Here is a 57,177-nt window from a genome sequence, read left to right on the forward strand (position 1 = left end):
GCCGCCAGCGTTCATCCTGAGCCAGGATCAAACTCTCCGTAAATGTTTTACAGACACACAACCGGAGCCAAGGAAAATTGGCTGCACAGTTCTGCACTAAATTCGAAACCAGCTAAAAAAACCATCCACACCCACGGGGTGGGCGGGACAGCCAATTCAACCAATTAAAATAATCGGTATCAATAAACTTGGCACACTATTGAGTTCTCAAACAACAGGCACATCCGGCACCGGGAGAGCTGCGATCCCTCGGGATCTTGCGCTCTCCGTCGCTCCGGAGCAACTTTTCTAGCTTAGTACCGCTTGGCAGTCCGTGTCAAACCGGCTGTTTTCGCGATATCCGCTGCGGATCTTGCGATCCCTCACGCTTCCCGGTTTCCCGTTCTGCGCGGATATAAACTCTAGCACGGTTTTGGGGAGGCGACGACCGACTCCCCAAAACCGTTCGAGCCGGGGCTACTTTCGGGGCGTGAGGTACAGCAGGCCGAGCGGCGGAAGCCGCAGCGAAGCCGAGGCCGGCTGGCCTTCGAACCCACCCTCCTGCGCATGCACTACCCCCATGTTGCCTACGCCCGATCCGCCGTATTCGACTGCGTCGGTATTCAGCCGCTCCACCCATTCCCCTGCCCAGGGCAGGCCAACCCGGATACCTTCGTGCGGGCTGCCTGAGAAGTTGGCAATACAGACCAGCGGGTTGCCCTGTCCATCCCAGCGGATAAAGGAGAGCACGTTGTGCGCGCCGTCGTTCTCATTGATCCACTGGAAACCGGAGGGTTCGTTGTCCCGGGCGTACAGCGCGGGGGTTTCCCGGTAGATGTCGTTCAGCTCGCGGACCAGCAGCTGCACGCCGCGGTGCTGCGGCGTTTCGGTGAGGTACCAGTCCAGGCCGTACTGCTCGGACCATTCTGCTTCCTGGCCGAACTCTGTACCCATAAAGATCAGCTGCTTGCCCGGGTGCGCCCATTGGAAGGCGAGGTAGGCGCGGACATTCGCCAGCTGCTGCCACCGGTCGCCCGGCATCTTGCGCAGCAGTGATCCCTTTCCATGCACCACCTCGTCATGGGAGATCGGCAGGAGGAAGTTCTCCGTGAAGGCGTAGACGAGGGAGAACGTGAGCTTCGCGTGGTGGTACATCCGGTTGATCGGGTCCTCGGACATGTACTCGAGGGTGTCGTTCATCCAGCCCATGTTCCACTTGAGCCCGAAGCCCAGGCCTCCGGTGTTCGTCGGCGCGGTAACGCCGGGGAATGCCGTCGATTCTTCGGCGATCATCACGATGCCCGGCACCCGCCGGTAAGCGGTCGCGTTGACCTCCTGCAGGAAGGAAATCGCTTCGAGGTTCTCGCGGCCGCCGAACTGGTTCGGCCGCCACTGGCCTGCCGGCCGGGAGTAGTCCAGATAGAGCATGGAGGCCACGGCGTCGACCCGGAGGCCGTCAATATGGAACTCCTCGAGCCAGTAGATCGCGTTGGCGACCAGGAAGTTCCGGACCTCGCGGCGTCCGTAGTCGAAGATCAGCGTTCCCCAGTCCGGCTGTTCCCCGCGCATCGGGTCGCCGTGTTCGTAGAGCGGCTGGCCGTCGAAGTTGGCCAGGGCCCAGGAATCCTTCGGGAAGTGGCCGGGCACCCAGTCCAGGATGACGCCGATTCCGGCCTGGTGCAGGGTATCCACCAGGTAGCGGAAATCGTCCGGGTGCCCAAAGCGGGCGGTCGGGGCGAAGTAGCTGGTGATCTGGTAGCCCCACGAACCGCCGAAGGGGTGCTCGGCAACCGGCATGAACTCCACATGGGTGAAACCCTGCCAAGTGACGTACTCCGCGAGCTGGCGTGCCAGTTCCCGGTAATCCAGCCCAAGCCGCCAGGAGCCGAGGTGGACTTCGTACACGCTCATCGGAGCGTTGTGCGGATCCCGCTCGGCGCGCGCGGCCATCCAGTCCTGGTCCTCGAACCGGTAGGTGGATTCGACAACCCTGGAACCGGTGAGTGGCGGAGCTTCGGTGCCCTTGGCCATGGGGTCCGCCTTCTCCCGCCAGACTCCGTCCTGTCCGAGGATTTCGAACTTGTAGCGGGAGCCCGGCTCTACGTCCGGGATGAAAATCTCCCAGACCCCGGAGCTTCCCAGCGAGCGCATGGCATGGACCCGGCCGTCCCAGGCGTTGAAGTCGCCCTCCACCCGCACGGCCCTGGCATTCGGCGCCCAGACCGCAAAGCTGACGCCGTCCACTTCGCCTAGGACCGAGTTGTAGTGGTGCGGGTTGGCGCCCAGTACGGTCCAGAGTTTTTCGTGCCGCCCCTCACCGATGAGGTGCAGGTCCATTTCGCCGAGGCTGGGCAGGAAGCGGTACGGATCGTCCACCAGGGCGGGCGGAACGCCGTCGTACGTCACTTCCAGCCGGTAGTCCGGCACCTGCCCCGCCACCGGCGCCGGCATGGTCCCAACCCAGATCCCGTTGTACTCGTGCTGCAGCGCCACCCGGCCCTCGGGCGTGACGGCAGTGACCCCGCTGGCCAGCGGCCGCAGCGTCCGGATCGTCACCGTTCCGTGGTCGTCCAGGTGGGCGCCCAGCACCGCATGCGGCTGGTAGTAGCTTCCGTTGGAGACGGCATCCAGGATGTCCTGCGCGACCGGCAGAGGCTCACCCGTCCCGGTTGCTTCCGCAGCGGTTGAGACGGCGGCATCCCCGGCGGCAGCGGTGCCCGACGTCGATGCCCCGGACTCGGGGGCGGTGCCCTGGGGCTGGACGGGCTCGGACTCTGGGGTTGTATTCACGTGGTTCGTTTCCTGTCCGTTCGGCGGGTTTTGCTGCAACCGGAGTTCTTCCAGCACCTGGCGGGCCGCCGTCGCCGGCACCTCGATCCAGGCCGGCCGGTTGCGGATCTCGTAGACGACCTCGTACAGGGCCTTGTCCAGCCAGAGCGCGATGTAGAGCGGGTCGGCGCGGTTGACCTGTGTTCCGGTTTCCTTTTCGTAGCCGCGCAGGAAGGCGTCGGCGGCGGCCTGGGCCCAGACGGCGGCCTGCACCCGGCGGGCGGTGTGCTCATCCAGGTCCTCCGGGCCGGTCCCGGAAGACCCAATGACCGCTACGGCTGCGGCGTAGTCGATTGAACGCAGCATTCCGACGACGTCGCGCAGGGCTACGTCCGGAAGGCTCCGTTCGGCTGCGGGGCGAAGCGGCTCACCCTCAAAATCCAGGACCGTCCAGCCACGGCCTGTCGAGTGCAGCACCTGTCCCAGATGGTAGTCCGCGTGGATGCGCTGCAGGCTGGGCAGGGACGGCAGCTGCTCAACGGTCTCGAGGAGCTTCTCGAAGGTCTCGTCATACGGACCCACGTAGCTGCGGGCTTCCTCCCACTCCCACTTCAGCCGGCGTATCAGGGAGGTGACGAACTCCTGCTGCTCGGCCGGCGTGGGCTGGTGTGCGCCGAAAGCGGCTTCGAGCTGGGAGTGGATCCGCCCCGTCACGGCGCCGAGTTCTTCGGCTTCGGCGGAGAAGTCGCGGCCGGCAACGGCGGCGGAGGACGCAGTGCGCCAGGCGTCCTCGCTGTCCGGGATGAATTCCCGGAGCACGCTCACGTCGCCGGTCACCCAGCTCCCTGCGCCGGTGTCGTCATACACGTCCTCCCAGCTGCCTGTGACCCACCCCAGGGTGGCGGGTACGTCCTGGGAACCGTGCTCCGTGAGCTTGGCGCTGACTACGACGTCGGGGCTCTCCCCCGCTGCCAGCACCCGGTAGAACTTCACGATTACCGGAGCCTTGCTGGTCGCCGCGATGACCGAGGTGTTGGATTGCTCGCCCTTCAGGACCCGGATGGCCAGGGTTTCAGTAAAGGCGTCCCAGTCGCCGAACCCGTCCAGCGCGTACCCGTGGGTGCGGCCGTCCAGCGAGCTGGCCTGCGAGCGCATGCTTTCAAGCCAGGCAGTGACGAACACGGGATCGGCAGTGGCGTCGTACAGCCACTGCCGGCCCTTGTCCGGATGTTCAACGATGCCCAGGAGCGACTCGCCGAGTTCCTCCACCGGGTCCGCCCGGGTGCTGACCGGCACGCTGATGACGTCCACCCGCCGGCCGGATTCAACCGAGACGAAGTGGACGTGCATTTCCACCGCGCCGTCGGGGTCTGCCAGTTCGATGCCGCCGACGCGGCGCAGGACCACATCCTTTCCCTTGGCCGGAAACCATCGCTGCCGGGGCAGCCAGGCAGTAAGGAGTTCGGGCAGGGTCGGGATGGTGTCTGTCATTTCGACGTGGCCTCCGGTGCAAGTATCAGCGGGATTGCTTCGGTCTGCGGTGAGCTGGTGTTCGACCGCGGCGAGCGCAGGCGGAGCCAGAAGAAGTCGTGGCTGCCCAGGGTCAGGGTCAGTGAACCGTCCTGCCCGAAGGCGGGGAACGGCGTTCCGCCAAAGGCGTCCCGCAGTCCCCGTTCGGCGAATTCGGGAAGCTTCACGGTGGCGGCTACCGGATGCTGGGAGAGGTTGAAGATGCAGAACATGGTCTCCCCCACCTCACCTTCGGGGTTATCCTCCGGCAGCTCACGCAGGAACGCCAGGACTGCCTCGCTGTCCGTGGGGACGTTGCGGTAGGAGCCCATGCCGAACGCGGGATGGGTCTTGCGGACCATGATCATCTGCCGCAGCCAGTGCAGCAGCGAACTTGAGCTGGCCAGCTGCGCCTCAACGTTGACGTGGTTGTAGTGGTAGACCAGCGACTGCACCACCGGCAGGTAGACCTTGCCCGGATCCGCAGTGGAGAAGCCCGCGTTGCGGTCCGGGTTCCACTGCATGGGGGTGCGCGAGGAGTCACGGTCTTCCAGCCAGATGTTGTCTCCCATGCCGATCTCGTCCCCGTAGTAGAGGAACGGACTGCCGGGCAGCGAGAGCAGCATCGCGTGGATCAGTTCAATCTCCGCCCGGGAGTTGTCCAGCAGCGGTGCCAGCCGGCGGCGGATACCGATGTTAGCGCGCATCCTGGAATCCGGCGCGTACCAGCCCAGCATGGCCTGGCGCTCCTCGTTGGTGACCATTTCCAGCGTCAGCTCGTCATGGTTCCGGAGGAAGGTGCCCCACTGGCTCCCCTGGGGAATGTCCGGAGTCTCCTCCATGGTCTGGACGATCGGTGCCGCCTTCTGGTCACGCAGCGCGTAGAACAGGCGCGGCATGATCGGGAAGTGGAAGCACATGTGGCATTCCGGCCCGGTCTCGTCGCCAAAGTACTCAACGACCTCGTGCGGCATCTGGTTGGCTTCCGCCACGATTACCCGGCCGGGGTAGTTTTCATCCACCATGGTCCGGAGGTCCTTCAGGAACCGGTGGGTGGCCGGCAGGTTCTCGCAGTTGGTCCCGTCCTCCTCGAACAGGTACGGAATGGCGTCTGCACGGAATCCGTCGATGCCCTGGTCCAGCCAGAAGCGCACGACGTCGAACACCGCCTCGACGACCTTCGGGTTCTCGAAGTTCAGGTCCGGCTGGTGGCTGAAGAACCGGTGCCAGTAGAACTGCCGGCGCACCGGGTCGAAGGCCCAGTTGGATTCTTCCGTGTCCACAAAGATGATGCGCGCGTCTTCGTACTTCTGGTCGGTGTCTGACCAGACGTAGAAATCGCCGTAGGGACCCTCGGGATCATTCCGGGATTCCTCGAACCAGGGGTGCTTGTCCGAGGTGTGGTTCAGCGGCAGGTCGATGATGACGCGCAGTCCGCGGGCATGGGCCTCTGCCACGAGCCGCTTGAAGTCGCTGATGGTGCCGAACTCGCTGAGCACGTCGTAGTAGTCGGAGATGTCATAGCCGCCGTCGCGCAGCGGGGACTTGAAGAACGGCGGCAGCCAGAGGCAGTCAACGCCGAGCCACTGCAGGTAGTCCAGCTGTGAGATCAGGCCGGTGAAATCGCCGTTGCCGTCTCCGTTCGAATCGCGGAAACCGCGGACCAGCACTTCGTAGAAAACTGCCTTGCGGTACCAGTTCGGATCGTTCGTCAGACCGGGCGCGTGCAGCTGGAACGGATTTACCATGCCGATCCCCTCCGCACAGCCAGGACGTGCGCCGGTTCATAGTGTGCGTCCAGGCGCACGTAGTTGTACTGCCCCCAGCGGTAGCTTGCGCCGCTGATCAGGTCGTCGACCCAGAACGTGCCGTCTTCGTTGAAGTCCTGCGGATCCAGATGCAGCGCATCAAGGTCCAGGGTTACGGTGCACTCGCGGGCACTGTGCGGGTCCGTGTTCACCACGATGATGAGCGTGTCCTTACTGCTTGGATCGGATAGATCAACGTGCTTGTGTTTGGAGTAGGCGACCGTGGCCTCATCAGTGCTCGAATGCACCGTAAGGTTCTGCAGGTCTCCGAGCGCCGGGTGGTCGCGCCGAATCTGGTTCAGCCGGGCGACGTACGGAGCCAGGCTGCGGTTCTCGGCTTCCGCGGCGGCAAAGTCCCGCTGCTTGTACTCGAACTTTTCGTTGTCGATGTACTCCTCGGCTCCCGGCCGGGCCACATGCTCGTAGAGTTCGAAACCTGCGTACATGCCCCACAGGGGGCTGGCAGTGGAGGCCAGCACGGCCCGGATCTTGAAGGCGGGCGGCCCTCCGTACTGGAGGAATTCGGTGAGGATGTCCGGCGTGTTCACGAAGAAGTTGGGCCGGAAGAACGCCGCGGTCTCATGGGAGACCTCAGTGAAGTACTCCTCGATTTCCTTCCGGGTGTTCCGCCAGGTGAAGTACGTGTAGGACTGCTGGAATCCAGCCATGCCCAGCGCGTGCATCATGGGCGGGCGGGTAAAGGCCTCCGCCAGGAACACCACGTCCGGGTGCTGCCGGTTGACGGTGCCAATGAGCCATTCCCAGAACCTCAGGGGCTTGGTGTGCGGGTTGTCCACACGGAAAATCTTCACGCCGTGGCTGATCCACATCAGCACGATCCGCAGGATCTCCCGGGAGAGCCCTTCGTAGTCGTTGTCGAAGTTGAGCGGATAGATGTCCTGGTACTTCTTGGGCGGGTTCTCCGCGTAGGCGATGCTGCCGTCTACCCGGGTGGTGAACCATTCCGGGTGTTCGCTGACCCAGGGATGGTCCGGCGAAGCCTGCAGCGCCAGGTCGATGGCGACTTCCAGTCCCAGGCCCGCTGCGGCCTCGACGAAGAAGTCGAAGTCCTCGAAGGTGCCCAGGTCCGGATGGATCGCGTCGTGTCCGCCTTCGGCGGCGCCAATCGCCCAGGGAGATCCGGGATCCTGCGGCCCGGCAACCAGGGTGTTGTTCGGACCTTTGCGGAAGTTGGTGCCAATCGGGTGGATCGGCGGGAGGTAGATGACGTCAAAGTTCATCCTGGAAACCCGGTCCAGGCTGCGGGCTGCCGTCCGGAAGGTGCCGGAGGTCCATGCAGCGGTGGCGGGATCAAAGGAGGCGCCTTCGGAGCGCGGGAAGAACTCGTACCAGGCGCCGCGTCCCGCACGGTCCCGTTCAACGTTGATGGGAAAACGCTGGGAGGCGGTCACCAGGTCCCGGATAGGCTCCCGGTCCAGCACCTGGACAAGTTCCGGACGGCTGGCCGCGGCGAGCCGCATGCCGGGATCCAGTGCCTGGTCCTCGAGTACCCGGGCAGTCTCCCGCAGCACGGCGGCGTCTTCCCCGTTCCTGCCTTCGGCGGCTGCAGTGAAGAGGACGGCACCTTCGGCAAGCATGAGCTCGACGTCGATTCCGGCACCGATTTTCACTTCGGCATTGTGGTGCCAGGTGCCAAACTGGTCAGCCCAGCCTTCCACCGTGAAGGTGTACTCCCCTGTCGTCGGAGGACGCAGGAACCCTTCCCAGCGGTCCAGGCCCTGCCCCACCGGATGCATTCTGCGGCGCTCGACTTCCTGTCCCTGCGGGTCGTAAAGCACGGCCGTGACTCCCACAAGGTCATGGCCTTCGCGGAAGACCGTGGCGCCGATAACAAGGTCTTCGCCCGGAACAGCCTTGGCGGCGAAGCGGCCGCACTGGATCACCGGGGACACGTTGAGGATCGGAATCCGGCCGAACCGGAGTTCCGCGGCGGGCTGGACATTAGATGGCAACGCGCTGGATGTGGTCACAGACTAGACGTTAGCGACAATCAGGGCAGATTGCTAAGGGCACGTACTTTTTGCCGCATCGTCACAGGTCAGGGCCTACATGCCCGGAATCCCCGCACGTCCGGGCGGGGATGGGAAAACTGGGGTTAAATCCCTGTTGCTTTTGGGTGACAGAGGACACAGCCGCGGCGTTCTGCGCTAGCCTAACGGGGGTGAAGGCAATCCGAAGGTTTACCGTCCGCACCGTCCTCCCCGACAGCATCGCGCCGCTGGCGAGACTTGCCGGCAACCTGCGCTGGAGCTGGCACCAGCCCACCCGGGAGCTGTTCAATGACCTGGATCCGCAGATCTGGGCGCAGAGCGGCCATGATCCCGTCCGCGCCCTGGGCATGGTCAGCCGCCAGACCCTTGAACGGATCTCTTCCGACCCTGACTTGGTAGGCCGCATCCGGTCCCTGGACGAAGGCCTGGAGCGCTACCTTACCGAACCCCGCTGGTACCAGTCCCTCGGTGAGGACGCTCCCCGCTCAATCGCCTATTTCTCCCCCGAATACGGCATCTCCGCCGTGCTGCCGCAGTACTCCGGCGGCCTGGGAATCCTGGCCGGAGACCATTTGAAGTCCGCCTCGGACCTTGGCGTTCCCCTGATCGGCGTCGGCCTGCTGTATCAGGCCGGCTACTTCAAGCAGTCGCTTTCCCGCGACGGCTGGCAGCAGGAGACCTACCCGGTCCTGGACCCCAACGGCCTGCCGCTGACCCTGCTGCGCGAAGAGGACGGCACCCCGGCACGGATCAGCATGCCGCTGCCCAACGGGCGGCACCTCATGGCGCAGATCTGGCGTGCCGACGTCGGGCGCGTTCCGCTGCTGCTCCTGGACGCGGACGTACGCGGGAACGACGACGCGGCGCGCGGCATCACGGACCGGCTGTACGGCGGCGGCGGAGACCACCGGCTCCAGCAGGAACTGCTGCTGGGCATGGGCGGTGTGAAGGCGCTGCGTGTCTTTGAACGCCTGACCGGAGCGCCGGCACCGGAGGTCTTCCACACCAACGAGGGCCATGCCGGGTTCCTCGGGGTGGAGCGGATCCGTGAGCTGATGGACACCGGGATGCACTGGGAGGAAGCGCTCACGGCGGCGCGGGCCTCCACCATCTTCACCACGCACACTCCGGTTCCCGCCGGGATCGACCGCTTTGACGTCGGCGAGGTGCGGCACTTCCTGAATGCGGGCCTGGCCCAGTCGGTGCCCACGAACAAGGTGCTCTCACTCGGCGCGGAGGATTATGAAGGCGGGGACCCGAATGTCTTCAATATGGCCGTGATGGGACTGCGCCTGGCGCAGCGTGCGAACGGCGTGGCCAAGCTGCACGGCCAGGTTTCCCGGGCCATGTTCTCCGGACTTTGGCCCGGGTTCGATGTCTCGGAGATCCCGATCACGTCCGTAACCAACGGCGTGCACGTGCCCACCTGGGTGGATCCGGAGCTGACCCGCCTGGCACAGGAGGAGTTCGGTGTCGGCACCGTGCATGACCGCGACTGGACCCGCGCCTACGAAGTCAGCGACGAGCGTTTGTGGGACCTGCGGCGCAGGCTGCGGAGCAACCTGATCGACGACGTCCGCCGCCGTGTCCGCGCCGCCTGGCGCAAGCGCGGCACCCCTGACGCCTCACTGGGCTGGACCGACGACGTACTGGACCCGGACATCCTGACCATCGGCTTTGCCCGGCGTGTCCCCACCTACAAGCGGCTGACCCTGATGCTGCGGGACCCCGCCCGGCTGAAGGCCCTGCTGCTGCACCCGGACCACCCGGTGCAGCTGGTGGTGGCCGGCAAATCCCATCCGGCCGATGAGCAGGGCAAGCGGATGATCCAGGACCTGGTGCAGTTCACCGATGATCCGGAGGTGCGGCACCGGATTGTCTTCCTTCCCAATTACGACATCGCCATGGCCCGCACCCTTTTCCCCGGCTGTGACGTCTGGCTGAACAACCCCATCCGGCCGCTGGAGGCCTCCGGTACCTCCGGCATGAAGTCCGCCATCAACGGTGGCCTGAACCTGTCCGTCATGGACGGCTGGTGGGATGAGATGTACGACGGCGAGAACGGCTGGGCGATCCCCTCGGCCAACCCCCGCGACGGCATCCACACCCGGGAGCTGTACACCGCGGACCAGCGGGACGACATTGAAGCCGCTGCCCTCTACGACCTGCTGGAGAATACGGTTGCTCCGCTGTTCTACGGCCAGGAGCCGTCCTCAGACGCCGGGTCTGCCGGTCCCTCGGAGGCCCCGGCGGACGCGCTGCCGCACGAGTGGCTTGAAATGGTGAAGCACACGCTCGCGGAGCTGGGACCGAAGGTCTCCGCCAACCGGATGCTGCGGGACTACGTCAACAACCTGTACCGTCCGGCCTGCCAGTCCGGCCGGGCTGCGGCGGCGGACCAGTACCGGGCGGCCAAGGACCTGGCGGCCTGGATCCTGCGGGTCCGGGATGCCTGGGGCGGGGTGGCCGTGGAGCATGTCGACTCCATCGGCATCTCCGACGCACCGCAGATCGGCGACCGGCTCACCGTCCAGGCCTACGTGAACCTTGGTTCGCTCAAGCCTTCGGACGTGGTGGTGGAAGCGGCCTACGGCAAGGTCTCCGAGGCGGATAACCTCAGCGACCACCAGCTCCTGGAGCTCAGCGTGGCGGAGGACCTCGGCTCCGGCCGGTACCTCTACTCGGGCGATATGCACATAGAACTGGCCGGGCCGTTCGGCTACACCGTCCGGGTTTTGCCGAACCACCCGGGGCTGGCGTCCAAGGCCGAACTCGGCCTGGTAGCCAACGCCTAGGCCGCTGCGGCCGGGACTTCAGATGCGGTAGACGCTGACGGAGTTCCCGGCAGCCCGGTCCTTCTCCCCGCAGGCCAGGCGGGCGCCCTTCCGGCGGCCGTCCGGGTCTGCCGTGGAAAACACCAGCTCGTAGAGGTGCCCGCCGTTCGCGGTCACGCCGGCTTCGTCCAGCGTCCGGCGGCCGGGGAGCACAATGTCTTCGGCCTCCAGGCCGCCGTTGATCACCACCAGGCCTGCGCGGTCGCCGCGTCCGGACCCGATGAGCAGCTGGAGCACCCGGCAGCCCGGGTCATGCCAGGCAGAATCGGTCATTGGCTCGCCCGCGGCGTCGAACCAGAGCAGGAAGGCATCCCGCGGATCAGCCGGGAACGCGTACGGCTGCAGGGACAGGAATTCCCGGCGCAGGCGCAGCAGCGCTGCCGTGGCGTCAAACATGCGCTGCGCGGTGTCGTCGTGGTCCCAGGACAGCCACGCGGTCTCATTGTCCTGGCAGTAGGCGTTGTTGTTTCCTTGCTGGGTGCGGCCGGTTTCGTCGCCGGCGGTGATCATGGGAATGCCGACGGAGAGCAGCAGGGTGGCCATCAGGTTGCGGGCAGTCTGTTCGCGGTGCCTGCGCACCTGCGGGTCCGGCGTCTCGCCTTCCACGCCGTGGTTCCAGCTGCGGTTGTGGCTTGAACCGTCACGGTTCTCTTCGCCGTTGGCCTCGTTGTGCTTGTGGTTGTACGCAGTGAGATCCGCGAGGGTGAACCCGTCATGAGCGGTCACCAGGTTCACGGAGGACAGCGGCGTGCGGCCGGAGCGGGCGAACAGGTCCGCCGATCCGGCAAGTGCGGTGCCCAGCCGGGCCAGTGAACCCGCCGGCGCCCCTGCCGCGAGGGTTGCCTGGTCCACCAGCCAGAAATCGCGGGCGGTGTCACGGAAGTGGTCATTCCAGTCAGCCCAGCCGGGCGGGAAGTTCCCGGTTTGCCAGCCGTCCGGACCAAGATCCCATGGCTCGGCAATCAGCTTGATCCCGTGCATCACTGGATCTGCGGCGAGGGCCACCAGCAGCGGGTGCCTGCGGTCGTAGCGGTTGTCGGCGTCCCGGGCCAAGGTGGGTGCCAGGTCGAAACGGAATCCGTCCACGTGGTACTCGCTGACCCAGTAGCGCAGCGAATCGAGAGCCATCTGGATGACGCGAGGTTCGCTGAAGTCCAGGCTGTTGCCGCAGCCGGTGGTGTCAACGTACCGGCCCTCGGCGTCATGCCGGTAGTAGGTCTGTTCGCCCAGGCCGCGCCAGCACAGGGCTGGTTCGTCCTGCGTGCCTTCGGCCGTGTGGTTGTAGACGACGTCGAGAATCACTTCGATCCCGGCAGCGTGCAGGTCCCGAACCATGGTCTTGAACTCGTCCTGCACAGCCTGGGGGCCGGCGGCCTGCGCCGTCGGGGTGGCATAGTCAAGGTGCGGGGCGAAGTAACCCAGGGTGTTGTAGCCCCAGTAGTTGCTCAGTCCCAGGTCCTGGAGGTGGCGTTCGTCAATGTGGAAATGGACCGGCAGCAGTTCCACCGCGGTGATGCCCAGTTTCTTCAGATACCTGATCGTTTCGGGATGGCCCATTCCTGCGTAGGTGCCGCGCAGGTCTTCCGGAAGCGCCGGGTTCAGCTTGGTCATGCCTCGGACGTGCGTTTCGTAAATCACAGAATCGCGCCAGCGGGTGTGCGGCAGCTCGTCGCCGTTCCAGTCGAAACGGTGTGACGTGGCGACGGAGAAGTACAGCGGTTTTCCCCCCACCCGTTCGACTGTGTCGATGCCGCGTCCGTAGGGGTCGAGCAGCAGCTGGAAAGAACCCGGCTCGGCCGGCAGGGCTGTTCCATGGCCCCAGAACCCGTAGCGGATTCCAGGGCGCAGTCCCTCCACCCGGCCGTGGTGCACCCCGGCCGAGCGCCCGTCCAGGAGGGTGGAGCTCCACTGCCCGGGCTGCTCTTCGAACCAGACGTCCACGGCCTCCAGCCCGGGGGCGTAGACGGACACGTTGACGGCGCCCGGAACCTCCGGGACGCCGGCCACGCTGTCGTGGACTCCCAGGGGAAAAGCCCGGGAGACCCGTTCAGAGGGAGTCTGCCTACCTCCGGTTACGACGTTTGCCATGCTGCCTCTTCCGGCGCCCCGCTAGGTTCAGGCGGAACGCTGACGTGAAACTTCGTACAGGGTGATCCCGACTGCCATGGAGGCGTTCAGGGATTCCATGGCCGAGTCGATCGGGATTGAAACGATCTGGTCGCAGTTTTCGCCCACAAGACGGGACAGGCCCTTGCCCTCGGAGCCCACCACGATGCAGACGGGTTCCTTGGCCAGTGCCAAGTCCGGAAGCGAAACGTCGCCGTCGCCGTCCAGTCCGAGGACAAAAATGCCCATCTTCTTGAAAGTCTTCAGCGTGTTATTCAGGTTTCCGGCGCGTGCCACGGGAACCCGGACGGCTGCACCGGCGCTGGTCTTCCAGGCCGAGGCCGTGACGCCAACGGAGCGGCGCTCGGGAACGATCACGCCGTGGGCGCTGAACGCGGACGCGGAGCGGATGATCGCGCCGAGGTTGCGGGGGTCGGTGATTCCATCCAGTGCCACGAAGAGCGGGGCATTGGCGATGTGGCCCTTCTTCCAGGCCTGGAGGGTTTCCTCGGCGAGGTCGATCGGATCAGCGTATTCATACGGCGGGATCTGCAGGACCAGGCCCTGGTGGACGGCCTCGTTGGTCATGCGGTCCAGTTCGGGCTTGTGCGTTTCCATAACGGGCAGTCCGCGTTCCGCTGCCATTTTGAGGGATTCGCGGACGCGGTCGTCCATGTCGATGCGCACGGCCACGTGCAGGGCCTTCGCCGGGATCCCGGCACGCAGGGCTTCGACTACCGAGTTGCGGCCGGTGACCACTTCTTCGGCGACCTTGCCGCGGGCAGGAGCGTTGCGGCCGCCGGAACGCTGTCCGCCGTGCTTGGCGGCTGAGCGCTCGGCCAGCTGCTTGTTCTTGTATGCCTTGTGGTAGGGCCGGTCTTCAGCCTTGGGGGTGGGTCCCTTGCCTTCGAGGGCTTTGCGCCCGAGGCCGCCGGTGCCCTGGCTGGGGCCCTTTTTGGCTTTGCGAATCGCGCCGGGTCGTCCGTGGTTGGCCATGGGTAATACACCTTAAGTAGAAGAAAGCACTACTTCTAGTCTACGCAGGCCATCCAAACCTGTGTGCGCAGCCCGTGAGGTGTCAGCCCAGGGCTGACCGCTACCGGTGTTCCAGCGACCAGACGGCGCCGTCTGCCGTGTCTTCGACGACCACGCCGGCCGCGGACAGGGCGTCGCGGATGGCGTCCGCACGGGCCCAGTCCTTGGCGGCACGGGCCTGGCTGCGTTCAAGCAGGCGGTCCTGGATCAGGCTGTCCAGCGCTGCGTGCTCCGGTCCGGCGGACGTGCCCGCGGACTGCACCGCGTCCAGCCCCAGGACGGCGGTCATGGCGCGGACCTGGAACAGTGCGGTACGGACTGCATCAAGGTCCGACGCCGCCAGCGCAGTGTTGCCGGCACGTACCGTTTCGTGCAGCACGGCAAGGGCCTGCGGCACATTGAGGTCATCGTCCATGGCAGTACCGAACGCTTCGGGAAGGTCCTGCGGACCGGCGGCCGCGCCGTCGTTCCCCGCCTTGGCCGCAGCCTTCGCGATGAACCCGTCGATGCGTTCCACCGCTGCCGCGGCTTCCTGCAGCGAGGTGGGACGGTAGTCCAGCACGGAGCGGTAGTGCGCCTGTCCCAGGTAGTAGCGCACCACGCGCGGAGACGCTTCGGCGAGCATCTGCGCCGGGCTGATGGTGTTGCCGATGGACTTGGACATCTTCTCGCCCTCGAAGGTGACCATGCCGTTGTGCATCCAGAAGTTGGCGAAGCCGTCACCGGCTGCCTGGGACTGGGCCATCTCGTTCTCATGGTGCGGGAAGCGCAGGTCAAGGCCGCCGCCGTGGATGTCAAAGCGCGGGCCGAGGTACTTGGTGACCATGGCCGAGCATTCAAGGTGCCAGCCGGGACGGCCGCGTCCCCACGGGCTGTCCCAGGCGGCGGTCTCCGGATCGGTGTCCTTGTGGCCCTTCCACAGTGCGAAGTCACGCGGATCGCGCTTGCCGCGGGGATCGGCGTCGGGCGCTGCCTGCATGTCGTCGATGTTCTGCCGGGTCAGCGAGCCGTAGGCCGGCCAGGAGCGGACATCGAAGTACACGTCACCGGAGTCGTCCAGGGCGGGGTAGGCGTGCCCGGCGTCGATCAGCCGCTGGATCAGCGCGTGCATCTCGGGAATATGGCCGGTGGCGCGCGGCTCGTAGGTGGGCCGCTGGACACCCAGCGCATCATACGCGCGAGAGAATTCCTGCTCGAAGCGGTAGGCCAGCGCCCACCACTGTTCGTCGGGGACGACGCCGTCGGCGGGCTCCGCGCCTACTGACGCTGCCGCCTTGGCCAGGATCTTGTCATCAATGTCCGTGACGTTGCGGACGGTGGTGACGCGGAAGCCGCGGGCCTGGAGCCAGCGCGTGAGCTGGTCGAACGCGATCGCGGAGCGGATATGCCCCACATGCGGCAGTCCCTGCACGGTGGCACCACAGTAGTACAGGCTGACCTGCCCCGGAACGAGGGGCTCAAAGTCCCGGACCTGCGCGCTTGCTGTGTCATAGAATCTCAGGCTCACTGCTCTAGGCTACCGTGTGCCGCCCGCCGGGCCCGCAGGCAGGTTACGGTCCCCGCCGGGCAGTCAGAGCGCTGCGACGACGGCGGTCGCCACGGCCGCGATTCCCTCGCCGCGGCCGGTGAATCCCAGTCCGTCCGTGGTGGTGGCCGAGACGTTGACGGGAGCTCCGGCGGCCTCCGTCAGGATGGCTTCCGCTTCGGCACGGCGGGGGCTGAACTTGGGCCGGTTGCCGATCAGCTGCACCGACACGTTGCCGATCCGGAAGCCTGCTTCCCGGACCAGCCGGGCGGCTTCAGCGAGCAGGACGGTTCCGGGCGCGCCGGCGTACTCCGGGCGGTCGGTGCCGAAGTGGGTGCCGAGGTCTCCGATTCCCGCTGCGGAGAACAGGGCATCGGCGGCGGCATGCGCCACCACGTCGCCGTCGGAATGCCCGGCGAGCCCTCGCTCGCCCTCCCACAGCAAACCGGCGACCCAGAGCGGCCGCGGCGCATCCAGCGGCGCGAAGGCATGGACGTCGGTACCGATGCCGGTGCGGGGCAGTGCTTCCACGGTTCTTAGTCCTCCTGCATGGCGGTGCCGCCGGAAAGGACCGCTTCGGCGAGAAGCAGGTCAAGCGGGGTGGTGATTTTCAGGGACATGTCGGATCCCTCCACAACGTGGACCGGAACGCCGAGGCTTTCCACCAGCATGGCGTCATCCGTGACGGCTGCGGCCTGCTGTTCGTCGAATTCTGCGGCGGCAGCGTGGGCGCGGCGGAGGAGGCCCGCTTCGAATCCCTGCGGTGTCTGCACCGCTCGCAGGGTTGAACGGTCCGGTGTGCCGGTGACCTGCGCCGGGGCCGGGGAGTCTGCACCTGCCAGCTGGACGGACTTTACGGTGTCCACAACCGGGACGGCCGGGATGACCGCCTGGGCTCCGGCAGCCAGGGCGGCAGTGACCCGGTGGAATACCTGGGCGGGCGCAAGCGCCCGGGCGGCGTCATGAACCAGCACCGCGTCAAGGTCCTCGGGGAGGGCGTGGAGCGCGGCGCGGACTGAGTCGGCGCGCGTGGCACCGCCGTCCACTACGTCGATGGGACAGCTGAGCGGCGTGGCGGCACACAGTGCCCGGAGCGCGGTATCCGCTGCGGGCACGGCTACGGCAATGGCGGAGGCCACCCCGCAGGCATCGACTCCGCGCAGGGCATGTGCCAGGAGCATTTCACCGGCGAGGGGAACCTGGGCCTTGGGCATGCCGTAGCCGAGGCGCTGGCCGGACCCGCCGGCCACCAGGATGACGCCCACGCGGTAGGGGCCGGGAATGGTTTCAGACACGGCTCAAGCCTAGTGCCATGGCACGTGCGGCGCTTGCCGGAAGGGACAAAAGGGGTGTTAAACCAGCGTTGCCGGCCCGCTTGGCAGCGGACCGGCAACGTGGTGCAGGAATTAGCTGGAGAGGACTTCGTCCAATACAGCGGCAGCCTGGTCCTCGTCAGTCTTTTCGGCCAGGGCAAGCTCCGAAATGAGGATCTGGCGTGCCTTCGCAAGCATGCGCTTCTCGCCCGCGGAAAGACCGCGGTCGTGGTCGCGGCGCCACAGGTCGCGGACGACCTCTGCAACCTTGACGACGTCGCCCGAAGCGAGCTTCTCCAGATTTGCCTTGTAACGGCGGGACCAGTTAGTGGGTTCTTCGGTCAGTTCAGCACGGAGGACATCGAAAACATGCTCGAGGCCTTCCTTGCCTACGACGTCACGAACCCCAACGAGGTCAACGTTCTCAGCCGGTACTTCAATGGTCAGATCACCCTGTGCCACCTTGAGCTTGAGATACATTTTCTCTTCGCCCTTGATGGTCCGCATCTTGATCTCTTCGATCTTCGCGGCACCGTGGTGAGGGTAAACAACTGTTTCGCCAACCTCAAAAACCATGTGGTCTTTCCCCTTTCCCGAACCCTAGTTTAGCATGGGGACGACACGCCGAGAAGAGTTTTCGCAGGTCAGCGGGCCGAGGCTCAAAACTGAGTATTATTCGGCCTCCAGCCGGTAGCTTGCTGAGTAGTCGGGATCAGCCCCCTGACGTCGCTAAATCCATGTTTTAGGGGGTTTGCCGATAGGCTAGGAGCAAACGTCCCCTCGGTCCTCCGACCGCCACCCTTCAGGAGTTTGTGCTGTGATTTTCACAACCAGGAACCGGACGCGGAACGCTGCCGCCGCCGGTGTTATTGCGCTGTCGCTGCTGGGCGCCACCGGCTGCAGTGCCGTGAACGATCAGGCAACCACCATGCAGTACTCCCCTTCCGACGGCATTGTCCAGGACCTGGGCGACCTGCAGCTGCGTAACATCCTGGTGGTCAGCGACGGCGACGGCGAGCCGGGACGCCTGATGGGCACCGTGGTCAACGACTCCTCCGACCCGATCAACTTCGAGCTTTCCATTGGCGGCTCCGAGCTCTCCTGGAACATCCCCGGCGGCGGCAAGGTTGTCTACGACGACGCCCCGCAGTCCGAGGTACTGGTCGAGACCGTCAGCGTAGTTCCGGGCACCGGCATCCGTGCCGAAGCCACGGACGGTTCAGAGAGCGCCGAGCTGAACGTGCCCGTCGTCGACGGCCAGGTTCCGTACTACCGCGATTACCTGCCCACCCCGGAGCCCACTCCGGCGAGCAGCGACGAAGCAACCGGTGAGGCAACCGAAACGCCTGCTCCGTAACAGCACCCAGCTACGTAAAAAGGGTCCGTCCGGTTCTCCCGGGCGGACCCTTTTTCGCTGCAGGGGTCAGGCCTCGAACTTGTAGCCCAGCCCGCGCACGGTCACCAGGTGCTGCGGGGCCGAGGGATCCGGCTCGATCTTGGCCCGGAGGCGTTTGACGTGGACATCCAGGGTTTTGGTGTCCCCTACATAGTCCGCTCCCCAGACCCGCTCGATCAGCTGGCCCCGGGTCATCACGCGCCCGGAGTTCCGCAGCAGCATTTCAAGCAGCTCGAACTCCTTCAGCGGCAGGGTCACCGGCGTCCCGTCAACGCTGACCACATGCCGGTCCACGTCCATCCGGACCGGTCCGGCCTGCACCGTCGAGCCGCTGAGGTCTCCGGAGTCGCTGCGGCGGCGCAGGACCGCACGCACCCGGGCCAGGAGCTCGCGGGATGAGTAGGGTTTGGTCACGTAGTCGTCGGCGCCAAGCTCCAGCCCCACCACCTTGTCAATCTCGGCGTCGCGGGCCGTCAGCATGATGACGGGCACATCCGACCGCTGGCGCAGCTGCCGGCATACCTCCGTTCCGGACTGGCCGGGCAGCATCAGGTCCAGGAGCACCAGGTCCGCTCCGGAACGGTCGAACTCCGCAACGGCGTCAAGGCCGTTGTCCACCACTGCGACGTCGAACCCCTCCCGTTCCAGGAGGTAGGACAAAGGGTCGCTGAAGGACTCTTCGTCCTCCACAATCAGGATCCTGCTCAACTTACTCCTTGCCGGCCGGCGCGGATGCGCCGTCTATCCGCGGCGGGCTGTCCGCCGTGTCCTCGTTATCCGCCGCTTCCATCTCCGGAAGCCGCACGGTGAAAGTCGACCCCTGTCCCGGCTGGGACCACAGGCTCACCTCGCCGCCGTGGTTCGAAACCACGTGCTTGACGATGCTCAGGCCCAGGCCGGTGCCGCCGGTGTTGCGGGAACGGGCGGCATCGATGCGGTAGAAGCGCTCGAAGACCCGCTCCTGGTCCTCGGCGGCGATGCCGGGGCCGCGGTCCGTGACCGTCACCTGGGCCAGGCCGTCACGGGACCGGATGCCCACGCCCACCTGGCTGCCCTCCGGCGAATACCGGATCGCGTTGTCGATCAGGTTCCGGAAGGCGGTGGTCAGCATGGGACCGTCGGCGTAGACGGGGTTCTCGGCGGAGCCGCCCACCACCACGGTGATGTTCCGCCGTTCCGCCGGCAGCCGGTTGGCCTCGACGGCGTCGTGCACCAGTTCCGTGATGTCCACCGGCTCGGCGTGGTCCACCATGTCGGTGCCCTGGAGCCTTGAAAGTTCAATGATGTCCTGTACCAGAGCGGAGAGCCGCACCGTTTCCTTGTGCATCCGCTTCGCAAACCGGCGCACGGCTTCCTCGTCCGCAGCGGCGTCGTCGATTGCCTCCGCCAGCAGGGAAATGGCGCCCACCGGCGTCTTGAGTTCATGGGAGACGTTGGCAACGAAGTCGTTGCGCATTTCCTCGGTGCGGGTCGCTTCCGTGCGGTCATCGGCGAGGATCAGGATGTACTCCTCGGCGATCGGGGCGATCCGCAGCTGCAGGATCAGGCTGCCCTGGCCCAGCGGGCCGCGGTTCAGTTCGACGTTGCGGTCTTCGATAACCCCGTCCCGGCGCACCCTGGCGGTAAGCTCCAGCACCTCTTCCTGCATCAGCGTGTGCCCGCGCACCAGGCCAAAGGCATAGGCGCCGGGGCTGGCCCGGACCACGCCGTCGATCCCGTCCACCACAATGTAGGCACGGCCCAGCACGCCCAGGATTTCCGCCGCGCCCTCGGACAGGGCGGGCTCGTCCACTTCGGCCAGGTCACGGCGGTGCCGCTGGCTGGAGATATAGGCAACGACGCCGAACACACCCACGGCCAGGCCGAGGATGCCTGAGAGCAGGCCCAGCAGTACAGGATTCACAGTCCTAGCTTAGGCTGACGTATTTGTGCCGGCGGGCACTCCGGTGGCATTCGGCCAACCGTTAAACTAACGTTCACTTCAAGAGGGCCGACCGTTAACCAGACGCTGGCAGCATAAATACAGCCGCAAAGCTGGTTTCGCGGCCCTGTAAGAGTTGATCGAAAGGACGCATTAAGTGCGCAAGGTTTTCCAGGCCGAGCTTCACCAGATCGGTGAGGAGCTGACCCAGATTTCACAGCTCGTCACCGAGGCGATGAAGAAGGCCACGCAGGCGTTCGAGACGGCCGACACTGAGCTGGCACAGGATGTCATCGCCGCTGATGCCCGCATTGACTTCCTCCAGAACGACCTCGACGAGCGGGCCATCGACGTTCTCGCCCTGCAGGGGCCGGTGGCGAGCGACCTGCGGATGATTGTTGGATCCCTCCGGATGAGCGCCTCCCTGGAGCGCATGGGTGACCTGGCTCGCCACATCGCGCAGTTGGCCCGCCTGCGTTACCCGGCCAACGTTGTTCCGGAGAACATGGTGGAGACGTTCAAGGAAATGGCGCGCCTGGACATCGCCATCTCCGAGCTGCTCACCGAACTGCTCGAGACCCGCAACCTCGAGCTGAGCAAGGACATTTACGCGCACAACACGCGCATCAACGAACTGCACGCCAGCGTGTTCAAGGCCGTGGCTTCCGCGGACTGGAACAACTCCCCCGTGACCACGGTGGACCTGACCCTGGCCAGCCGGTACTTCGAGCGCTTCGCGGACCACGGCGTGTCCGTGACCCGCAAGGTCAACTATCTGGTGACCGGCGAATGGCAGCCGATTTCCGAGAGTTCCCTCTAACTCTCTCCCCATCGAGATGACAGAAACTGCCCGTATGAGCGTTCATACGGGCAGTTTCTGTCATCTCGATGGGGTGCGGGCTACTGCTTCTGCTTGCCCTGGTTGGCGACGGCCTGGATGGACGCGGCTGCGGCTTCCGGATCCAGGTAGGTGCCGCCGGCCTTGACCGGCTTGAGGTCTTCGTCGAGTTCGTAGACCAGCGGGATGCCGGTGGGGATGTTCACTGCGGCGATGTCGGCGTCGGAAATCCCGTCCAGGTGCTTGACCAGTGCACGCAGCGAGTTGCCGTGGGCAGCGATCATCACGGTCTTGCCGGACTTGATGTCCTGGGAGATTTCGTTCTCCCAGTACGGCAGGAAGCGTTCCAGGACGTCCTTCAGGCACTCAGTGCGGGGCAGTTCGTCATCGCCCAGGTCCGCGTACCGGGCGTCATGCGCCTGGGAAAACTCGCTGTCGTCCGGCAGGGCCGGCGGCGGGGTGTCATATGAACGGCGCCAGAGCATGAACTGCTCTTCACCGTACTCGGCCAGGGTCTGGGCCTTGTCCTTGCCCTGCAGTGCGCCGTAGTGGCGTTCGTTCAGGCGCCAGCTGCGCTTGACGTCGATCCAGATGCGGTCGGCTTCGCCCAGGGCCAGGTTGGCCGTGTTGATGGCCCGCTGCAGCCTTGAGGTGTAGAGGATGTCGGGAAGGACTTCGTTCTCCACCAGCAGCTCTCCGGCACGCAGTGCCTCGGCCCGGCCCAGATCCGTGAGATCCACATCCACCCAGCCGGTGAAGAGGTTCTTTTCATTCCATTCACTCTGCCCGTGGCGCAGAAGGATCACTTTGTAGGTCATAAAAGCATCGTAGCCGCAGAGCGAGGGCACATGGCAGGGCGGTGCGTAACCAACGGGCGGAGAACGCTTCATTCCCTGCGGGCCGGCCGTGGTCAGGAGCACCGGGCTCCGGCCGGTAACATTGTTTGGTGAAAATCCCCCCAAAACCCGTAGGAAATGTGACCCGGGGCACCACAAACCCCAACAGGCTCCGACGGGTTGACCGATGGCTTTCCGGTCCCGAGGGGTGGCGCCTGCGCAGGGCGGAGGACCCGTTGGTGATTGACCTGGGCTACGGCGCAGCACCGGTCACCGCCGTGGAGCTGCACTCAAGGATCAGCGGGGTGCGGGCAGACGTCAGCGTGGTGGGCATCGAAATCGACCCGGAGCGGGTGCGGGCTGCCAAACCGCTGGAGCGCCAGGGGCTCAGCTTCCGGCAGGGCGGGTTCGAGCTGCCGCTGGGCGGTAGGCGTCCGGTGATGGTGCGGGCCTTCAACGTCCTGCGGCAGTACGGGGAGGACGAGTACGCCGCCCACTGGGACATGGTTTGCAGCCGGCTCGCGGACGGCGGGATCTTCATCGATGGGACGTGTGACGAAATTGGCCGCCGCTCCACGTGGGTGGTCCTGGAGCCCCACGGGCCGGTGTCCCTGAGCATCTCGCTGCGTTTCGGGGCCTTTGACCTGCCGTCCGACGTCGCGGAGCGGCTTCCCAAGGCACTGATCCACCGGAACGTTCCCGGGGAGCGCGTGCACGCGTTCCTTCAGGCGATGGACAAGGCCTGGACGGCCGCCGCGCCAATGGCCTCCTACGGCAACCGGCAGCGCTGGATCACGATGTGCCGCACGCTGCGCAGTGAAGGCTGGCCGCTGCTAACCGGGCCTGCGCGGTGGCGCCTGGGAGAAATCACCGTCGCCTGGGACGCCGTGGCACCGTCACGTGCCGGGAACTAGGAGCGCGGTGCGCTACCAGGACCCGTAGGCTCCGCCGCGTCCCTTGGACTCGTTAAGCGCCGGACGCACGTCTGCCAGGTAGACGGAGGCGGCTACGACGGCGGCCAGTTCAAAGAGGAGCAGCGCCAGCGGGCCGAAGAGCAGCAGGGACAGCAGCCCGACGGCGGCAGCACCGCCGGTCAGGCCCAGCCAGAATCCCTTGGTGCGCTTGTAGGCACGTTCGAACTCCGCAGGCTTGCGCCGGGCGCAGTCGGCAAACGCCCACAGCTCGATGCCCAGCGCCACGATACCCAGCGCCAGGTAGATAAGGTCCCGCAACAATTCAACAAGTGCCACGGGACCACCCTACCGTGGAAGCGCCTGGTCGAGGTCCTTCCAGAGGTCCTCGACGTTTTCGATTCCGACCGAGAGCCGCAGCAGGTTCTCCGGAACCGAAACCGGCTCCGAGGGCTGACGCCGGCGGCGCTCGATCAGCGATTCAACACCGCCCAGCGACGTGGCCGGCAGCCAGAGTCCGACCTTCTCCGTGACGGCGTCAGCGGCCTCGGCTCCGCCGGCCACCTCAATGCAGACAATCGAGCCGAAACCGTCCATCTGCGCAGCGGCGCGGGCATGGCCCGGGTCCTGCGGCAGTCCGGGATAGCGGACCGCTTCCACACCGGGGTGGGATGCCAGCCGGGCGGCGAGGTCCATTGCCGATTCCATCGACCGCTGCACCCGCAGGGCCAGCGTGCGCAGCCCGCGCAGGGCCAGCCACACCTCGAACGGACCGCCAACGGCTCCGTGCAGGGACCGGTAGGTGAGCAGCCGGGCACGCAGCTCCGGGTCTGAGGTCACGGTGGCCCCGAGGATGACGTCCGAGTGCCCCGAAAGGTACTTCGTCACCGAATGGACTACGACGTCGGCACCGAGCTCCAGCGGGCGCGTCACCAGGGGCGTGGAAAACGTGTTGTCCACGACCACCAGGGCCCCGGCCTGGTGCGCGGCGTCCGCCAGGACAGCGAGTTCGGCTACCTCGAGCATGGGGTTGGTGGGGCTTTCCAGCCAGAGCATGGCAGCGCCGTCGAGCGCCGCGATGACTTCCGCGGTGTCCGCAATGTCCACGGTGCGCACGTTGATACGGCCGTCGCGGGCGTCTCCGGCAGCGAGCAGGAGCGAACCCTGGTAACTGTGCCGGGGCATCACCAGCGTGCCTCCGGCCGGGATGAGGGACATGGCGGCTATGACGGCCGCGAGACCGGAGGAGAAGACCAGTGCCGGCAGCTCGGCGCTTTCGAGCGCGCCGAGGGCTTCTTCGAACGGGTCCCAGGTGGGGTTGGAGTAGCGGCCGTAAACCCGGTCCCCGGCCCTGGTCTCCCGGGTTCCCAGGAAGGTTGAGGTCAGGACGATCGGCGGGTTGACGGCGGAATCCGCGGCGCGTTCGGGCCGCCCGGCGGAGACGACGGTGGTTTCCACCGATAGCTGTCCTGCGGCGTGCCCGTGTCCGGTTGCTGTGCTCATGGGTTTCAGCCTAGACCGCGGGCCATGCCTGAGCTCTCCACGCGGGGGCACGGCTGTCATGTTCCTTCACCAATCCGTCACACCCGCAGACGGGAACCGCCCGATGCCCGCCACAGCGGGCCAGCCGAACGCCGCAGCAGTTTCCCAGCATGACTGGGTAGTCTAGGCGGGTGAGTATTTCTGAACCCCGCACCGGACTTTTCATCGCTTTCGAGGGCGGCGACGGCGCGGGCAAGTCGACCCAGGCGGCTCTGCTCACCCAAGCCCTGCAGGACGCCGGACGCACTGTTGTCCGCACCCGCGAACCGGGCGGCACACCCGTCGGTGAGAAGCTGCGCTCACTGGTCCTTGAACACGGCCACGGCCAGATCGATGCGCGCACCGAGGCCCTGATCTTCGCGGCATCCCGTGCGGCCCACGTTGAACAGGTGATCCACCCGGCCCTGGACCGCGGCGACGTCGTTGTCTGTGACCGCTACATCGATTCCTCTGTTGCCTACCAGGGAGCTGGACGGAACCTCGGCACGGATGAGGTCCGCTCCGTCAACGAGTGGGCCACCGGCGGCCTGGTACCGGACCTCACCGTCCTGCTGGACGTTGATCCGGAAGCCGGCCGCAGCCGCCGCACCGCAGCGGACGGATCCGAGGACCGGCTCGAATCTGAACCCGACAGCTTCCACGGCAGCATCCGCACCGCATTCCTTGCCCTGGCCGAGGACTCCCCCCGCCGCTATCTGGTCCTGGACGCCGCTGCACCCGTGCCGGAGCTGGCGCAGACGATCCTTGCCCGGGTGGAGGAGCTGCTCCCATGAGTGTCTGGGAAGACCTCCAGGGCCAGGCGCCGGTAGTCGAGCAGCTGCGCCGCGCCGCCGCACAGGAGCGTCCCACGCATGCCTGGCTGTTCACCGGCCCGCCCGGTTCCGGCCGGTCCAATGCTGCCCGCGCCTTCGCCGCCGCACTGCTGTGCGAAGTACCCGATCCGGACCTGCGCGGCTGCGGCGTATGCCATTCCTGCCGAACCGCAATGTCCGGTTCGCACGCCGATGTGTCCTCGGTGACCACGGAGAAGGTCACCATCAGCATTGAAGAAGCGCGCGAGCTGGTCAAGAAAGCGCAGGACAAGCCTTCCACCGGCCGCTGGCGGGTCCTGATTGTGGAAGACGCGGACCGTATGCAGGAACGCAGCACCAATGTGCTTCTCAAGGCGATTGAGGAACCGCCGCCGCGCACCATCTGGCTGCTGTGCGCCCCGAGCCCGGGCGATGTGCTGGTAACCATCCGCTCCCGGTGCCGGCCGGTGGGCCTCCGGCTGCCTCCGGTGCAGGACGTCGCCGAACTGCTGGTGCGCCGGGACGGAATCGATCCGGAGGTAGCCGCTGACGCTGCCCGCTCCGCGCAGAGCCATGTGGGAGTCGCCAAGCGGCTGGCCACCGATGAAGGAGCGCGGCAGCGGCGGGAAAAGATCGTTCGGCTGCCGTTGTCCCTGCGAAGTGTTTCCGGGGCCATGAAGGCCGCGGCTGACTTGGTGGCGCTGGCCGAGGCGGAAGCCGCCAGCTCCTTTGAGGCACGCGACGCCGAGGAGAAGGCCGCCCTGCTGGCTTCCCTGGGCGCTCCCGAATCCGGAACCCTGCCGCCGTCGATGCGCAGCCAGGTCAAACGCCTTGAAGAAGACCAGCTGCGCCGGGCCAAGCGCTCCAAGAACGACTACTTTGACCGCGCCCTGACCGATCTCCTCTCTTTCTACCGTGACGCGCTGGTGCTCGCGCTGGACTCCGGCACGGACCTGGTGAATGAATCCCTGCGCGCCGAGCTGGAGGCCTTTGCCGGCCGCACCACGCCGGAGGCCATCCTGTCCCGCATGGAGGAAATCAACGAGGTGCGACGGCGTCTGGTCACCACCAACGTCGCCCCGCTGCTCGCCATCGAGGCAATGGCTGTCAGCCTTCTGTGAAGCCCGCGAACCACACCCCACTCGACGCACCCGGACCAGGAGCCGCCGCAATGACCCTTGAACGACGCCGATCCCGGGCCGGGAGCCGTTCCGTGCGCCGTGCCTGTGCAGCGGCGGCCGCCGCACTGATGGTCGCCGGCCTGGTTGCGTGCACGCCCGGGAAAACCGATGCTCCATCCAAGGGGACGCAGAGCGCCGCACCGGAAGTGATCGGCGACGTACCCGGGAATTTGAGGGAGTTCTACGAGCAGGAAGTCGTCTGGGAATCCTGCGAGGGAGATTTCCTCTGCGCCACCATTGACGTTCCGCTGGATTATGACGATCCGGGAAAACGCAGCATCGAGCTGAGCGTGATCCTGTCCGAGGCCGGGGGTTCTCCGGAGGGAACTGTCCTGGTGAACCCCGGCGGCCCGGGCGGTTCGGGTTACGCCACCGTGCGGGACTCCCTGCAGGGAGTGACAACCGACCGGCTGCGCGGCGAATACAACATCCTGGGCTTCGATCCCCGCGGCGTCGGCCGCTCCACCCCGGTGGACTGCCTCAGTGATGAGGAAGTTGACCAGGCACGGACGCAGGTCCTTGACCCGTCGACCGAAGCCGGACTGGAAGAAGCCAGGGCGAGTGCCGCCGAGTATGCCAGCGCCTGTGCCGAGTCGTCCGGCGAGCTGCTTGGCTTTGTGGACACCGAAAGCGCGGCCCGGGACATGGATATCCTGCGCGCCGTTGCAGGGGACCGGAAACTGAATTACCTCGGCTTCTCCTACGGCACTTTCCTTGGAGTCACGTACGCCGAGCTGTTCCCGGAGAAGGTTGGCCGCATGGTGCTGGACGGAGGGCTCGATCCGGCTGCCAGCAACGAGGAGGTCACCCTAGGCCAGGCCCGCGCGTTCGAGAAGGCGATCCGCGCCTACGTCCAGGACTGCCAAAGCTCCTCCAACTGTCCGCTGAAGGGTTCGGTGGATGATGGTATCCAGACGATCCGTGACCTCATCGCGTCCGTTGAGAGCAGCCCCCTCACGGCCGCGGACGGCCGCCTGGTCACCGCCTCCGTGTTCATCAGCGGGTTCATCCTGCCGCTCTACAACGACGCCAACTGGCCCGCGCTCACCCAGGCGCTGAGTTCAGCGCTCCGCGGCGACCCCACGACCATGCTGATGCTCGCTGACCTGGGCGCGGAACGGAATGAGGACGGAAGCTACGAGTCCAACTCCTATGAGGTCTTCAGCGCAGTGAACTGCCTGGACTATCCCATGGAAACGGATCCCGTACAGATGGCAGCCGACGCCGCAGAGCTCGAGGAGGCCTCCCCCACCCTGGGCCGCTTCCTCGCCTACGGCGGCGTGACGTGTGAATCGTGGCCCTACGAACCGGTCAGCGAGCCCCGCCCGTTCGCCGCCGAGGGCGCAGATCCGATTGTGGTGGTGGGCACCACCGGTGACCCCGCCACTCCGTACGAATGGTCCCAGGCCCTGGCCCGCCAGCTGGATTCCGCTGTTCTGGTGACCTGGGAAGCCGAAGGCCACACCGCGTACGGCCGCGGGAACCAGTGCATCGCGGACGCCGTGGACGACTACTTTATCGACGGAACCGTGCCCGAGGACGGCCTCGTCTGCTCCTAGAGAACCGCCGGCAGTGCGGGGCGCAGGTCCGGCAACGCCGGGTACGGGCCTGCGCTTTTGACCGCGCTGCCCGCGCCGTATAAAGTAATTCCTTGTGGATTCTGGCCGTTGACCGGTTGGAGGAAGCCCGCCTCCTTAGCTCAGTTGGTAGAGCGTCTCACTCGTAATGAGAAGGTCGCCAGTTCGATTCTGGCAGGAGGCTCCACTTTCGAAGCCCCCGGAACCAGCAGCGGTTCCGGGGGCTTCTCTGCAGTTTCAGCTATTCACTTCCCGGGGGCCGTCATCACCTTCTTTCGCAAAGCGCTCCGGACGCATTCCCGCACCGCCCAGGCAGCCGGCTACTTCCTGCACATTTTCTTCGGTGTCTGCATCCTGACCTTCGTGAAGGACCCGGTAGCGGGCATCATCGCCGTCATGCCAATTGTTTTCGGCCTGATTGGCCTTATCCGCATGCTCAGGCGCGCCCTCACCGACCGCCGGAACAGCGTGCAAAGCGGCCGCTGACCGGCCTGCTGCCCCGCCCAGTCCGGGTTCGCGGTCTGGGATACTTGAGGGACTCAATATCCCGAAAGCTAGGAACGCACATGGCTTTGCTCGGCCCGTCCATCTGGACGGACAAGATTTACGTCAACGGCTGGCGCGAAGGCGGAGCGGGTTCCGCGGATGCCGTTGAACCCGCCACCGGAAAGACACTGGGCAGCTACGGGGTTGCCTCCGTCGAAGACGTCCTCGAGGCTGCACGCACCGCCGCGGCAGCACAGAAGGAATGGGCCGCCCGAAAGCCGGAGGAACGCGCTGCAGTCCTGCGCCGCGCGGGCGCCCTCTGGGAAGAGCATGCCGAAGAACTCGGCGGATGGATCACCCGCGAGGCAGGCAGCATCCCGCCCAAGGCAGGCCTGGAAACCCACAGCGCAGCAAACGAGTGCTACGACGCCTCGGCCCTGCCGTCCCACCCGGCCGGTGAAGTGCTGGCAACCAACGAACAGCGCTGGTCCTTCTCGCGCCGCCGTCCCGCCGGCGTCGTCTCGGTGATCGCACCGTTCAACTTCCCTGTCATCCTCTCCATCCGCGCCGTAGCCCCCGCGCTGGCGCTTGGAAACGCCGTCCTGCTCAAGCCGGACCCCCGCACGGCGGTGTGCGGCGGCGTCGCCCTTATGCGCGTCTTCGAAGAGGCGGGCCTGCCCGCCGGCCTGCTGTCCCTGCTGCCCGGGGGTGCGGAAATTGGTGCCGCCGTGGTTGAGGCACCGGAAGTCCGGGTTATCGCCTTCACCGGTTCCACCGGCGCAGGCCGCAAGATCGCCGAGTCCGCGGGCCGCCTGCTCAAGCGGGCACACCTTGAACTTGGCGGAAACAACGCCATGATCGTGCTCCCCGGCGCCGACTTGGCCAAGGCTGCCTCGGCTGCTGCCTTCGGTTCGTTCATGCACCAGGGCCAGATCTGCATGACGACCGGCCGTCATATTGTGCACGAGGACATTTACGAGCAGTATGTCGAGGCCCTGGCGGAGAAGGCCGCCCACCTGCCCGTTGGCGATCCGGCCGCCGGAAACGTGGCGCTGGGTCCGATCATCGACGAAAACCAGCTGAAGAAGATCGACGGCATTGTGCAGGACGCCGTGGCCGCGGGCGCCCGCCTGGCCGCCGGAGGAACCAGCGATGCCCTGTTCTACCGCCCCACCGTGCTGGCGGACGTCACGCCGGAGAATCCCGCCTGGCGGCAGGAAATATTCGGCCCCGTTGCCCCCGTGATGAAGTTCAGCACCGTTGATGAAGCAGTTGAACTGGCCAATGACAGCGAGTACGGACTTTCCCTCTCCATCCTCGGCGACGTGGGCATGGCCATGGACATTGCGGACCGGGTGGAGTCCGGCAAGGTCCACATCAACGAACAGACCGTCAATGACGAGTCCAACGCCCCGTTTGGCGGCGTGAAGGATTCCGGCAACGGCGGACGCGTTGGCGGCGCCGCGGCCAACCTGGAGTCCTTTACGGAAATCCAGTGGCTCACCATGCGCCCGGAAATCGCACCGTATCCGTTCTAGCCTCCGCGCGAAAGCGGCGGTTCCCTTGGGGAAACCGCCGCTTTTTTGCTTCCTCAAGACCGCGTCCAAGCTCAAGATTCACGCAAGGAAAATCTTGGGGAAACATTGCGGTTTCTGCGCGCCGAACTTGAGCGTTTGTTTCGGGGAGCGCCTATATCGTCTTACCCATCAGCAAACGAAGACTAATTGGGGGTTAGCACGTGAACGCATGGAACGCAGGCACCGACGTTTTGGTAAAGCGCTACACGGATGTCCAGCGCGACAGCCACGTTGCCGGTCTCTGCGCCGAATGCGGCCGCCGGCTGGTCCCAGAATGGGCCAATGATAAGCGCCCCACGGACAAGACCGGCTACTGGGTAATCCGCGGCTACCGCTACCCCGGAGTCCGCTGCTCCGCCCACGAGCGCCGCGTGCTGCAGGACTACTACGGCACCCGCACCGACAAGGGCCAGGCTGAGCGCCACGTAGCCGGTTCCCGGACCCGGATGGCAGCTCCCGCCCGCCGCACCATCCGCCTCTTCGGAACGAAGGTCCGTTCAGGCAGCTAAGTTTCCCCCCAAGAAAAACTGCAGTATGTATCCCAAGTAATTACTGCACCAAACGAGCCACACAGTTGCATGTGGTGCGCCAACCGCCCGTCCGCGGAAAGCGCTTGGCTCGCGGCCCCGGCTTCCACCCCAATGGTTGCCGGGGTTTGGCCTTTAAAGGCCTTTAGGGCTTGTGCGGGCGCGCAAAGGCACCGGGAGGGTTTTTCTGACCGGGCGGCGTAAAGCGGCTAGTCGGCCTCGGGCCGGCGCAAACCAAGCAGGTTCTTGATCCGCTCTTCGTCCTCGGGGCCTGCAGCGGCGGCAGCTACGTTCGCTTCCTCGACAGCGCGGACAACTTCGTTGCGCTGGATCTTCACGCCGCGGGGGGCATCAATTCCAATTCGGACGCCGTCCCCGCGCGAATCGAGCACGGTAATGACAATGTCATCACCTATCAGGATCTGCTCTCCTGATTTCCGCGTTAGCACGAGCATTTATTCACTCTATCGCAAGCACACCCGGCACTATTGTTGTGGCGCAGGGCCGGCAGCCGAATCGTCACAGGACCGCTGATCCGGAGGCGGCGCCGTCGAGCCAGCCCACCGGCAGCCCCAGGGCGTTGACGGTCTGCGGCGTGGCCGTTCCCTCCAGCCCTTCCACGGCGACTGCGTCAACCACTGACGCAGCGCGGATCTCTCCCACCCACGCCGCGGTGTCCTCGGCCTTCCGCCCGGCGTCGACGGCAACCCACAGCTGGTCCGGGGCGAGGGCAGAAATCAAGGTGGTGTGCCTGCCGATTTCGCTGACGCCCCGGCCAATCCCGTACGCGAGGAAGATGGGGTGTCCGGCGAGCACTCCCGCTGCCCTGGCGGTCGCGACGGCGCGGCGGTCCCCCGCGCGCCCCACACCCGAACCGTCGACCGCTCCGGCTGCCCGCAGTGCCTGGGCGCTGAACCCGGCCGCCGCCGCCATGGACTCGCACACCAGCAAGGGGTCCTGTCCCAGGCCGACGACGATCACCAGGTCTCCCGCTCCGTCAAGTGGAGCCGGAACTTCCTGGCGCGGCGCCGGGTGGCCTGCCCCAGCCCCGGAAGCGAGCTGGGGGAAGGCTGCAGGAACCGGCACGCTTTCCGGAGGACGGGTGGGGGCACCCGTGTTCTGCGACAGGTCCGCCATCAGCTCGGCGAAGGCGTTCGTTCCGGTGGAGACGTCCGGCAGGGCCGGAACGGACGGACGGTATCCGCCTTCGGCCTCCTCCGCACGGGCCAGCAGCGCGCCGATTCCGGCACGGCTGGGCAGGTCCGCATCCACCGGGGCAGCGCGGCGCCCCCGCGGTGGTAGCTCCACCGTCACCTCGTAGTGGTGGCGCGCCAGGAACCCCCCGATGCCGCCCACGGTTACCTTTTCGGCAGCGATGATCCGGGCCCGCGGCCCGTGCTCTGCAAGGACCTGCGCTTTCAGCGCATCAAGGGACGGGCCCTCAAGCTGAAATCGTCTCGGTTCCACGGAGCACTCCTACTGTTTCAATGTTCACGTTCGCGGCGGTTGCCTCCTGGTAGGAGAGCACCGGAAGTCCGTTGGCCTGTGCCGAAACGAGCCGGCGGATAGCCGGCCGCAGGGCGGGAGCGCATACCAGGACCGCGGTGTGGCCCGCGTTCTCCACTGCGGCCACAGTGGACTTAAGTGATCCTATGATGCTTTCGATCCGGGCAGGGTCCAGCAGGATCTGCGTGCCCTGGTCCGAGGGACGCAGGCTCTCCAGCATGGCCTGTTCCAGGGAAGGGTCGATCATGATCACGCGCAGGACTCCGGACTCCACGTACTGGGCTGCCAGGGCTGGGCCGAGGGCCTGCCGGGCTGCCTCAATGAGGCCTTCGGGATCCGGCGACGTCTTGGCCCTCAAGAGCAGCGACTCGTAGATGCGCGGCAGGTCATTGATGGGGATCTGCTCCGCGAGCAGGCCCTGCAGCACGCGCTGCACCTCGGCCAGGGAGAGCACGTTCGGAACCAGTTCATCCACTGCGGAGGGGCTGACCTGCTTGACGCCTTCGGTGAGCACCCGCACGTCTTCCCGGGTGAGCAGCCGGGCGGCGTTGGCGGTGATGATCGCGGAGAGGTGGGTGACCAGGACGGATACCCGGTCGATCACCGTAGCGCCGGCCATCTCCGCGGCATGGCGCATTTCGGTGGGAACCCACTTTCCGGAAAGTCCGAAGACCGGTTCCACCGTGGCGGTGCCGGGGAGCCCGTCCAGGAAATCGCCCAGCGCCAGGACCTTGCCGGCCGGTGCCTCGCCGCGGCCTGCCTCGACGCCGGCAATCCGGATCACGTAGGTGGACGCGGGCAGGTCTACGCTGTCCCGGGTCCGTACCGGCGGAACCACAATGCCGAGCTCCAGGGCGATCTTCCGCCGCAGCGCCCGGACGCGGGCCAGGAGGTCGTCCGAGCCGCCGGTGACAATGTCCACCAGGTCCGGGGAAAGCATCACTTCCAGGGCGTGGACACGCATTTGTTCGATCAGGTCCTCGGTGGTGTCCGAGGCAGGTGCCGCGGTCAGCTGCGCCACCGGGTCCGCCGCCGCGGCTTCTTCCGCGGCCTGGCGTGCCTTGACCCTCTGGCTGGCGAAGATCAGGAGTGCGCCAATGACAATGAACGGGATCTTCGGCATACCCGGGATCAGGGCCATCACGATCGCCGCGGCACCTGCGATCATCAGCGCGTTCCGTGACTGGCTGAGCTCGGCAGACGCCGTTGATGCCATGTCCGATTCGGCGTTGGAGCGGGTGACGATCATGCCGGTGGAGACGGCCATGAGCAGGGCCGGTATCTGGGTGACCAGGCCGTCGCCGATGGTGAGCAGCGTGTACGTGTCGATGGCTTCGCCGGCGGACATTCCGCGCTGCAGCATACCGATCGCGATGCCGCCCACCACGTTGATGATGATGATGATCAGGCCGGCGATCGCGTCGCCCTTCACGAACTTGGACGCACCGTCCATGGCACCGTAGAAGTCCGCCTCCGCTGAGACCTCGGCACGGCGTTCGCGCGCCTGGATGTCCGTGATCAGGCCGGCATTGAGGTCCGCGTCGATGGCCATCTGCTTGCCGGGCATGGCGTCCAGGGTGAAGCGCGCGCCGACTTCGGCCACACGCTCGGCGCCCTTGGTGACCACCACGAACTGGATCACCACCAGGATCAGGAAGATCACCGCGCCGATGATCAGGGAACCGCCCACGGCCACGTGCCCGAAAGCCTCGATGACCTGCCCGGCGTACCCGTCGCCGAGCACGAGACGGGTTGAGGCAACGTTCAGTCCCAGCCGGAAGAGGGTGGCAACCAGCAGCATGGAGGGGAACACCGAGAAGTCCAGCGGCTTCTTCACGAACATGGTGGTCAGCAGGATCACCAGTGCCAGCAGGATGTTGATGATGATCAGGAAGTCCAGGAGGCCGGCGGGCACGGGGACCACCAGCAGCAGGATAATTCCGATCACGCCCACGGGGATGGTGAGCTTCAGGAGGTTGCGGTTCACGGCGCTGCCTTACGGTGTTGTGGGGCGGAAGCGGGGACGGTAGCTGAGGGGTCGGGGGCCATCGTGTGCACCCCGGCGGCGGCGCCGCGGTTTTTCAGGGCCATGACGAACGCGAGGACGCGGGCCACGGCGTTGTAGAGCTCCACCGGGATTTCCTGCCCCAGTTCACAGGCCGAGTGGAGGGCGCGGGCCAGCGGAACGTCGCGCACCATGGGCACGCCCTTCGCTTCGGCCTCCTCGCGGATCCGCGCGGCAATGGTTCCTGAGCCCTTGGCCACCACGCGCGGCGCGGACTTGCCCGGCTCGTACTTCAGGGCGACGGCCACGTGGGTGGGGTTCAGGAGCACGACGTCGGAGTCCCCCACCGCGGCCATCATGCGGTTCCGGCTCATGGCCAGCTGCCGGGAACGCCGCTGCGACTTGATCAACGGATCGCCGTCGGTGTTCTTGTTCTCGTCCTTGACCTCTTTTTTGGTCATGCGGGTCCGTTTGCGGTTGCGGCGCATCACCATCATGATGTCCGCTGCCGCGAGGGCCAGGCCGGCCGCCACCGCGAACTGCAGCAGGGTGGCAACTCCACCGCCGGCCTCAGCCACCAGTGCCGTAATTGACATGCCGCCGGCGGTCATCAGGGCAGGCATCAGGTTCTGGATGACCGCGTAGAGCACCAGGCCCACGACGGCAGTCTTCAGCAGTGCCTTCACGCCATTCCAGATGGCCTGGCCGCCGAAAACCCGTTTGGTGCCCTTGACCAGGTCAAACTGCTCGTACTTGCCCTTGAACTTCTTGAAGTGGATGCCGCCCTGCACAGCAGCGGTGGCGAGCACGGCCACCACCACAACGGCGAGCATCGGGCCGATCACGTACGCCAGTCCGCCGGCCCCCTGCTCGAACATGCGCAGGGCTGCCTCGGGACTGGGGTTCGACGCCAGCGAGTCAACGCGGATGAGGCTTTCAGCGCCTTTGTCCGCACCGCGGCTGATGGTCGCCGGCATCATCGCCGCAGCGGCGCCGACGCCCACCCAGGCGGTGAGATCGTCAGACCGGGAAAGCTGTCCTTTTTCCCGGACTTCCTTCATCCGTTTTGGGGTGGCGGCCTCTGACCGCTCCCCGGAGTCCTGTTCCGCCATTTAGCCCATCCCCGCCAGCGTGCGCACTACCTGGTCCACCAGCACCGACACCACGCGGGGAAGCGCCACGAACACTACGGACGCGAGTGTCAGGGTCAGCAGGATCTTCAGCGGGAAGCCCAGGGCGAAGGCGTTCAGTGCCGGGGCGACGCGGGTCAGCAGGCCCAGACCGGCATCCGCGAGGAACAGCACCACCAGCAGCGGGCCGGCGATCTGCACCGCAGCGATGAACATCTGCGTCACTCCGGTGATCATGGCCTGCACAGGTTCGGCCAGGTCGATTCCGCCGGCCAGCGGCAGCGCAGTGAAACTGCGGGCAAGCCCGGAGATGATCATCTGGTAGCCGTCGGAGGCGAAGAGGAGAGCCAGGGCGGTGATCTGGAAGAGCCGGGTGAACTGGGCGCCGTTGACCATGGACTGCGGATCGAAGCCCTGGGCAAGGGAGAAACCGCCGAACAAGTCGATCAGCTGGCCCGCCGACTGCACGGCGGAGAACACCAGCAGCACCAGGAAGCCCAGCACCGCACCCACCACGAATTCAAGCACCAGGCCGGTGATGAACGCCGCTGTTCCCAGACTCGAATATCCTTCGGAGACCTGCGGGGCAACCGCCAGCGCAAGGCCGATGGCGAGCATGGCCTTTACCCGGGCCGGAAACGCGTTGTAGGAGAACGGCGGCGCGATGACCAGGAAGGCCACCATCCGCACGCCGGCCAGCATCACCGCTTCCAGCCAGGCCTGGTCGAGGGTGATGGACATGTCATCCCCCGCCGAGCAGGGACGGGATTTTCTCGAACAGCTGCTGCGTGAAGGTGATCATTTCGGTGATCATCCAATGCCCGCAGACCAGCAGCGCGATGCACACGGCAATCGCCTTCGGAACGAAGGAGAGCGTGATTTCCTGGATCTGGGTAATTGACTGCAGCAGGGAAATGGCGAACCCGACCGTCAAGGCGGTCAGCAGCACCGGGGCGGCAAGTTTCGCCGCGACCCAGAGTCCCTGGAGGCCGATGTCCAGGACAGCGCTTGTATCCATCAGCCACCGCCCTGGTAGCTGTTCACCAGCGAGGTGATGATCAGGCCCCAGCCGTCCACCAGGACGAAGAGCAGGATCTTGAACGGCAGCGAGATCATGACCGGCGGGAGCATCATCATGCCCATGGACATGAGCGCGGCGGAGACCACCAGGTCGATGACCAGGAACGGAATGAAGATCACGAACCCGATGATGAACGCCGCCCGCAGCTCCGAAATCATGAACGCCGGGATCAGTGTCAGCAGCGGGACAGTCTCGGGGCTGTCCGGGTTCGGCTGGCCTGCGGCCCGGGTCATCAGCGCAATGTCCTCTTCCCGGGTGTGCGCGAGCATGAACTGCTGGAGCGGCCCGGCTCCGGTATTCAGCGCTTCCGTGAAGGTGAATTCGCCTTCCAGATAGGGCTGGACCGCAAGGTTATTAATCTCGGTCAGCACCGGCGCCATGATGAACAGCGACAGGAAGAGGGCCAGTCCCGCCAGCACCTGGTTGGGCGGGATGGACGGAAGCGAAAGGGCGTTCCGGGTCATGGCCAGCACCACGAAGATCTTGGTGAAAGACGTCATCATCAGCAGCAGCGCCGGCGCAACGGACAGCAGGGTGATACCGATCAGCGTGACGACGGCGGTGGAGGGGGTTCCATCCACGCCGTTGATGTCCACGGAGAACCCGCCGGTCTCCTCGGGATCACCCGGCTGGGTGGGCGCCGCAGGGTCTGCCGGTGCCACCGGGTCAAAGGTGGTGGCGTGGCCTGCAGCGGTGCCGGCGAGCATCAGGGCCAGGGTGGCGGCAAGGACCAGCAGGGCGGCAAACAGGAACCTGCGAAGTCCCGGCCGCGAAGGTGCCCCGGTGGAAACGCGCTGCGGGGAAACCGGAGAGAGGATGACAGCCATCAGTCCGGCCGTCCGCGGCGGATGAACGCGGCACTCTGCCGCCAGGTGTCCGGGGACAGGATGGAGCCGTTGAGCACGGAGGTTCCACTGCCCGGCGCAGCGCGGCGGGTATCACGGCGGCGCGGCAGGCCGCCGTCGTCCGTTCCCGCCTGGCTGCCGGCAGTTGTGGCAGCGTCCTGGAGGGAAGCGGCGAAGCCGGCGTCCGGGGCGGGTTCCGCCTCTGAGGTGTGGAGCACGTTGACGTTCGCTTCGGTGACGCCCAGCAGGAAGCGCTGGCCTCCGGTTTCCAGGACGACGACGGAGGCCTTGGGGCTGATCGCCTGCCGGCTGATGACCCGGATGGGTGCTTCGGCGCCGGCGGAAACGCGTCCCCGGATCAGGCGGCGCTGGAGCCACCACAGGAGCCCCAGGACCACACCGAGCGATACCAGGACCCGCAGCGCCATGACTGCGGAATCGTCCATTTAGCCCAGGCCCTCGGCTACGTCCAGGATCTTGGTGATGCGGACTGCGTAGTCCTGGTCCACGACGACGATCTCGCCGTGGGCGATCATCCGCCCGTTGAGCAGGATGTCAGCGGGCGCGCCGGCGGAACGGTCCAGCTCCACGACGCGGCCCGGTTCCAGGTTCAGCACGTCACGCACGGCCATGCGGGTCCGTCCGATCTCCACGGTCAGCGCCATCTCAACGTTGTTGATGCGGCCCAGCTTGCCCACGACGGACTGGGCGGCGGTGCTGCCCTGGCCGCCGGAACGCATGCGGACGGCGAACCAGCCCGCGGTGCCCTCGGGGCCGCGCAGTTCGAAGACGGAGGTTTCCATGTGCCCGAAGAGCGCGGAGGCGTCTTCGGTGCGTGCATCACCGAGCACTCCGGCGCCGAGGGTGGCACTCGCGGCTTCCAGGGCCGGGCGGAGGACATCAGCGGTGGAGACAGCGGGCGAATCCGATCCGGCGGCGTCCAAGACGCTGGCGCCGGAGAGCAGGACGACGGCCAGGTCCGCGGAGACGGACCCTACGAAGGAAGCGGTGACAGCCTGGGACATCTGTTCCAGCGGCAGGCCCAGCTGGGAATGCGGGGCGGGCTGCAGCGGTGCGGGGGTGGGCAGCAGTCCTACCAGGGCTGCTGCGGCTTCGGCGTGCTGGGCCAGGGTGGTGCTCATCAGATGTTCTCCTCGGTGCTTACGATCACTCCGGCCAGACGGGAGCCGCTGGCCCCCACCGCGGCTTGGGCCAGCGTCTGGCCGTCGACTGTGACATTCAGGGGTCGGTGCTGCGGATGGTCAAGGTTCAGGACGTCTCCCACGGCGAGGTCAAGCACCAGGCCGGGTTTCACCCGGATGGGGTTCAGCTGCAGGGACACGTCCACGGGCAGGTTGGCCAGCTGCTCGGTGACCAGTTCGGCGGGGGTGGCGTCGGAAAGATTCGGCCGGACCGGGCCCAGCTGCGGCAGGATCGCTTCGGCGGGAAGGGCGACGGTGGCCGGAGCGGCGGCGTCCCCCACCACCATCTCGAAGCGGGCCACGATCATGGGCACCGTGGAGCCGGCGGCCTGCGCGAACTGCGAGTTGTACTGGATGGAAGACGGGGAGAGCGGCGCCGCCAGCAGGCTGCCCAGCGCGTAGTGGAGATCTTCGAGGGCCTCATCCATGATCCGGCTCAGCAGGGCCTGTTCAATGTGGGTGAGCTTGCGTTCCGGGGCCGGCTGGTTGCCGGTGCCGCCGAGCATGTGCCGCACCCAGGACAGGGCAGCTGCCATGGGGAACTGGATGACCGCTTTGGCGGAAATGTTCGGCATGGAGAACAGCACCATGCCGGTGTCTTCGGGGAGGGAGGCGACGTACTCGTCGTACGTCATGGTCTGGACCTGTTCGGAGGTGACCTGGGAGAGGACGCGGACCTTCGCCGTCAGCTGCGTGCCCCACTGGCGGCCGAAGGTATCAAAGGCCATTTCCAGGACTCGGGCATGCTCGCGGGCAAGCGTGGTCGGCCGCCGGAAATCATAGGCTTCAACCTGCCGCTGGGCTTTTGGGGGCATGCCAAGGGATACATCTTGCTGGACCGTCACGCAGGGAACTATCGGCCGCGGGGACTGCTTGGTTAGTGGTTCGAAGCGGGCAGAACTTCCTTCTCCGGCTCCTCTTCACCGGCGGGCGATTGCGGCTTCGCGGGGAACGTGATCTCGCCGTTGACGACGGCGGGCATCAGCTGCCGGACGGCCTCCGACTGGCCAGATAGCACCACGATGTCCACACGCCGGTTCTGCGCCAGTTCAGCCGGTGTGGTGCCGGCGTTCAGCGGCCGCGATTCGCCGTAGCCAACTGCCTTGATCCTGCTGTAGTCGATGCCGCCGGGCTCCATGAGGTAGCGCAGCACGTTCACCGACCTGGAGGAGGACAGCTCCCAGTCCAGGGCGGTATCGGTGTACTGGCGCACCTGTGCCGTGTGGCCCTCGACGGAGAGGTCGTACGCGGTGGGCTGCAGGATGGGGCCAATGACGTTCAGGACGTCGCGTGCTTCCGCAGTGAGGTCTGCGAGGTCGGGTTCGAAGAACATTTCGGAGCTGACCAAACGGATTGTCAGGCCGCGTTCGTCGATTTCGAAGCGGACATCGTCCTGCAGGCCCTTGTCTTCCAGGCCGCCCTGCAGGCGGTCCCGCAGGGCGGTGAGGTCCTGCACTTCCATGGCCGCCAGCATGGCGAGGTCCGCGTCGGGGTCCAGGACTTCTTCGCTCTCAACCATGGCAGGGGGAACCACTACGCCCTTGGCCGTGTCGACGGTATTCGTTTCAACCTGGCCGAAGCCGGTGGCCAGGGATGCCTTGAGCTGCTCGAACTTGGCCTGGTCCACGGTGGACATCGCGAAGAGCACAATGAACATGCACATCAGGACGGTGACCATGTCCATGTAGGAAGCCATCCAGCGCTCGTCCGGGTGGTTCTCTTCCTCGTCCCGGCGCTTGCGGCGGCGTGGGGCACTCATGCTGCGTCGCTGGTCTCGCGCGCCGTGGGCGTCAGTTCATGGGCCGGAACCATGGCCCGCAGCCGCTCTCCGAGCAGGCGCGGCTGGCTTCCGGCCTGGAGGGCGAGGACGCCTTCCATGAGCAGGGTCATCTGTTCCACTTCAAGGTCGCTGAGCCGCTTGAGGCGCGCACTGATGGGCAGCCAGATGAAGTTGGCCGAGAGCAGGCCCCAGAGGGTGGCAACGAAGGCGGTGGCGATCATGGGGCCCAGGGTGTCCGGAGTGGAGAGGTTCTCCAGCACGTGCGTCAGTGAAACGACGGTGCCGATGATGCCGATGGTCGGCGCGTAGCCGCCCAGGCTGTTGAAGAACTTGATGGCGACCTTGTCGCTGGAGGCCTTGGTGTTGATCTCGTCTTCGAGCAGGATCCGCAGGTCTTCGCCGTCGGTGCCGTCGGCAATGTTCTGCAGCGCCACTTTCAGGAAGGGGTCATCGACTTCAGCGGCGTTTTGTTCAAGGGACAGCAGGCCCTCGGAACGTGCCTTTTCGGCCAGCTCCACCACATTGTCGATGGTTTCCTGCGGATTGGGTTTCTTGCCCATGAACGCCCGGGGCAGTGCCTTGAAGGAGAAGATGAAGTCCTTCAGCGTGCCCCCGGCCAGGCCGACGGCGATGGTGGCTCCAAAGACCAGGATCATGGGGGCGGGCAGCAGCAGGGCGCTGAGGTGGGCACCTTCGAGGGTGATCATTGCATACAGCGACCCGAAGGCCAGCACTAGGCCGATGATTGTTGCCGGATCCATTATTTGTTCCTCGGACGAAGGGGCACGGTCTTGGTACTGCTCGCTTCCGGCGTCCCCCCGGCGCCCGCATCGGGAACCAGCCCAAGCCCTGTTCCCGGCCGCAGCGGTATCTGCGGGATGTCGCGTGCCATGGAGATCACCCTTGCCCGGAACTGGGCTATCAGGGCGATCACTTCATCCATGGACTCCGTGACGATGTACTTGGCTCCGTCCACCATCACCAAGGTGGTGTCCGGATTGGCGTGGATGCGTTCAATCAGGTCAGGGTTGATCGCAAACTGAGCGTCGTTCAGTCGCGTAAGAACAATCATGTGCCCGTCCCGGTTGCAGCGTCCGGCTTGGCTAAGCCGTCACCCTTACTTTCGGCAGACGGGCGGTATCGGTAAGGAAGCCGGGTCCGGGGCACCGGGCGGTCGCCTCCGGCGCCCCTGCGGCGCGAATGCGGCAGGCCCCCGCACCACGGTGCGGGGGCCTGCCGAAGCGTCCTGCCGGAGTGTCCAGGCGGACGGACTAGCGCTTGAGGTTCGTCAGTTCCTGGAGCACTTCGTCCGAGGTGGTGATGATGCGGGCGTTCGCCTGGAAGCCGCGCTGGGCGACGATCAGGTTGGTGAATTCCTGGGACAGGTCAACGTTGGACATTTCCAGCGAACCGGCGATGGCGTTGCCCATACCCGGATCGCCCGGGCCGCCCAGGACGGGGTTGCCGGAGTTCACGGTGGCGGTGTAACCGGAGTTGCCGGCCTTTTCCAGGCCTGCGGGGTTGGTGAAGGTGGCGACGGCGATGCGGGCCAGGGACTGCTTGGCTCCGTTGGTGAAGGAACCGATGATGGTGCCGTCCTTGGAGATGGAGAAGGATTCCAGGGTTCCGGCGGCGCGGCCGTTCTGCCCGGTCACGGACGCGGTGCTGACCCCGGCGTAGCTGGTCAGGGCGGTGAGATTCACGGCAACACCGTTAACTGTCAGCACGGGATTTGCTCCGGCGGCCTGCTTGCCATCAGTGAAAGTCAGCGGAACAGCGGTTGTGTTCGGGGCAGACACGTCCCAGCCACCAGCGGTGCGCGTGAACGTCAAGGTGACAACGGTTGCGACGCCGTTGGCGTCGTAGACGTCCATGTCCCGGACAACAGTGCCGCCGACGGCCGTCTCCGACGGCAGGTTTCCGCCCACGGTAGCCTGCGAGGTGGCGACGGCCGGTGCGATGGCGCCGTCGGGCAGCTGCACGTTGCCCACGGCGCCGCCGGTGTTGATGACACCGTTGACGCCGGTCCAGCCCTGGACAATCTTGCCGTCCGTGGTGACCAGGCGGCCCTCGGCGTCGAGGTCGAAGGCACCTGCGCGGGTGTAGGTGGTCTGGGTGCCCTGCTTCGTCACGAAGTAGCCGTCACCGGAAATCATCATGTCCGTGGCGCGGCCGGTGGACTGCGCGGAGCCCTGGGTGAAGTTGGTGGTGATACCGGAGACCAGCACACCCAGGCCAACCTGGGCCGGGTTTCCACCGCCGTTGTTTGCGCCGGGAGCGGTGGCGCCCTGGGTCAGCTGGGACAGGGTGTCCTGGAACTGTACGGCGGTCGCCTTGTAGCCGGTGGTGTTGACGTTGGCGATGTTGTTGCCGGTGACATCCAGCATGGTCTGGTGGGAACGGAGTCCGGAAATTCCGGAGTACAGGGAGCGGAGCATTGGATACGCCTTTCAGCTGATGGGTCTGGAAGTTTGTAAAACCTGATTGGCCGGGAGTGCAGGCTCGGCAGCGCCCGGGCTACGCCGTCGTACCCGGGTTGCCTGATCCGGCGCCTTCGCCCGGGGCGGGCGCCGGGATACCTGCAGCCACTACTCCGGAGATCGCGTCCAGGAGGACGTCCACACCGTCAACGCTCACTGTCGGCACCCCGTAGAGATATGAAACCGATTTGGCCGTCCCGGTTACGGTTTCTCCGGCTTCATTGGTGTAGCTGACTGTCTGGCCGATGAGGCCTGCCGCGGCCATGCGCATCTGCAGGGAGAAGTTCTCCTCGCTCATGGTGGCCATGTTGGTGAGCTGTTCCATGGTGGCCAGCTGGGTGGTCTGGCCGATCATCTCGTTGGTGTCCATGGGCGAGCTGGGGTCCTGGTTGCGCAACTGGGTGACCAGCAGGGTCAGGAACAGTTCGCTGTCCATGACCTGTTTGGGTGCGCGCACGGGCTGCGTGGCGGTGGCCCCGCTGGCTGGTGCTACTGCTTCTACCGGCATGGGTGGTTCTCCTTCTCAGGCCAGGATGTCGAGGGTTGTGTACGGGCCGTGTTCCACGGACCGGAAGATCTGCTGGACCGGCAGGGGTGACGCATCGGGTTCTGTCCCGTGGCGTCCGGTACCGGAGTCCGCAGCTTCGCCGCGCCTGCCTGTTTCCGAACCCGGCTGGTCCTGCGCCGAAAGGGACAGCGACGTGTTCATTCCCGCGCCGGAAAGGTCGCGGCGGAGGTCCGTCAGGATACTCCGGAGCGCTTCGCGTCCCGCGTCATTCGGGGCAAAGAGCTCCACCCGGATGCCGTCCGGGCTGACGTGGGCACGGACCGTGACCGGGCCGAGGTTCTCCGGCGTCACACTCAGCGTCATCACGTGCTCCCCGGTGGACGCGGTGCTGAGGCTGAACAGGGGCTGGCTGACCTGTGTGAGCAGGGGGGCCGGCTGGGCCGGGGCGGGTGCCTGGACCGGGGCCGTTGCGGACACAGCGGGAACGGCGACGGCGGGAACGGCCACCACCGGCGCGGCCAGCTGCGCAGGTGCCGGGCCTGCCTTACCCGGCTCGACGGCGGCGTTCCCATCGGTCTCCGTTGCTGCCGGTGCAGGCGGGTTCCCGGCCGCGCTTCCCGCAGCGGGGACCGCAGCCGGAGCCGACGGCGGAACCTGGTCTGTGCGTACGGCACCTGTCGCGGGGGAAGCGGGCACCGGTGCTGCCGTCGGAGCCGCGGTTGCGGGAGCGGTCGCGGGAACGGTCGCTGTGGGCTGGCCGGGAGCCGCCGGTGTGGGAGCCGAGCCTGGTCCCTCCTCCGAAGCGGCGGCCGGGACCGGGGTCTCGGCAATGCCTACGTTGGCCTGAACCGTTACTGCGGCAGCAACTGCTGCGGATGCGGATGCGGCTGCGGATGCGGCTGCGGATGCGGATGCGGCTGCGGATGCGGCTGCGGCTGCGACCGCCGGAACCGTAGCCGCTGCCGCAGCTCCCGGCGCGCCTTCGGTTGCGGTGCTAAGCGCCCCGCCAGCGCCGGGCAGGAGGGCCGGGAATGCCTCAGGCTCCGCCGGCCCCCCGGCCACGCCTTCAGCTTCCGCAGGAACGGCACCTGGCCCGGGTAGCGGCGACAAGTGCAGTTCAGGGACGGTGGGAAGGACGGACCCGTCCAGCACGGGAGCAGCCGCGTAAGGAAGACCGGCGGCAGCAGCGGCGCCGGCCGCAGTGTTACCAGCCTCATCGGAGGTACCGGAGCCGTTCCCCGTGCCTCTGTCTGCGTTGCCGGACTGGCCCTGAAGACCGGGCAGTGCTTCGGCTGCGGCCTCGAGTGCCGTGCCGAACCCGGCCCCGCCGTCAGCGCTCGCGGAGGTTACGCTGGCGGAGGAGGCCGCAGCGGGCCGTGCGGTCAGAAACGCTGCGGGTACGCTCATGCGCCCGCTCCCATCAGGGAAGCCTGCATGGCACGCGCCGAAGCAACCATGTCAGTGATGGCCGCAGCGGCGGCCGGTGAGCCGGTGCCGGAGGCGGTGCTTTCGGCCGGCAGGATCCGCCGGATCGTGGTGATGTTGGCGTCAGTTTCCCAGGCGTCGCGGATCTGGATGGTCTGGCCCGGCTGCGGGGCGTCCACCACTTTGCCGTTGCCCAGGTAAATGGAGACGTGCCCGCCGTCGTGCGTGAAGAGCAGGTCGCCCGGCTGGGCCTGCGCCATGGAGTCCACCTTGGTTCCGGCGTTCATCTGGTCCCAGGTGACCCGGGGAAGGGTGTACCCGAGGTCCTTGAACACGTTCTGCACGAAGGAGGAGCAGTCCAGTCCAACAGCCGGGTCGTTTCCGCCCCAGATGTAGGGAAGGCCCAGGTACTTTTCGACCGATCCCATCAGCGCTTCGTTCGTTGCGCCGTCGGACAGGCTGGACGTGGTGCCGGTCAGCGCGGACAGGGTCGCTGCGAAGCCGACTCCGCCGGAGTCGGCGACAGGAGTGCCGGCAGTGCTGCTGGCCGCAGTTGAAACTTTGGCGGCCGGCGTGCCGGACAGGGCGTCAATAGTGGAGCGGATTTCCTGGATGCGGCCAATCGCGTCGGTCATGCTCATGATGAGGCTTCTTTCTGCCGGCGGTGCCAGGCGGTTCCCGCCAGTTCATCCAGGACGTTCTGTTCGGTGCGCAGGTCCTCCACCGCAACGGCGTCGGAATGCTTGGCCTCGAGCTTCTCCAGCCCAACTGAACGTGCGCGGGCTGCCTGGAACTCGGCCTGGGCCGTGTTCGCTGCCGCATCCTTGAGCTGCTCCGAGGCCAGCAGGTCCGCGAGCATGCTCCGGGAGGAGGCGCGCGCTGCGGCGATGGCGTTCAGCGTCGCAGCGTCGGCTGCCTCGAGCGGCGTCGCGGCCAGGGAACCGTAGGCCTCGATCCTGGCTTCGGCCGCGCGGCGAAGGTCCGCGTTGGCGGCAGCCAGCGTACCGGCAGCGCTGTCCTGCTGCAGGCGGCGCAGCCTCAGCAGTCCCGCAAGCGGAAAATCCCGTCCCATACCTAAACCCCCAGATTCGTGGTGAGCCGCTGCAGCTGGTCCCAGGCGCTGTCTGCCGGAGTCTGCTCGTCCATGCGCTGCTGCAGGAACGCGTTGATGGTGTCCTCGTGGTCCACCGCTGCGTCGACCAGCGGGTTGGTTCCGCGCTGGTAGGCACCGACGTCGATCAGGTCCTGCGCGGAACGGCGGGCAGCCAGCACCCGGCGCAGGCCGGAGGCGGCCTGGCTGCGGTCCTTCGGGTTTACCCGGGACGCCACGCGGGAGATTGAGCCGAGGGCATCCACCGAGGGGAAGTGCCCGGACACGGCAAGCTTGCGGTCCAGCACCACGTGACCGTCCAGGATGGAGCGGGCCGAGTCCGCGATCGGCTCGTTGTGGTCATCTCCGTCCACCAGCACGGTGTACATGCCGGTGACCGAACCGCTCTTGTCCGTCCCGGCTCGTTCCAGCAGCTGGGCGAGCAGGGAGAAGGTCGACGGCGGGTAGCCGCGGGTCGCGGGCGGCTCACCGACGGACAAGCCGATTTCGCGCTGGGCCATCGCCACGCGGGTCAGCGAGTCCATCATCAGCATGACGTCCGCGCCCCGGTCGCGGAAGGACTCGGCGATGCGGGTGGCAACGAATGCTGCGCGCAGGCGCATCAGGGCGGGCTCATCGGAGGTGGAGACGACGACGATGGAGCGGGCCAGCCCCTCCTCACCGAGGTCATCCTCGAGGAACTCACGGACTTCACGGCCGCGCTCCCCCACCAGCGCAATCACGGAGACCTCGGCGTCCGTGCCGCGGGCAATCATTGAAAGCAGGGAAGACTTGCCCACGCCGGAGCCGGCGAACAAGCCCATGCGCTGGCCTTTGCCCACGGTGGTCAGGGTGTCCAGGACCCGGACGCCAAGCTGCAGCGGCTCCGTGATGCGGGACCGCTGCATCGCCGGGGGCGTGTCATGGTCCAGCGGAACGAACTGCTCAACCTGCAGCGGACCCTTTCCGTCGATCGGGCGGCCGAGGCCGTCCAGGACCCTGCCGAACAGGCCGTTTCCGGTGGGGACGCGGATCGGCATGCCCTTTGACCTCGCGGGGCTGCCGGCGGTGAGTCCGGCCAGGCGGCCGAAGGGCATGCAGCGCACGCCGTCGCGGGTCGCCGCCACCACTTCGGCGTCAACCTCTGCGCCCGGGGCGCCCAGGCTGATCAGGTCACCAACGGCACAGTCCAGCCCGGTGACCTCAACGCTGAGCCCGACGACGGTGGAAACTTTGCCGACCCGCTGCGGGCGGGCCGCGGCCAGCGCGTGTCCAAAGGCCTCGCCGCGGGGGCGCCAGAGGACCGGCTGTGATACCGGGGTGCGGCGGCGTTCCCGGCGGGACGGCTGCGGGACAGCCTCGGCTTGTTCCGCGGCCTGCGGATTGACCGTGAGCGTCATGCCGTATCTCCGAGCAGCGCCGTCCTGGCCCGGGACAGGGCCGTGGCAAGCGTTGCGTCAAGGAAACCGTCGGGGAACTCGGTGACGGCATCTCCGCGCTTCAACGCGGAATCGGCCACGAACACCACTCCGGCCTGGTTCAGTACGTCGTCGCCCAGGACAGCGAGGTCTTCAGGATGCATCCGCACCTGCTGGACCAGCCGCACGTCGACGCCGGACAGGGCACGGTCGAGCGCCGCACGGGAGGAGGTCTCGCCGTTGGCGAGCTCCCGGCCAAGCAGAGCCTCTGCAAGTTCCAGGGCAGCTGCCGCCAGCGCATCCTGCACTTCGGCGATGACCGGCACGGTCTGCTGTGCCACGCTTTGCTCCGCGGCGTTCAGCAGTGCCAGAGCGTGGTCGGCGCGGGCACGCAGGGCGGCGGTTTCGGCGTCGAACCGGGTCTTGAGTTCCTGCCGCAGGCGCGCCGTCTCGGCCGCAGCGGCATGCAGACCGGCCGCGTAGCCGGCCGCATGGCCCTGTGCCCGCCCGCGTTCCGCGGCACGCTCCGCGTCGTAGCCCCCCAGTGCGGGGTAGGCCATGCGGGAGAAGGTGCGTTCCTGGGACTCAGTAGACATACTCTTCCTCGTCCGCGTGGTGGATGGTGATCGCGCCCTGGGCTTCCAGGTCGCGGATCGCCCGCACGATCGTGGCACGGGCCTCTTCCACCTGGGACAGGCGGGCGGGACCCGATGCTGCGATCTCGTCGTCGAGGATTTCGCGGTTGCGCTCGGAGACGTTGGTCCGCACGGTTTCCAGCACGATTTCGCTGGCACCCTTCATGGCCAGGGCCAGGACAGCGACGTCAATGCCGCGCAGCACCAGCTGCACGTCCCGGCGTTCGAGCTTGGTGAGGTCGGCGAAGGTGAGCATCCGCGACCGGACTTCTTCTGCCAGGTCCGGGTCCCGGGCGTCCAGGGCCTCGAGGATGGCGCGCTCGGTGGCGGCGTCGGCACGGTTGATGATGTCCACCAGCGGCTGGATGCCGCCAATCTGGTCTGCGGCTTCACGGGCTGCGCCGACGGCAGTTGCACGGGCCTTGAGCGTCTCCGCAACAATGCGGATTGCCTCGGGAGTTGCCCGGGACATGTTGGCGATGCACTGGGCGATGTCCGTGCGCAGCTGGTCGGGGAACCCGCTGATGACGGCTGAGGCCCGCTGCGGGCGCATGTGCGCCAGGACCAGGGCGATGGTCTGCGGCAGTTCGTTCTCCAGCAGGCTCACCACCTGCGGCGGTTCGGCACGTTCCAGGAATTCGAAGGACTTGCCGGCCATCGAGGAGGCCAGGCGGTCCATCACCCCGGATGCGCGTTCAGTGCCAAACGAGGCTTCCAGCAGGCCCATGGCGACGTCGCGTCCTCCGTGGGCGCGGCGTCGTCCGTCCACCGTCATGTCGTAGAACTCGTTGATGACGGCTTCCACGACGTTGACGTCCACGCGGCGGAGGTTCACGATCTCCGCGGCCAGTTCCTGTGCCTCGGCTTCGGTGAACTGCTGCAGCACGGTTGCTGCGCGCGAGGTTTCAAGCTGCATCAGGATGACGGCGGCTTTCTGCATGCCGGTCAGTTTCGGCAGCACCGGCGCGGACACGGGCGGGCGGACCGCGGGGACTGCGGCGGTGGGTGCCTCCTGCACTTCGGTCTCGGGAGCGGTCATCGTGGCCACCGCTGTTCCGGAACTCTGTTCGCTCATACCCGCTGCCCCTCATCCATGAAGTTGCGCAGATAGTCCGCCGTGCGGACCGGATCCTGCAGGGCCAGGTGGTCCAGTTCCTCCAGCTTGCGCTCGGAACCGGCAGCGTTCGCGACGATCCGCAGGGACGCGGTGTCCACCGGTGGCTCGAGCGCGGCCCGACCCTGGTCCTGGCCGATCATCGCCAGTCCGGTGGCCGGTGCCAGAGGGTCGAGTTCCGGCAGGACGCCAATATCCACGGCTTCGCGGTTCTGGCGGCGGGACCGGATGGCGTAGGCCACCAGGGCAATGATCACGGCCAGCACGATGCCTGCGGCCAAAATCCCCATACGGACCAGTTCGGCCCGGCGTTCGGCGGCTTCGGCCGCTTCGGCGGCGGCCAGCGCTTCCTGCGCGGCCTCGGCACCGGTGGCGTTGAAGGCCACCATTTCGACCGTGAGCTGGTCCCCGCGGGCGGTGTCGATGCCGGCTGCGTTGGAGACGAGGGCACGGATGTCCGCTACGTTCATGCCTGCGGCGGTGGCGGAGTTCAGCGCAACTGAAACCGTCTGGCGGTTTAGGGCACCGGCCGGGATGTCCCGGGTTTCCGTCACCTTGTTCACCGCGTTGTTCTTGGTAGTGGATTCGGAGGTGTAAGCGCCGTCGTCGCCTCCGCCGCCGGGAACGGCGATGTTGTCAGGGCCCAGGACACCGGCTGCGGTGTTGCCGTTGGCTCCGCCGCCGGTGTATTCCTCCGTGGTGGTGGCTTCGTTCAGTGCGGGGTTTCCGGCCGGGTTGGTGAAGGTTTCCTCCACCCGGTTGGCGGATTCGTAACTCATGTCCGCGGCGACGGCAACGGTCGCGTTGCCGGGACCCACAACCTTGTCCAGCATGCTCTGGACGGAGGACGAGACGCGCTCCTCGTAGTCGGTGGCCTGTTTGTCCGCGGAACCGGTGGCACCCACGCCGACGGCGGAAAGCACGGTTCCTGCCGAGTCGATAACCGCTACGTTGGTGGCCTTCATGCCGTCGATCGCGGCGGAGGTGAGGTGCACGATTGCCTGGACCTGGTCCCCGCTCAGGGTCACTCCGCTCTCCGTGTCGATGAAGACGGAGGCCGTGGGGTCCACCTTTTCCGAAACGAAGACGGTCTGCTCCGGCAGCGCCAGCTGCACAGACGCGGTCTTGACGCCGTTCAGCGCACCGATGGTCTTGGCGAGTTCGCCTTCCAGCGCGCGCTTGTAGGTCACGGACTGCTGGAACTCGGAAGAGGTGACACCCATGTTGTCCAGCAGCGAGTAGCCGCCCGTGGAGGATGCGGGCAGCCCGGCGCCGGCGGCCTTGAGCCGCTGGTCATAGACGTTCTGCTCAGGAACCATGATGGTTCCGCCGCCGTTGGCGATCTCATAGGGAACGCCGTCGGCCTGCAGCTGCTCAACGATGGTGTTCGCGTCGGAGGGCTGGAGGCCGGAGAACAGCGGCGAATAGGAGGGCTTCGCGGCCCAGCTGGCGAGGGCGAAGATGCCCAGTGCCAGGACGGCGATGCCAATCAGCGCAAGGGTCTTCTGCGCCAGGGTGAACTGGCCAATGGTTTTCCCCAAACGGCCAAATGCCGCGTTCACCTGTGTCATTACGCCTGCATCCGCATGATCTCGTTGAAGGCGTCAACACTCTTGTTGCGCACGGCAGCCACCAGTTCCAGGGTCACGGAAGCGCGCGTAGAGGCGATGGTCGCCGCGTGGATGTCATCAAGGTCCCCGGTCACGGCCTGGACGGCCAGTTCCTTGGACGCGGAGGAGAGCTGCTGCGCGTTGTCCACGGCGCCGGCGAGCTGGGTGGCGAAACCCGAGCCGTCCGTGGCCGGGGAAACCGGAGCAGTGTTCTCCAGGTAAGCGGTAGGCAGGGTGCCGGCAACGGCGGCGATGGCAGGTACGGGCATCAGGAGCGTCCAATCTGGAGGGCGGCTTCATAAGTGGCCTTGGCGCGGTCCACGACGGCGGCATTCGCCTCGTAGCCGCGCTGCGCCATGATCAGGGCGCTCATTTGTTCGGCCATGTCGATGTCCGGGTAGCGGACGTATCCGTCTTCGTCGGCGAGGGGGTGGTTCGGTTCGTGGACCATGCGGCCCTCGGCGTCCCCGTATTCGACGCCGGAGACGTAGACGCCGGTGTTCGCGGCACCTTCCGTGGCCACGACGTACCGGGCCTGGAAGGCCGCGCCGTCGGTGGACGAGGCGTTGTTCATGTTCGCGAGGTTGTCCGAGACAGCGTCCAGCCACTTGCGGTGGACGGTCAGGGAAGTACCGGCAATGCCGATGGCGTCGAATGTCATTATTGGGTCCTCATGGCGGTGCGGAGGGAGTTCGCTTCTCCGCCCACGGCCTGGGAAGCGAACTGGAAGCGCAGGACGGTGTCGATATTGGACAGGGTTTCGGTGTCCAGGTTGACGTTGGAGCCGTCCAGGCGGGTGGGTTCAAGGGAGCGGGCGGTGCTGGAGTCGGTGAAGGCCTTGTTGCCGGCCTTCACGGACTTGGCGAGGGCGTCTTCGAAGCTGACCCGCTGCGCGTGGTAGCCGGGGGTGTTCACGTTGGCGATGTTGTTGGCAATGGTGCGCTGGCGCAGGGCCAGGCCATTGAGCGCGCTTTGCAGCGCCACCGAGGACACGGAGTCGAACACAGAAAACCCGCTTCTTATGGGGAACAGAGCGGCCGATCCGTGGCCTCTTGCGTGAGCTATCCATGCTCACTGTTGGTTATCGGCGGGTCGCCGGCGCGTGTAAGTACTTTCGCCGTTGTTATAGGTAATTCATCGCGGGCATCCAAGTAGTAATTCGATCAGGAACAAAGAAGCACAGTGTCAGTCCTCACGGGTAACGTGGCACTTCAGACCGCGGAACCCTCCAGGGAGAAATCATGAGCACGGCTACGGATCCGGCACCCCAGTCCCCCACCATCCATCCTGCGGACAGCCACGGCCTGATCCGGGTCATGGGCGCACGGGAGAACAACCTCAAAGACATCAGCGTGGAAATTCCCAAGCGCCGCCTGACGGCCTTTACCGGCGTGTCGGGGTCGGGGAAAAGCTCCCTGGTCTTTGCCACCATCGCCGCTGATTCCCAGCGCATGATCAATGAGACCTACAGCGCATTCGTCCAGGGGTTCATGCCGAGCCTCTCCCGCCCCGACGTCGACCGCCTGGAAGGGCTGACGACGGCGATCATCGTGGACCAGGAGCGGATGGGCGCCAATCCTCGGTCCACCGTGGGCACTGCCACCGACGCCAACGCCATGCTGCGCATTCTTTTCAGCCGGCTGGGCGATCCGCACATCGGCTCTCCGAACGCATACTCCTTCAACGTCCCCTCCGTGAAGGCGTCCGGCGCCATCACCGTTGAGCGGGGCGGCAAGACCAAAGCCGAGAAGGCCACCTTCAACCGACTGGGCGGGATGTGTCCGCGCTGCGAGGGCATGGGGTCCGTCAGCGACTTCGACCTGGCCGTGCTTTTCGATGATTCAAAGTCCATCCTGGAGGGCGCCCTCACCATTCCCGGCTACAGCATGGACGGCTGGTACGGACGCATCTTTGCCAACACCGGACTGTTCGATCCGAACAAGCCGATTGCGAAGTTCACGAAGAAGGAGCTCCAGGCCCTGCTGTATTCGGAGCCCACGAAACTCAAGGTGGACGGCATCAACGTCACCTTCGAAGGCCTGATACCCAAGATCCAGAAGTCAATGCTGTCCAAGGACCGCGAGGCCATGCAGCCGCACATCCGCGCCTTCGTGGACCGTGCCATCACATTCAGCACCTGCCCTGAGTGCGGCGGAACCCGGCTGGCGCAGGAGGCGCTCTCCTCGAAGATCAAGGGGAAGAACATCGCGGACCTGTGCTCCATGCAGATCAGCGACCTGGCGGAATGGGTCCGGAAGCTGGAAGAACCGTCAGTGGCGCCGCTGCTGGCCGGGCTGCAGCACCTGCTGGACTCCTTCACGGAGATCGGCCTGGGCTACCTCTCGCTCGACCGTCCGGCCGGAACCCTGTCCGGCGGGGAATCCCAGCGCACCAAGATGATCCGCCACCTCGGCTCCTCGCTGACCGACGTCACCTACGTCTTCGACGAGCCGAGTATTGGGCTCCATCCTCATGACATCGAACGGATGAACCAGCTGCTGGTAGCCCTGCGGGACAAGGGCAACACGGTGCTGGTGGTTGAACACAAACCGGAGATGATCGCCGTGGCGGACCACGTGGTGGACCTCGGTCCCGGGGCCGGAACCGGCGGCGGGGAAATCTGCTTCGAGGGCACGGTTGAAGGGCTGCGCGCGTCCGGGACCATCACCGGCCGCCATCTGGATGACCGGGCCCAGTTGAAGGAGTCCGTACGTACGGCGTCCGGCGGGCTGGAGGTGCGCGGCGCGTCCGCCAATAACCTGCAGGATGTCGACGTCGACATTCCCCTGGGGGTCTTCTGCACCCTGACCGGGGTGGCCGGTTCGGGTAAGAGTTCCCTCATCCGCGGGTCGGTGGCGAAGCGGGACGGCGTCGTCGTCATCGACCAGAGCGGGATCAAGGGGTCCCGGCGGTCCAACCCGGCCACGTACACCGGCCTGCTTGAGCCCATCCGCAAGGCGTTCGCCAAGGCGAATGGCGTGAAGCCGGCGCTGTTCAGTTCGAACTCGGAGGGCGCATGTCCGGTCTGCAACGGTGCGGGGGTCATCTACACAGACCTGGGAGTCATGGCCACCGTGGAATCCACCTGCGAGGAATGCGGCGGCAAGCGCTTCCAGGCTGCCGTGCTGGAGTACACCCTGGGCGGCCGGAACATCGCCGAAGTCCTGGCGATGCCCGCAGCGGAAGCACTCGAATTCTTTGCCGACGGGGATGCGAAGACGCCCGCGGCGCATAAGGTCCTGGAGCGGCTCTGTGACGTGGGGCTGGGCTACCTGACCCTCGGGCAGCCGCTGACCACGCTTTCCGGCGGTGAACGCCAGCGGTTGAAACTTGCGGCGCAGATGGCTGAGAAAGGCGACGTCTATGTCCTCGATGAGCCCACCATGGGGCTTCACCTGGCTGATGTGCAGCAGCTGCTGGGCCTGCTGGACCGGCTGGTGGACTCTGGGAAGTCGGTGATCGTAATTGAGCATCACCAGGCGGTGATGGCCCACTCGGACTGGATCATAGATCTGGGTCCGGGCGCAGGGCACGACGGCGGGCGGATTGTCTTTGAGGGCACGCCATCCGAGTTGGTGGCGGGGCGGTCAACCCTCACTGGGGAGCACCTCGCGGCTTACGTGGACGCGTAGGCTACGTGGCTCGCCTAGCCGGCGACGTCGAGGTACACCGCTCCGCCGGAGGATGCCGTGGGGACACTGCGGATCAGTTCCGCCTGCTGCCGGATCATCCTGGATTCGTTCCGCAGCTGGGTGTAGGCGCGCTGCTGGGCCATCGACAGCAGCCGGGCACGCGTGGCGAATTCTGCCGGCAGCGGTCCCAGTTCGTGCGGCGGATGCCAGGCGCTGGCAACGGTGCGCGCCTGGTCCAGGACCGTGGATCCGTCCATGAAGGCTTCCAGGTTGTCCTCGAGCTGGGTGAGGACTTCATCCCAGCGTTCAAGGTTCTCCTGGTGCGGTGTGAGGTACTCCCCCGCTGGTTCAGCCGACACCGAGGGTACCGCCGGTTCCGGACGTTCCTGCAGTGGGGGCCTGGGCCGGCAGCTGGGCCGCAGCTTCATGCCAGGCGTCGCGCAGCGGCTCTAACAGGTTGATGCACTCGCGGGTGATGGAGGCGCTGTGCTGCAGGTTGGCTTCCACCATCGCCTTCAGAACGTAACCGTAGATGGCCTGGAGGTTCTCGCCGCCCTCCCATTCATCGACCTTCAGCGTGCCGCTCAGCTCGGCCACAATGCTTTGGGCATGCACCAGCTGTTCGCTGGCGGCCTTCCAGTTCCCGGCCTGCTGGGCGGCTTCGGCGCGGTTGAGGTCCAGCAGCATGCGGTCATAGAGCATGGTCAGGAGACGGACCGGTGACGCAGACATCACCGCGTCACGGATGAATTCGGCGCGCTTGGCCTTCAGACCGTAGCTCACGGTCACTTCTTTCCTGAGGTGGAGGTGTTCAGCGCAGCAAGCTGGCCAGTGAGCCAGTCCTGCTGGCCCTGCAGCTGACTCAGTTTCACTTCAAGGTTGCCCCAGATTAGCTTCAGGGTTGATTCGCGGCTGGCCAGCCGGCGGTCCCAGTCTTCGATTTGGGTGTTGAGCGAACGGACCGTCGATTCCTGGCCGGTAATGCGCTGGGTGAGCAGCCCGTCATACTTGTCCGAAGCAACCTTGCCGGCAGCTTCTACACGACCGGCAATGGCCTGCAGTGTCTCCTGCGTCTTGGTCGGATCAGACTCCATGGCTGCGGCGAATTTCTCCGGGTCGAACTCCACCGTTCCACTTTTGGTGATCACCACGCCGATCTCCGATGGAGAGCGTCCGTCGACGGGTGACGTGGCGGCTTCCATGATCTGGCGCTTGATGTCGCGGATACCGGCGTCGCCGGTGAACACTCCGCCGGAGGCCTTTGTGTTGCCGGAAGAGGTGGAGACGGTCACTGCGCTGTTGCGGTTGATGTAGGCAAAGACATCGGCCAGGCCAGCCACCAGGTCCGAAGCGACCTTGGAGATCGCCTCGTCGTCGCGTGCAACGCTGATGGTCAGCGCGGTGTTCGCCGGGGTGTCCGCCGCCAGGGTGATGTCCACCCCAGGCATCAGGGCTTTGAAGGTATTGGTGGAGGAGATGATCTCCTGTGCGGCCGGAGTGCCTGCCCACAGCGTGAGCTTCGCGTCCTGCGCCGGCTTTAGGACGTCCATGTCAGTTCCGCCGAGGGTGGCCGTGAAGGCTCCTTCGGAACCTGTCTTGGCTGCCGTGAACTGAACCCGGTACTGCTGGACGCCATCCACACTCCCGGTGGCAATCTTCACGCCGGTAACGCCGAGGTTGGCCTTGTTGACTTCGCTGATGACCTCGTCCATGGACTTGTCCGTGGTATCAAAAGAGGTGACCGTGCCGTTGGCGGAGATCGCGAGGACACTGTTGGACGGCCAGGCTGTCATGGCGCCGGAGAGTGAAACCTGAGCCGTGGCCGTTTGCGAGACGGAAATGTCCAGGGAGCCGGCCGCAGCGCCCGCTGTGGTGGTGGCCGTGACTTTGTCCGTGGTGGTGCTCGCCTTGAACAAGTCCGTGCCTGCCGGCTTCGAGACTTTCGCAGCATTCTCAGCTAGCGCGGCTATCTTGGTGTTGAGGTTCTGCAGCGCGGTAATGAAGGTCTGGGTCGAGCTGACCTTATTCTTGAGCAGGACCTGTGGACGTGCCTCAATGTCCATGAGCTGCTTGATCATGGCGGAGGTTTCGATCCCGCTGATCAGTCCGTCGATGCCTAGCGCCATGCGATTGCTCCTAGTACGTTTCCCTCAAGATCTGGCCGCCGCTGCGGAGGGAAAATGCCGGTGTGGTTCTGCTGAGAATGGGCCGCTGGCCGAAGCCGGATAAAACACCGCAGGCAGGGAATGGGCTGGCGGGAAAAGTGTGAGGTCCAAGTCATTCTTTTCCCGCCAGCGGCCATTCACCTGCCAGTTCTGCGCTTACTGCAGTTGCGGTGCAGCCGGAGCATTCCCGCGGATGGATCCGTTATTACTGCAGGAGCTGCATAACGCCGGAGTTCATCTGGTTGGCCTGGGCCAGCATTGCGGTAGCAGCCTGTGACAGGATCTGGGACTTGGTGAAGTTACCCATTTCTGCTGCCATGTCGGTGTCGCGGATACGGGAGTTGGCGGCTGAGAGGTTCTCAACGGACACCGCGATGGAGCGTGCGGTGGATTCCAGGCGGTTCTGCTGGGCACCCAGGTCGGACCGGGAGCTGGAGATTGCCGTGATGGCGGTGTCCAGGGCAGTGATGGTGGTCTTCGCCGCCGCGTTGTCGGTGACGTCAAAGTCCGCCGATTCGGTATCGCCCATGAGGCCACCAAGGGCCGTGGTCATGTTGGTGAAGGTCAGAGCGATGGAATCCGAGTCTCCGTCTCCGGCGCCAACCTGGATGTTCATCGTCCCGCCGGTCATCAGCGCGATGTCGTTGAATTTCGTGCCAGTTGCAATGCGGTTGAGTTCCATGCCCAACGCGTCAGCTTCCTTCTTCAACGCGGCTGTGGAATTGGGGTTGTTCGATTCGTTACCACCCTGAACGGCAAGATCTCGCATACGGTTCAGAATGTTGTGGACCTCAGTAAGGGCGCCTTCAGCAGTCTGGATGACGCTGATGCCGTCCTGGGCGTTACGGCCGGCAACCTGCAGGCCGGAGATCTGGTTCTTCAGACCTTCGGAGATGGACAGGCCGGCAGCATCGTCAGCCGCACGGTTGATGCGCAGGCCGCTGGAGAGACGCTCCACCGACTTGGCCTGAGAAGCCTGGTTCAGGTTGAGGTTACGCATCGCGTTGAGCGACGAGGTGTTAGTTGCAATTGTGAAACCCATGATGAATTCCTCCGTGATTGGGCGATTACTACGAGG

At 66.0% G+C, this 57,177-nt stretch carries 54 protein-coding genes and 1 tRNA gene; 12 read left to right on the forward strand and 43 right to left on the reverse strand.

Annotated elements, in window-relative coordinates:
• Positions 1-456 precede the first annotated feature (456 nt).
• The 3 genes from glgB to GD628_RS12640 are packed head-to-tail and all read right to left on the reverse strand — an operon-like array spanning position 457 to position 8,056.
• A complete protein-coding gene (gene glgB / locus GD628_RS12630) occupies positions 457-4,239 on the reverse strand; it encodes a 1,4-alpha-glucan branching protein GlgB (RefSeq protein WP_152274975.1) in 3,783 nt (1,260 codons plus the stop codon).
• A complete protein-coding gene (gene treS / locus GD628_RS12635) occupies positions 4,236-6,005 on the reverse strand; it encodes a maltose alpha-D-glucosyltransferase (protein WP_091607993.1) in 1,770 nt (589 codons plus the stop codon). The genes glgB and treS overlap by 4 nt, the downstream gene beginning before the upstream one ends.
• A complete protein-coding gene (locus GD628_RS12640) occupies positions 5,999-8,056 on the reverse strand; it encodes an alpha-1,4-glucan--maltose-1-phosphate maltosyltransferase (RefSeq protein ID WP_226802540.1) in 2,058 nt (685 codons plus the stop codon). Before GD628_RS12640 ends, treS begins: the two co-directional genes overlap by 7 nt.
• Before the next feature lie 191 nt (positions 8,057-8,247).
• Here GD628_RS12640 and glgP point away from each other — a divergent pair, with 191 nt between their 5' ends.
• The gene (glgP, locus tag GD628_RS12645) at positions 8,248-10,872 is read left to right on the forward strand and encodes an alpha-glucan family phosphorylase (RefSeq protein ID WP_193313272.1); all 2,625 of its coding nucleotides are present in this window, start codon (positions 8,248-8,250) and stop codon (positions 10,870-10,872) included.
• 18 nt (positions 10,873-10,890) lie between these two features.
• Here glgP and glgX read toward each other — a convergent pair whose 3' ends face one another.
• From glgX to GD628_RS12675, 6 genes are all read right to left on the reverse strand, one after another.
• Positions 10,891-12,999, reverse strand: a complete 2,109-nt coding sequence (gene glgX / locus GD628_RS12650; protein WP_152274977.1) for a glycogen debranching protein GlgX — start codon at positions 12,997-12,999, stop codon at positions 10,891-10,893.
• A gap of 27 nt (positions 13,000-13,026) precedes the next feature.
• On the reverse strand, positions 13,027-14,013 hold the full coding sequence (rlmB, locus tag GD628_RS12655) for a 23S rRNA (guanosine(2251)-2'-O)-methyltransferase RlmB (RefSeq protein ID WP_091608000.1): 987 nt from the start codon (positions 14,011-14,013) through the stop codon (positions 13,027-13,029).
• 100 nt (positions 14,014-14,113) lie between these two features.
• Complete coding sequence (cysS, locus tag GD628_RS12660) at positions 14,114-15,559, reverse strand: cysteine--tRNA ligase (RefSeq protein ID WP_152274978.1); 1,446 nt, start codon at positions 15,557-15,559, stop codon at positions 14,114-14,116.
• A gap of 63 nt (positions 15,560-15,622) precedes the next feature.
• Entirely contained in the window at positions 15,623-16,108 is a 486-nt protein-coding gene (gene ispF, locus GD628_RS12665) for a 2-C-methyl-D-erythritol 2,4-cyclodiphosphate synthase (protein ID WP_152274979.1), read from the reverse strand.
• A 5-nt stretch (positions 16,109-16,113) separates the two neighbouring features.
• Positions 16,114-16,872, reverse strand: coding sequence for a 2-C-methyl-D-erythritol 4-phosphate cytidylyltransferase (ispD, locus tag GD628_RS12670; RefSeq protein WP_226802541.1), 759 nt, complete (start codon positions 16,870-16,872; stop codon positions 16,114-16,116).
• A 111-nt stretch (positions 16,873-16,983) separates the two neighbouring features.
• Complete coding sequence (locus GD628_RS12675) at positions 16,984-17,466, reverse strand: CarD family transcriptional regulator (RefSeq protein ID WP_055240754.1); 483 nt, start codon at positions 17,464-17,466, stop codon at positions 16,984-16,986.
• A gap of 241 nt (positions 17,467-17,707) precedes the next feature.
• On the opposite strand from GD628_RS12675, the gene GD628_RS12680 reads away from it, so the two are divergent.
• Positions 17,708-18,247 carry a hypothetical protein gene (locus tag GD628_RS12680; protein ID WP_091608011.1) on the forward strand — a complete coding sequence of 180 codons (540 nt, stop codon included), beginning with the start codon at positions 17,708-17,710 and terminating at the stop codon, positions 18,245-18,247.
• A gap of 66 nt (positions 18,248-18,313) precedes the next feature.
• Here GD628_RS12680 and GD628_RS12685 read toward each other — a convergent pair whose 3' ends face one another.
• Both GD628_RS12685 and GD628_RS12690 read right to left on the reverse strand, forming a co-directional pair.
• Positions 18,314-18,994 (reverse strand): response regulator transcription factor, encoded by a 681-nt coding sequence (locus GD628_RS12685; protein ID WP_091608014.1) that lies wholly within the window; start codon positions 18,992-18,994, stop codon positions 18,314-18,316.
• Between the two features lies 1 nt (position 18,995).
• Entirely contained in the window at positions 18,996-20,189 is a 1,194-nt protein-coding gene (locus GD628_RS12690; RefSeq protein ID WP_152274980.1) for a sensor histidine kinase, read from the reverse strand.
• Between the two features lie 175 nt (positions 20,190-20,364).
• Between GD628_RS12690 and phoU the strand changes: the two genes are divergently transcribed.
• Positions 20,365-21,027, forward strand: a complete 663-nt coding sequence (gene phoU, locus GD628_RS12695; RefSeq protein WP_091608020.1) for a phosphate signaling complex protein PhoU — start codon at positions 20,365-20,367, stop codon at positions 21,025-21,027.
• Between the two features lie 80 nt (positions 21,028-21,107).
• On the opposite strand, the gene GD628_RS12700 is transcribed toward phoU, so the two are convergent.
• Positions 21,108-21,863 (reverse strand): phosphoglyceromutase, encoded by a 756-nt coding sequence (locus GD628_RS12700; RefSeq protein ID WP_152274981.1) that lies wholly within the window; start codon positions 21,861-21,863, stop codon positions 21,108-21,110.
• A gap of 158 nt (positions 21,864-22,021) precedes the next feature.
• On the opposite strand from GD628_RS12700, the gene GD628_RS12705 reads away from it, so the two are divergent.
• Positions 22,022-22,795, forward strand: a complete 774-nt coding sequence (locus tag GD628_RS12705; RefSeq protein WP_226802542.1) for an O-methyltransferase — start codon at positions 22,022-22,024, stop codon at positions 22,793-22,795.
• Positions 22,796-22,807: 12 nt separating this feature from the next.
• On the opposite strand, the gene GD628_RS12710 is transcribed toward GD628_RS12705, so the two are convergent.
• Both GD628_RS12710 and GD628_RS12715 read right to left on the reverse strand, forming a co-directional pair.
• Positions 22,808-23,131, reverse strand: coding sequence for a DUF2516 family protein (locus tag GD628_RS12710; protein ID WP_091608029.1), 324 nt, complete (start codon positions 23,129-23,131; stop codon positions 22,808-22,810).
• 9 nt (positions 23,132-23,140) lie between these two features.
• Positions 23,141-24,295, reverse strand: a complete 1,155-nt coding sequence (locus GD628_RS12715; protein WP_152274983.1) for a trans-sulfuration enzyme family protein — start codon at positions 24,293-24,295, stop codon at positions 23,141-23,143.
• Between the two features lie 176 nt (positions 24,296-24,471).
• Between GD628_RS12715 and tmk the strand changes: the two genes are divergently transcribed.
• The 7 genes from tmk to GD628_RS12745 all read left to right on the forward strand — a co-directional run bounded on the left by tmk (position 24,472) and on the right by GD628_RS12745 (position 30,455).
• Positions 24,472-25,107 carry a dTMP kinase gene (gene tmk / locus GD628_RS12720; RefSeq protein WP_152275144.1) on the forward strand — a complete coding sequence of 212 codons (636 nt, stop codon included), beginning with the start codon at positions 24,472-24,474 and terminating at the stop codon, positions 25,105-25,107.
• Positions 25,104-26,246, forward strand: a complete 1,143-nt coding sequence (locus GD628_RS12725) for a DNA polymerase III subunit delta' (protein ID WP_152274984.1) — start codon at positions 25,104-25,106, stop codon at positions 26,244-26,246. The genes tmk and GD628_RS12725 overlap by 4 nt, the downstream gene beginning before the upstream one ends.
• A gap of 50 nt (positions 26,247-26,296) precedes the next feature.
• Positions 26,297-27,865: an alpha/beta hydrolase gene (locus GD628_RS12730; protein WP_193313273.1), complete on the forward strand. Its 1,569-nt coding sequence runs from the start codon at positions 26,297-26,299 to the stop codon at positions 27,863-27,865.
• Positions 27,866-27,994: 129 nt separating this feature from the next.
• Positions 27,995-28,070: transfer RNA gene (locus tag GD628_RS12735), tRNA-Thr, on the forward strand.
• Positions 28,071-28,246: 176 nt separating this feature from the next.
• A complete protein-coding gene (locus GD628_RS16855; protein ID WP_255300598.1) occupies positions 28,247-28,369 on the forward strand; it encodes a hypothetical protein in 123 nt (40 codons plus the stop codon).
• An 80-nt stretch (positions 28,370-28,449) separates the two neighbouring features.
• The gene (locus tag GD628_RS12740) at positions 28,450-29,907 is read left to right on the forward strand and encodes an aldehyde dehydrogenase family protein (protein ID WP_152274985.1); all 1,458 of its coding nucleotides are present in this window, start codon (positions 28,450-28,452) and stop codon (positions 29,905-29,907) included.
• A gap of 200 nt (positions 29,908-30,107) precedes the next feature.
• Positions 30,108-30,455: a hypothetical protein gene (locus tag GD628_RS12745; protein ID WP_091608043.1), complete on the forward strand. Its 348-nt coding sequence runs from the start codon at positions 30,108-30,110 to the stop codon at positions 30,453-30,455.
• A gap of 227 nt (positions 30,456-30,682) precedes the next feature.
• On the opposite strand, the gene csrA is transcribed toward GD628_RS12745, so the two are convergent.
• From csrA to GD628_RS12875, 25 genes are all read right to left on the reverse strand, one after another.
• Positions 30,683-30,928 carry a carbon storage regulator CsrA gene (csrA, locus tag GD628_RS12750; protein WP_091608046.1) on the reverse strand — a complete coding sequence of 82 codons (246 nt, stop codon included), beginning with the start codon at positions 30,926-30,928 and terminating at the stop codon, positions 30,683-30,685.
• Between the two features lie 64 nt (positions 30,929-30,992).
• The gene (locus GD628_RS12755; RefSeq protein WP_152274986.1) at positions 30,993-31,940 is read right to left on the reverse strand and encodes a hypothetical protein; all 948 of its coding nucleotides are present in this window, start codon (positions 31,938-31,940) and stop codon (positions 30,993-30,995) included.
• Entirely contained in the window at positions 31,915-33,966 is a 2,052-nt protein-coding gene (locus GD628_RS12760; protein ID WP_152274987.1) for a flagellar biosynthesis protein FlhA, read from the reverse strand. The genes GD628_RS12755 and GD628_RS12760 overlap by 26 nt, the downstream gene beginning before the upstream one ends.
• On the reverse strand, positions 33,963-35,096 hold the full coding sequence (locus GD628_RS12765) for an EscU/YscU/HrcU family type III secretion system export apparatus switch protein (RefSeq protein ID WP_152274988.1): 1,134 nt from the start codon (positions 35,094-35,096) through the stop codon (positions 33,963-33,965). Before GD628_RS12765 ends, GD628_RS12760 begins: the two co-directional genes overlap by 4 nt.
• Positions 35,097-35,855 carry a flagellar biosynthetic protein FliR gene (locus GD628_RS12770; RefSeq protein ID WP_152274989.1) on the reverse strand — a complete coding sequence of 253 codons (759 nt, stop codon included), beginning with the start codon at positions 35,853-35,855 and terminating at the stop codon, positions 35,097-35,099.
• Position 35,856: 1 nt separating this feature from the next.
• The gene (gene fliQ, locus GD628_RS12775; protein WP_091608059.1) at positions 35,857-36,132 is read right to left on the reverse strand and encodes a flagellar biosynthesis protein FliQ; all 276 of its coding nucleotides are present in this window, start codon (positions 36,130-36,132) and stop codon (positions 35,857-35,859) included.
• Complete coding sequence (fliP, locus tag GD628_RS12780) at positions 36,132-37,022, reverse strand: flagellar type III secretion system pore protein FliP (RefSeq protein WP_226802543.1); 891 nt, start codon at positions 37,020-37,022, stop codon at positions 36,132-36,134. The genes fliQ and fliP overlap by 1 nt, the downstream gene beginning before the upstream one ends.
• Complete coding sequence (locus GD628_RS12785) at positions 37,022-37,486, reverse strand: FliO/MopB family protein (RefSeq protein ID WP_091608062.1); 465 nt, start codon at positions 37,484-37,486, stop codon at positions 37,022-37,024. Before GD628_RS12785 ends, fliP begins: the two co-directional genes overlap by 1 nt.
• The gene (gene fliN / locus GD628_RS12790; RefSeq protein ID WP_091608065.1) at positions 37,487-38,182 is read right to left on the reverse strand and encodes a flagellar motor switch protein FliN; all 696 of its coding nucleotides are present in this window, start codon (positions 38,180-38,182) and stop codon (positions 37,487-37,489) included.
• Positions 38,182-39,087: a flagellar motor switch protein FliM gene (locus GD628_RS12795; RefSeq protein WP_226802544.1), complete on the reverse strand. Its 906-nt coding sequence runs from the start codon at positions 39,085-39,087 to the stop codon at positions 38,182-38,184. Before GD628_RS12795 ends, fliN begins: the two co-directional genes overlap by 1 nt.
• Before the next feature lie 32 nt (positions 39,088-39,119).
• Entirely contained in the window at positions 39,120-40,001 is an 882-nt protein-coding gene (locus GD628_RS12800; RefSeq protein WP_152274990.1) for an OmpA/MotB family protein, read from the reverse strand.
• Positions 39,998-40,783: a motility protein A gene (locus GD628_RS12805; RefSeq protein WP_091608071.1), complete on the reverse strand. Its 786-nt coding sequence runs from the start codon at positions 40,781-40,783 to the stop codon at positions 39,998-40,000. Before GD628_RS12805 ends, GD628_RS12800 begins: the two co-directional genes overlap by 4 nt.
• Complete coding sequence (locus tag GD628_RS12810) at positions 40,783-41,094, reverse strand: flagellar FlbD family protein (RefSeq protein ID WP_091608073.1); 312 nt, start codon at positions 41,092-41,094, stop codon at positions 40,783-40,785. Before GD628_RS12810 ends, GD628_RS12805 begins: the two co-directional genes overlap by 1 nt.
• Before the next feature lie 199 nt (positions 41,095-41,293).
• Entirely contained in the window at positions 41,294-42,460 is a 1,167-nt protein-coding gene (locus tag GD628_RS12815; protein WP_091608075.1) for a flagellar hook protein FlgE, read from the reverse strand.
• A 79-nt stretch (positions 42,461-42,539) separates the two neighbouring features.
• Entirely contained in the window at positions 42,540-43,010 is a 471-nt protein-coding gene (locus tag GD628_RS12820) for a flagellar hook assembly protein FlgD (RefSeq protein ID WP_091608077.1), read from the reverse strand.
• Between the two features lie 15 nt (positions 43,011-43,025).
• A complete protein-coding gene (locus GD628_RS16535; RefSeq protein WP_193313274.1) occupies positions 43,026-44,417 on the reverse strand; it encodes a flagellar hook-length control protein FliK in 1,392 nt (463 codons plus the stop codon).
• Complete coding sequence (locus GD628_RS12835; RefSeq protein ID WP_152274993.1) at positions 44,414-45,076, reverse strand: C40 family peptidase; 663 nt, start codon at positions 45,074-45,076, stop codon at positions 44,414-44,416. The genes GD628_RS16535 and GD628_RS12835 overlap by 4 nt, the downstream gene beginning before the upstream one ends.
• Positions 45,073-45,507: a flagellar FliJ family protein gene (locus tag GD628_RS12840; RefSeq protein WP_152274994.1), complete on the reverse strand. Its 435-nt coding sequence runs from the start codon at positions 45,505-45,507 to the stop codon at positions 45,073-45,075. Before GD628_RS12840 ends, GD628_RS12835 begins: the two co-directional genes overlap by 4 nt.
• A gap of 2 nt (positions 45,508-45,509) precedes the next feature.
• Positions 45,510-46,925, reverse strand: a complete 1,416-nt coding sequence (locus GD628_RS12845; protein WP_091608085.1) for a FliI/YscN family ATPase — start codon at positions 46,923-46,925, stop codon at positions 45,510-45,512.
• Positions 46,922-47,539 carry a FliH/SctL family protein gene (locus GD628_RS12850; protein ID WP_091608087.1) on the reverse strand — a complete coding sequence of 206 codons (618 nt, stop codon included), beginning with the start codon at positions 47,537-47,539 and terminating at the stop codon, positions 46,922-46,924. Before GD628_RS12850 ends, GD628_RS12845 begins: the two co-directional genes overlap by 4 nt.
• Positions 47,529-48,653, reverse strand: a complete 1,125-nt coding sequence (fliG, locus tag GD628_RS12855; protein WP_386887924.1) for a flagellar motor switch protein FliG — start codon at positions 48,651-48,653, stop codon at positions 47,529-47,531. The genes GD628_RS12850 and fliG overlap by 11 nt, the downstream gene beginning before the upstream one ends.
• Positions 48,650-50,263 (reverse strand): flagellar basal-body MS-ring/collar protein FliF, encoded by a 1,614-nt coding sequence (fliF, locus tag GD628_RS12860; protein WP_152274995.1) that lies wholly within the window; start codon positions 50,261-50,263, stop codon positions 48,650-48,652. The genes fliG and fliF overlap by 4 nt, the downstream gene beginning before the upstream one ends.
• A complete protein-coding gene (fliE, locus tag GD628_RS12865; RefSeq protein WP_091608091.1) occupies positions 50,263-50,571 on the reverse strand; it encodes a flagellar hook-basal body complex protein FliE in 309 nt (102 codons plus the stop codon). Before fliE ends, fliF begins: the two co-directional genes overlap by 1 nt.
• Positions 50,571-50,963, reverse strand: a complete 393-nt coding sequence (locus GD628_RS12870; RefSeq protein WP_091608093.1) for a flagellar basal body rod protein FlgC — start codon at positions 50,961-50,963, stop codon at positions 50,571-50,573. The genes fliE and GD628_RS12870 overlap by 1 nt, the downstream gene beginning before the upstream one ends.
• Positions 50,963-51,307: a flagellar basal body rod protein FlgB gene (locus GD628_RS12875; protein ID WP_091608095.1), complete on the reverse strand. Its 345-nt coding sequence runs from the start codon at positions 51,305-51,307 to the stop codon at positions 50,963-50,965. Before GD628_RS12875 ends, GD628_RS12870 begins: the two co-directional genes overlap by 1 nt.
• A gap of 236 nt (positions 51,308-51,543) precedes the next feature.
• Here GD628_RS12875 and GD628_RS12880 point away from each other — a divergent pair, with 236 nt between their 5' ends.
• Positions 51,544-53,934 carry an ATP-binding cassette domain-containing protein gene (locus GD628_RS12880; protein ID WP_152274996.1) on the forward strand — a complete coding sequence of 797 codons (2,391 nt, stop codon included), beginning with the start codon at positions 51,544-51,546 and terminating at the stop codon, positions 53,932-53,934.
• 14 nt (positions 53,935-53,948) lie between these two features.
• On the opposite strand, the gene GD628_RS12885 is transcribed toward GD628_RS12880, so the two are convergent.
• The 4 genes from GD628_RS12885 to GD628_RS12900 form a co-directional block, all read right to left on the reverse strand.
• Positions 53,949-54,293, reverse strand: a complete 345-nt coding sequence (locus tag GD628_RS12885) for a hypothetical protein (protein ID WP_091608099.1) — start codon at positions 54,291-54,293, stop codon at positions 53,949-53,951.
• Positions 54,283-54,717, reverse strand: coding sequence for a flagellar export chaperone FliS (fliS, locus tag GD628_RS12890; RefSeq protein ID WP_226802545.1), 435 nt, complete (start codon positions 54,715-54,717; stop codon positions 54,283-54,285). The genes GD628_RS12885 and fliS overlap by 11 nt, the downstream gene beginning before the upstream one ends.
• A 2-nt stretch (positions 54,718-54,719) precedes the next feature.
• Positions 54,720-56,060, reverse strand: coding sequence for a flagellar filament capping protein FliD (fliD, locus tag GD628_RS12895; protein ID WP_152274997.1), 1,341 nt, complete (start codon positions 56,058-56,060; stop codon positions 54,720-54,722).
• 244 nt (positions 56,061-56,304) lie between these two features.
• The gene (locus GD628_RS12900) at positions 56,305-57,141 is read right to left on the reverse strand and encodes a flagellin N-terminal helical domain-containing protein (RefSeq protein ID WP_091608103.1); all 837 of its coding nucleotides are present in this window, start codon (positions 57,139-57,141) and stop codon (positions 56,305-56,307) included.
• Between the last annotated feature and the right edge of the window lie 36 nt (positions 57,142-57,177).

The organism is Arthrobacter koreensis, assembly GCF_009193255.1.
In the GTDB taxonomy this organism is placed as follows: Bacteria; Actinomycetota; Actinomycetes; order Actinomycetales; family Micrococcaceae; genus Arthrobacter_B; species Arthrobacter_B koreensis.

What these genes read in the sequence shown, in the direction of transcription:
- glgB (WP_152274975.1), bottom strand. Translation starts at nt 4,239, where the DNA reads ATGACAGACACCATCCCGACCCTGCCCGAACTCCTTACTGCCTGGCTG.
- treS (WP_091607993.1), bottom strand. Translation starts at nt 6,005, where the DNA reads ATGGTAAATCCGTTCCAGCTGCACGCGCCCGGTCTGACGAACGATCCG.
- glgX (WP_152274977.1), bottom strand. Translation starts at nt 12,999, where the DNA reads ATGGCAAACGTCGTAACCGGAGGTAGGCAGACTCCCTCTGAACGGGTC.
- rlmB (WP_091608000.1), bottom strand. Translation starts at nt 14,013, where the DNA reads ATGGCCAACCACGGACGACCCGGCGCGATTCGCAAAGCCAAAAAGGGC.
- GD628_RS12675 (WP_055240754.1), bottom strand. Translation starts at nt 17,466, where the DNA reads ATGGTTTTTGAGGTTGGCGAAACAGTTGTTTACCCTCACCACGGTGCC.
- GD628_RS12700 (WP_152274981.1), bottom strand. Translation starts at nt 21,863, where the DNA reads ATGACCTACAAAGTGATCCTTCTGCGCCACGGGCAGAGTGAATGGAAT.
- GD628_RS12715 (WP_152274983.1), bottom strand. Translation starts at nt 24,295, where the DNA reads ATGAGCACAGCAACCGGACACGGGCACGCCGCAGGACAGCTATCGGTG.
- GD628_RS12725 (WP_152274984.1), top strand. Translation starts at nt 25,104, where the DNA reads ATGAGTGTCTGGGAAGACCTCCAGGGCCAGGCGCCGGTAGTCGAGCAG.
- GD628_RS12730 (WP_193313273.1), top strand. Translation starts at nt 26,297, where the DNA reads ATGACCCTTGAACGACGCCGATCCCGGGCCGGGAGCCGTTCCGTGCGC.
- GD628_RS12740 (WP_152274985.1), top strand. Translation starts at nt 28,450, where the DNA reads ATGGCTTTGCTCGGCCCGTCCATCTGGACGGACAAGATTTACGTCAAC.
- csrA (WP_091608046.1), bottom strand. Translation starts at nt 30,928, where the DNA reads ATGCTCGTGCTAACGCGGAAATCAGGAGAGCAGATCCTGATAGGTGAT.
- GD628_RS12765 (WP_152274988.1), bottom strand. Translation starts at nt 35,096, where the DNA reads ATGGCGGAACAGGACTCCGGGGAGCGGTCAGAGGCCGCCACCCCAAAA.
- GD628_RS12770 (WP_152274989.1), bottom strand. Translation starts at nt 35,855, where the DNA reads ATGTCCATCACCCTCGACCAGGCCTGGCTGGAAGCGGTGATGCTGGCC.
- fliQ (WP_091608059.1), bottom strand. Translation starts at nt 36,132, where the DNA reads ATGGATACAAGCGCTGTCCTGGACATCGGCCTCCAGGGACTCTGGGTC.
- fliP (WP_226802543.1), bottom strand. Translation starts at nt 37,022, where the DNA reads ATGGCTGTCATCCTCTCTCCGGTTTCCCCGCAGCGCGTTTCCACCGGG.
- GD628_RS12785 (WP_091608062.1), bottom strand. Translation starts at nt 37,486, where the DNA reads ATGGACGATTCCGCAGTCATGGCGCTGCGGGTCCTGGTATCGCTCGGT.
- fliN (WP_091608065.1), bottom strand. Translation starts at nt 38,182, where the DNA reads ATGAGCACCACCCTGGCCCAGCACGCCGAAGCCGCAGCAGCCCTGGTA.
- GD628_RS12800 (WP_152274990.1), bottom strand. Translation starts at nt 40,001, where the DNA reads ATGAGTGCCCCACGCCGCCGCAAGCGCCGGGACGAGGAAGAGAACCAC.
- GD628_RS12805 (WP_091608071.1), bottom strand. Translation starts at nt 40,783, where the DNA reads ATGGATCCGGCAACAATCATCGGCCTAGTGCTGGCCTTCGGGTCGCTG.
- GD628_RS12810 (WP_091608073.1), bottom strand. Translation starts at nt 41,094, where the DNA reads ATGATTGTTCTTACGCGACTGAACGACGCTCAGTTTGCGATCAACCCT.
- GD628_RS12815 (WP_091608075.1), bottom strand. Translation starts at nt 42,460, where the DNA reads ATGCTCCGCTCCCTGTACTCCGGAATTTCCGGACTCCGTTCCCACCAG.
- GD628_RS12820 (WP_091608077.1), bottom strand. Translation starts at nt 43,010, where the DNA reads ATGCCGGTAGAAGCAGTAGCACCAGCCAGCGGGGCCACCGCCACGCAG.
- GD628_RS16535 (WP_193313274.1), bottom strand. Translation starts at nt 44,417, where the DNA reads ATGAGCGTACCCGCAGCGTTTCTGACCGCACGGCCCGCTGCGGCCTCC.
- GD628_RS12835 (WP_152274993.1), bottom strand. Translation starts at nt 45,076, where the DNA reads ATGAGCATGACCGACGCGATTGGCCGCATCCAGGAAATCCGCTCCACT.
- GD628_RS12840 (WP_152274994.1), bottom strand. Translation starts at nt 45,507, where the DNA reads ATGGGACGGGATTTTCCGCTTGCGGGACTGCTGAGGCTGCGCCGCCTG.
- GD628_RS12845 (WP_091608085.1), bottom strand. Translation starts at nt 46,925, where the DNA reads ATGACGCTCACGGTCAATCCGCAGGCCGCGGAACAAGCCGAGGCTGTC.
- GD628_RS12850 (WP_091608087.1), bottom strand. Translation starts at nt 47,539, where the DNA reads ATGTCTACTGAGTCCCAGGAACGCACCTTCTCCCGCATGGCCTACCCC.
- fliG (WP_386887924.1), bottom strand. Translation starts at nt 48,653, where the DNA reads ATGAGCGAACAGAGTTCCGGAACAGCGGTGGCCACGATGACCGCTCCC.
- fliF (WP_152274995.1), bottom strand. Translation starts at nt 50,263, where the DNA reads ATGACACAGGTGAACGCGGCATTTGGCCGTTTGGGGAAAACCATTGGC.
- fliE (WP_091608091.1), bottom strand. Translation starts at nt 50,571, where the DNA reads ATGCCCGTACCTGCCATCGCCGCCGTTGCCGGCACCCTGCCTACCGCT.
- GD628_RS12870 (WP_091608093.1), bottom strand. Translation starts at nt 50,963, where the DNA reads ATGACATTCGACGCCATCGGCATTGCCGGTACTTCCCTGACCGTCCAC.
- GD628_RS12880 (WP_152274996.1), top strand. Translation starts at nt 51,544, where the DNA reads ATGAGCACGGCTACGGATCCGGCACCCCAGTCCCCCACCATCCATCCT.
- fliD (WP_152274997.1), bottom strand. Translation starts at nt 56,060, where the DNA reads ATGGCGCTAGGCATCGACGGACTGATCAGCGGGATCGAAACCTCCGCC.
- GD628_RS12900 (WP_091608103.1), bottom strand. Translation starts at nt 57,141, where the DNA reads ATGGGTTTCACAATTGCAACTAACACCTCGTCGCTCAACGCGATGCGT.